At 36.7% G+C, this 57,671-nt stretch carries 59 protein-coding genes, 3 pseudogenes, 1 riboswitch and 1 other annotated feature (1 of these 64 running past the window's edge); of the genes and pseudogenes, 13 read left to right on the top strand and 49 right to left on the bottom strand.

Features of this window, described 5'->3' with window-relative positions; translation table 11 throughout:
* The 15 genes and pseudogenes from KE503_RS05595 to KE503_RS05525 form a co-directional block, all read right to left on the bottom strand.
* On the bottom strand, positions 1-129 hold the 5' portion of the coding sequence (locus tag KE503_RS05595; RefSeq protein WP_212384667.1) for an alanine/glycine:cation symporter family protein. It extends 1,311 nt beyond the left edge of the window; 129 of the gene's 1,440 nt are visible here — the first part of the coding sequence; the start codon lies at positions 127-129; its stop codon lies off the left edge, out of view.
* A 122-nt stretch (positions 130-251) separates the two neighbouring features.
* Positions 252-1,052, bottom strand: a complete 801-nt coding sequence (locus KE503_RS05590; RefSeq protein WP_055196601.1) for a metal ABC transporter permease — start codon at positions 1,050-1,052, stop codon at positions 252-254.
* Positions 1,049-1,723, bottom strand: a complete 675-nt coding sequence (locus tag KE503_RS05585; RefSeq protein ID WP_022375421.1) for a metal ABC transporter ATP-binding protein — start codon at positions 1,721-1,723, stop codon at positions 1,049-1,051. The genes KE503_RS05590 and KE503_RS05585 overlap by 4 nt, the downstream gene beginning before the upstream one ends.
* A complete protein-coding gene (locus tag KE503_RS05580; RefSeq protein WP_334300456.1) occupies positions 1,720-2,595 on the bottom strand; it encodes a metal ABC transporter substrate-binding protein in 876 nt (291 codons plus the stop codon). Before KE503_RS05580 ends, KE503_RS05585 begins: the two co-directional genes overlap by 4 nt.
* Before the next feature lie 178 nt (positions 2,596-2,773).
* Positions 2,774-3,448: a phosphatase PAP2 family protein gene (locus KE503_RS05575; RefSeq protein WP_212384666.1), complete on the bottom strand. Its 675-nt coding sequence runs from the start codon at positions 3,446-3,448 to the stop codon at positions 2,774-2,776.
* 162 nt (positions 3,449-3,610) lie between these two features.
* Positions 3,611-4,105 carry a Gx transporter family protein gene (locus tag KE503_RS05570; RefSeq protein ID WP_022375424.1) on the bottom strand — a complete coding sequence of 165 codons (495 nt, stop codon included), beginning with the start codon at positions 4,103-4,105 and terminating at the stop codon, positions 3,611-3,613.
* 40 nt (positions 4,106-4,145) lie between these two features.
* A complete protein-coding gene (locus KE503_RS05565) occupies positions 4,146-4,514 on the bottom strand; it encodes a NusG domain II-containing protein (protein WP_212384665.1) in 369 nt (122 codons plus the stop codon).
* A 2-nt stretch (positions 4,515-4,516) separates the two neighbouring features.
* Positions 4,517-5,245 (bottom strand): NAD-dependent protein deacylase, encoded by a 729-nt coding sequence (locus KE503_RS05560; protein WP_212384664.1) that lies wholly within the window; start codon positions 5,243-5,245, stop codon positions 4,517-4,519.
* A gap of 133 nt (positions 5,246-5,378) precedes the next feature.
* Positions 5,379-6,944: an FGGY-family carbohydrate kinase gene (locus KE503_RS05555; RefSeq protein WP_212384663.1), complete on the bottom strand. Its 1,566-nt coding sequence runs from the start codon at positions 6,942-6,944 to the stop codon at positions 5,379-5,381.
* Positions 6,945-6,975: 31 nt separating this feature from the next.
* Positions 6,976-7,443 (bottom strand): 6,7-dimethyl-8-ribityllumazine synthase, encoded by a 468-nt coding sequence (gene ribH / locus KE503_RS05550; protein WP_055196598.1) that lies wholly within the window; start codon positions 7,441-7,443, stop codon positions 6,976-6,978.
* An 81-nt stretch (positions 7,444-7,524) separates the two neighbouring features.
* Positions 7,525-8,106, bottom strand: a pseudogene (gene ribA, locus KE503_RS05545) (GTP cyclohydrolase II); the annotation flags it as partial.
* A 44-nt stretch (positions 8,107-8,150) separates the two neighbouring features.
* Entirely contained in the window at positions 8,151-8,810 is a 660-nt protein-coding gene (gene ribE, locus KE503_RS05540) for a riboflavin synthase (protein ID WP_008394332.1), read from the bottom strand.
* Positions 8,792-9,877 (bottom strand): bifunctional diaminohydroxyphosphoribosylaminopyrimidine deaminase/5-amino-6-(5-phosphoribosylamino)uracil reductase RibD, encoded by a 1,086-nt coding sequence (gene ribD, locus KE503_RS05535; RefSeq protein WP_055196737.1) that lies wholly within the window; start codon positions 9,875-9,877, stop codon positions 8,792-8,794. The genes ribE and ribD overlap by 19 nt, the downstream gene beginning before the upstream one ends.
* Positions 9,878-10,093: 216 nt before the next feature.
* A riboswitch (FMN riboswitch) is annotated at positions 10,094-10,212 on the bottom strand.
* Between the two features lie 75 nt (positions 10,213-10,287).
* Positions 10,288-10,851 carry a hypothetical protein gene (locus KE503_RS05530; RefSeq protein ID WP_249182977.1) on the bottom strand — a complete coding sequence of 188 codons (564 nt, stop codon included), beginning with the start codon at positions 10,849-10,851 and terminating at the stop codon, positions 10,288-10,290.
* Between the two features lie 789 nt (positions 10,852-11,640).
* Complete coding sequence (locus tag KE503_RS05525; protein WP_212384662.1) at positions 11,641-12,642, bottom strand: NUDIX domain-containing protein; 1,002 nt, start codon at positions 12,640-12,642, stop codon at positions 11,641-11,643.
* 124 nt (positions 12,643-12,766) lie between these two features.
* Here KE503_RS05525 and KE503_RS05520 point away from each other — a divergent pair, with 124 nt between their 5' ends.
* Entirely contained in the window at positions 12,767-13,594 is an 828-nt protein-coding gene (locus KE503_RS05520) for an HAD family hydrolase (RefSeq protein ID WP_242852103.1), read from the top strand.
* A 205-nt stretch (positions 13,595-13,799) separates the two neighbouring features.
* Here the strand turns inward: KE503_RS05520 and KE503_RS05515 are convergent, their stop codons facing one another.
* Positions 13,800-15,161 carry a citrate/2-methylcitrate synthase gene (locus KE503_RS05515; protein WP_117945246.1) on the bottom strand — a complete coding sequence of 454 codons (1,362 nt, stop codon included), beginning with the start codon at positions 15,159-15,161 and terminating at the stop codon, positions 13,800-13,802.
* Between the two features lie 156 nt (positions 15,162-15,317).
* Between KE503_RS05515 and KE503_RS05510 the strand changes: the two genes are divergently transcribed.
* Entirely contained in the window at positions 15,318-15,740 is a 423-nt protein-coding gene (locus KE503_RS05510) for a MarR family winged helix-turn-helix transcriptional regulator (RefSeq protein WP_022091496.1), read from the top strand.
* Between the two features lie 21 nt (positions 15,741-15,761).
* Positions 15,762-16,631, top strand: a complete 870-nt coding sequence (locus tag KE503_RS05505; protein ID WP_117945247.1) for a PHP domain-containing protein — start codon at positions 15,762-15,764, stop codon at positions 16,629-16,631.
* Between the two features lie 107 nt (positions 16,632-16,738).
* On the opposite strand, the gene KE503_RS05500 is transcribed toward KE503_RS05505, so the two are convergent.
* On the bottom strand, positions 16,739-18,139 hold the full coding sequence (locus tag KE503_RS05500) for an NAD(P)/FAD-dependent oxidoreductase (protein WP_212384661.1): 1,401 nt from the start codon (positions 18,137-18,139) through the stop codon (positions 16,739-16,741).
* Positions 18,136-18,648, bottom strand: a complete 513-nt coding sequence (locus KE503_RS05495; protein ID WP_212384660.1) for a GNAT family N-acetyltransferase — start codon at positions 18,646-18,648, stop codon at positions 18,136-18,138. The genes KE503_RS05500 and KE503_RS05495 overlap by 4 nt, the downstream gene beginning before the upstream one ends.
* Positions 18,649-18,796: 148 nt before the next feature.
* Between KE503_RS05495 and KE503_RS05490 the strand changes: the two genes are divergently transcribed.
* Positions 18,797-20,272, top strand: coding sequence for a TRM11 family SAM-dependent methyltransferase (locus KE503_RS05490; protein ID WP_212384659.1), 1,476 nt, complete (start codon positions 18,797-18,799; stop codon positions 20,270-20,272).
* Positions 20,273-20,342: 70 nt separating this feature from the next.
* Here KE503_RS05490 and KE503_RS05485 read toward each other — a convergent pair whose 3' ends face one another.
* The 4 genes from KE503_RS05485 to aspS form a co-directional block, all read right to left on the bottom strand.
* Positions 20,343-21,284: an alpha/beta hydrolase gene (locus KE503_RS05485; RefSeq protein ID WP_212384658.1), complete on the bottom strand. Its 942-nt coding sequence runs from the start codon at positions 21,282-21,284 to the stop codon at positions 20,343-20,345.
* A 50-nt stretch (positions 21,285-21,334) separates the two neighbouring features.
* Positions 21,335-21,763 (bottom strand): DUF523 domain-containing protein, encoded by a 429-nt coding sequence (locus tag KE503_RS05480; protein WP_212384657.1) that lies wholly within the window; start codon positions 21,761-21,763, stop codon positions 21,335-21,337.
* A 15-nt stretch (positions 21,764-21,778) separates the two neighbouring features.
* On the bottom strand, positions 21,779-22,210 hold the full coding sequence (locus KE503_RS05475; RefSeq protein ID WP_009264699.1) for a GNAT family N-acetyltransferase: 432 nt from the start codon (positions 22,208-22,210) through the stop codon (positions 21,779-21,781).
* Positions 22,211-22,338: 128 nt separating this feature from the next.
* Entirely contained in the window at positions 22,339-24,084 is a 1,746-nt protein-coding gene (gene aspS / locus KE503_RS05470) for an aspartate--tRNA ligase (RefSeq protein ID WP_212384656.1), read from the bottom strand.
* Between the two features lie 104 nt (positions 24,085-24,188).
* Positions 24,189-24,438: a binding site (T-box leader), on the bottom strand.
* Positions 24,439-24,574: 136 nt separating this feature from the next.
* On the opposite strand from aspS, the gene KE503_RS05465 reads away from it, so the two are divergent.
* A complete protein-coding gene (locus KE503_RS05465) occupies positions 24,575-24,862 on the top strand; it encodes a hypothetical protein (protein WP_117945038.1) in 288 nt (95 codons plus the stop codon).
* Between the two features lie 118 nt (positions 24,863-24,980).
* Here KE503_RS05465 and KE503_RS05460 read toward each other — a convergent pair whose 3' ends face one another.
* From KE503_RS05460 to KE503_RS14685, 4 genes are all read right to left on the bottom strand, one after another.
* Complete coding sequence (locus KE503_RS05460) at positions 24,981-25,916, bottom strand: tRNA dihydrouridine synthase (RefSeq protein ID WP_212384655.1); 936 nt, start codon at positions 25,914-25,916, stop codon at positions 24,981-24,983.
* Between the two features lie 63 nt (positions 25,917-25,979).
* Positions 25,980-26,402, bottom strand: coding sequence for a GntR family transcriptional regulator (locus KE503_RS05455; protein ID WP_330621909.1), 423 nt, complete (start codon positions 26,400-26,402; stop codon positions 25,980-25,982).
* Between the two features lie 153 nt (positions 26,403-26,555).
* Complete coding sequence (locus KE503_RS14850; RefSeq protein ID WP_330621897.1) at positions 26,556-26,741, bottom strand: family 1 glycosylhydrolase; 186 nt, start codon at positions 26,739-26,741, stop codon at positions 26,556-26,558.
* Entirely contained in the window at positions 26,695-26,820 is a 126-nt protein-coding gene (locus KE503_RS14685) for a hypothetical protein (RefSeq protein WP_276571705.1), read from the bottom strand. Before KE503_RS14685 ends, KE503_RS14850 begins: the two co-directional genes overlap by 47 nt.
* Positions 26,821-27,211: 391 nt before the next feature.
* Here KE503_RS14685 and KE503_RS05440 point away from each other — a divergent pair, with 391 nt between their 5' ends.
* The gene (locus KE503_RS05440) at positions 27,212-28,078 is read left to right on the top strand and encodes a phosphoribosylaminoimidazolesuccinocarboxamide synthase (protein ID WP_055196581.1); all 867 of its coding nucleotides are present in this window, start codon (positions 27,212-27,214) and stop codon (positions 28,076-28,078) included.
* Positions 28,079-28,535: 457 nt separating this feature from the next.
* Here KE503_RS05440 and KE503_RS05435 read toward each other — a convergent pair whose 3' ends face one another.
* Together KE503_RS05435 and KE503_RS05430 are read right to left on the bottom strand one after the other, a co-directional pair.
* Positions 28,536-30,632 carry a glycogen debranching protein gene (locus KE503_RS05435; protein WP_212384683.1) on the bottom strand — a complete coding sequence of 699 codons (2,097 nt, stop codon included), beginning with the start codon at positions 30,630-30,632 and terminating at the stop codon, positions 28,536-28,538.
* Between the two features lie 105 nt (positions 30,633-30,737).
* A complete protein-coding gene (locus tag KE503_RS05430; RefSeq protein ID WP_055196579.1) occupies positions 30,738-31,400 on the bottom strand; it encodes a DUF6198 family protein in 663 nt (220 codons plus the stop codon).
* Between the two features lie 468 nt (positions 31,401-31,868).
* Between KE503_RS05430 and KE503_RS05425 the strand changes: the two genes are divergently transcribed.
* Positions 31,869-33,254, top strand: a complete 1,386-nt coding sequence (locus KE503_RS05425; RefSeq protein WP_117945041.1) for an alanine/glycine:cation symporter family protein — start codon at positions 31,869-31,871, stop codon at positions 33,252-33,254.
* Positions 33,255-33,303: 49 nt separating this feature from the next.
* Here KE503_RS05425 and fic read toward each other — a convergent pair whose 3' ends face one another.
* The 9 genes from fic to KE503_RS05380 form a co-directional block, all read right to left on the bottom strand.
* Positions 33,304-33,909, bottom strand: a complete 606-nt coding sequence (gene fic / locus KE503_RS05420) for a protein adenylyltransferase Fic (protein WP_212384654.1) — start codon at positions 33,907-33,909, stop codon at positions 33,304-33,306.
* Positions 33,910-33,931: 22 nt separating this feature from the next.
* The gene (locus KE503_RS05415; RefSeq protein ID WP_212384653.1) at positions 33,932-35,389 is read right to left on the bottom strand and encodes a sensor domain-containing diguanylate cyclase; all 1,458 of its coding nucleotides are present in this window, start codon (positions 35,387-35,389) and stop codon (positions 33,932-33,934) included.
* A gap of 116 nt (positions 35,390-35,505) precedes the next feature.
* Complete coding sequence (locus tag KE503_RS14465) at positions 35,506-35,826, bottom strand: hypothetical protein (protein ID WP_249182976.1); 321 nt, start codon at positions 35,824-35,826, stop codon at positions 35,506-35,508.
* Positions 35,814-36,596, bottom strand: a complete 783-nt coding sequence (locus tag KE503_RS05405; protein ID WP_055196576.1) for a protein-ADP-ribose hydrolase — start codon at positions 36,594-36,596, stop codon at positions 35,814-35,816. The genes KE503_RS14465 and KE503_RS05405 overlap by 13 nt, the downstream gene beginning before the upstream one ends.
* Positions 36,597-37,076: 480 nt before the next feature.
* Positions 37,077-38,915 carry an ABC transporter ATP-binding protein gene (locus KE503_RS05400; RefSeq protein WP_212384652.1) on the bottom strand — a complete coding sequence of 613 codons (1,839 nt, stop codon included), beginning with the start codon at positions 38,913-38,915 and terminating at the stop codon, positions 37,077-37,079.
* The gene (locus KE503_RS05395) at positions 38,908-41,097 is read right to left on the bottom strand and encodes an ABC transporter ATP-binding protein (protein ID WP_212384651.1); all 2,190 of its coding nucleotides are present in this window, start codon (positions 41,095-41,097) and stop codon (positions 38,908-38,910) included. Before KE503_RS05395 ends, KE503_RS05400 begins: the two co-directional genes overlap by 8 nt.
* A complete protein-coding gene (locus KE503_RS05390; protein ID WP_249182975.1) occupies positions 41,090-41,566 on the bottom strand; it encodes a MarR family winged helix-turn-helix transcriptional regulator in 477 nt (158 codons plus the stop codon). The genes KE503_RS05395 and KE503_RS05390 overlap by 8 nt, the downstream gene beginning before the upstream one ends.
* A 205-nt stretch (positions 41,567-41,771) precedes the next feature.
* Positions 41,772-42,278: an SEC-C metal-binding domain-containing protein gene (locus tag KE503_RS05385; protein WP_022374647.1), complete on the bottom strand. Its 507-nt coding sequence runs from the start codon at positions 42,276-42,278 to the stop codon at positions 41,772-41,774.
* A gap of 69 nt (positions 42,279-42,347) precedes the next feature.
* Positions 42,348-42,515, bottom strand: a complete 168-nt coding sequence (locus KE503_RS05380) for a response regulator (RefSeq protein WP_330621908.1) — start codon at positions 42,513-42,515, stop codon at positions 42,348-42,350.
* Between the two features lie 307 nt (positions 42,516-42,822).
* Between KE503_RS05380 and KE503_RS05375 the strand changes: the two genes are divergently transcribed.
* On the top strand, positions 42,823-43,023 hold the full coding sequence (locus KE503_RS05375) for a hypothetical protein (RefSeq protein ID WP_055196573.1): 201 nt from the start codon (positions 42,823-42,825) through the stop codon (positions 43,021-43,023).
* 43 nt (positions 43,024-43,066) lie between these two features.
* Here KE503_RS05375 and KE503_RS05370 read toward each other — a convergent pair whose 3' ends face one another.
* Positions 43,067-44,383, bottom strand: coding sequence for a replication-associated recombination protein A (locus KE503_RS05370; protein WP_055196572.1), 1,317 nt, complete (start codon positions 44,381-44,383; stop codon positions 43,067-43,069).
* A 146-nt stretch (positions 44,384-44,529) separates the two neighbouring features.
* Between KE503_RS05370 and KE503_RS05365 the strand changes: the two genes are divergently transcribed.
* Positions 44,530-45,147: a hypothetical protein gene (locus KE503_RS05365; protein ID WP_022374649.1), complete on the top strand. Its 618-nt coding sequence runs from the start codon at positions 44,530-44,532 to the stop codon at positions 45,145-45,147.
* Positions 45,148-45,207: 60 nt separating this feature from the next.
* Here the strand turns inward: KE503_RS05365 and KE503_RS05360 are convergent, their stop codons facing one another.
* The 5 genes from KE503_RS05360 to KE503_RS05340 all read right to left on the bottom strand — a co-directional run bounded on the left by KE503_RS05360 (position 45,208) and on the right by KE503_RS05340 (position 50,112).
* On the bottom strand, positions 45,208-46,413 hold the full coding sequence (locus tag KE503_RS05360; RefSeq protein WP_212384649.1) for an RtcB family protein: 1,206 nt from the start codon (positions 46,411-46,413) through the stop codon (positions 45,208-45,210).
* A 30-nt stretch (positions 46,414-46,443) separates the two neighbouring features.
* Complete coding sequence (locus KE503_RS05355; protein WP_212384648.1) at positions 46,444-47,391, bottom strand: WYL domain-containing protein; 948 nt, start codon at positions 47,389-47,391, stop codon at positions 46,444-46,446.
* A complete protein-coding gene (locus KE503_RS05350; RefSeq protein ID WP_212384647.1) occupies positions 47,388-48,632 on the bottom strand; it encodes a helix-turn-helix transcriptional regulator in 1,245 nt (414 codons plus the stop codon). Before KE503_RS05350 ends, KE503_RS05355 begins: the two co-directional genes overlap by 4 nt.
* 389 nt (positions 48,633-49,021) lie before the next feature.
* On the bottom strand, positions 49,022-49,423 hold the full coding sequence (locus tag KE503_RS05345; RefSeq protein ID WP_283093040.1) for an Rpn family recombination-promoting nuclease/putative transposase: 402 nt from the start codon (positions 49,421-49,423) through the stop codon (positions 49,022-49,024).
* A 281-nt stretch (positions 49,424-49,704) separates the two neighbouring features.
* Positions 49,705-50,112 (bottom strand): hypothetical protein, encoded by a 408-nt coding sequence (locus tag KE503_RS05340; RefSeq protein ID WP_055196569.1) that lies wholly within the window; start codon positions 50,110-50,112, stop codon positions 49,705-49,707.
* A gap of 259 nt (positions 50,113-50,371) precedes the next feature.
* Here KE503_RS05340 and KE503_RS05335 point away from each other — a divergent pair, with 259 nt between their 5' ends.
* The 3 genes from KE503_RS05335 (at position 50,372) to KE503_RS05325 (ending at position 52,206) form a co-directional block, all read left to right on the top strand.
* Positions 50,372-50,527, top strand: a complete 156-nt coding sequence (locus KE503_RS05335; protein WP_155492454.1) for a hypothetical protein — start codon at positions 50,372-50,374, stop codon at positions 50,525-50,527.
* 100 nt (positions 50,528-50,627) lie between these two features.
* Positions 50,628-51,044, top strand: a complete 417-nt coding sequence (locus KE503_RS05330) for a hypothetical protein (RefSeq protein ID WP_055196568.1) — start codon at positions 50,628-50,630, stop codon at positions 51,042-51,044.
* Between the two features lie 55 nt (positions 51,045-51,099).
* On the top strand, positions 51,100-52,206 hold the full coding sequence (locus KE503_RS05325) for a radical SAM/SPASM domain-containing protein (RefSeq protein ID WP_022374206.1): 1,107 nt from the start codon (positions 51,100-51,102) through the stop codon (positions 52,204-52,206).
* A gap of 988 nt (positions 52,207-53,194) precedes the next feature.
* Here the strand turns inward: KE503_RS05325 and KE503_RS14680 are convergent.
* Positions 53,195-53,329 carry a hypothetical protein gene (locus KE503_RS14680; RefSeq protein WP_022374205.1) on the bottom strand — a complete coding sequence of 45 codons (135 nt, stop codon included), beginning with the start codon at positions 53,327-53,329 and terminating at the stop codon, positions 53,195-53,197.
* A 213-nt stretch (positions 53,330-53,542) separates the two neighbouring features.
* Here KE503_RS14680 and KE503_RS14460 point away from each other — a divergent pair.
* Positions 53,543-53,728: pseudogene (locus KE503_RS14460) on the top strand (helix-turn-helix domain-containing protein); the annotation flags it as partial.
* A 60-nt stretch (positions 53,729-53,788) separates the two neighbouring features.
* Here KE503_RS14460 and spoIIID read toward each other — a convergent pair.
* The 5 genes and pseudogenes from spoIIID to KE503_RS05285 form a co-directional block, all read right to left on the bottom strand.
* Complete coding sequence (gene spoIIID / locus KE503_RS05315; protein ID WP_022374204.1) at positions 53,789-54,037, bottom strand: sporulation transcriptional regulator SpoIIID; 249 nt, start codon at positions 54,035-54,037, stop codon at positions 53,789-53,791.
* Positions 54,038-54,232: 195 nt separating this feature from the next.
* Positions 54,233-54,415 (bottom strand): annotated as a pseudogene (locus KE503_RS15055) (MATE family efflux transporter); the annotation flags it as partial.
* A gap of 102 nt (positions 54,416-54,517) precedes the next feature.
* Positions 54,518-55,471: a TIGR03943 family putative permease subunit gene (locus KE503_RS05300; RefSeq protein ID WP_022374202.1), complete on the bottom strand. Its 954-nt coding sequence runs from the start codon at positions 55,469-55,471 to the stop codon at positions 54,518-54,520.
* Positions 55,472-55,489: 18 nt separating this feature from the next.
* Entirely contained in the window at positions 55,490-56,584 is a 1,095-nt protein-coding gene (locus tag KE503_RS05295; RefSeq protein ID WP_212384646.1) for a GTP-binding protein, read from the bottom strand.
* 428 nt (positions 56,585-57,012) lie between these two features.
* Positions 57,013-57,468, bottom strand: a complete 456-nt coding sequence (locus KE503_RS05285) for a PaaI family thioesterase (protein ID WP_147604773.1) — start codon at positions 57,466-57,468, stop codon at positions 57,013-57,015.
* Positions 57,469-57,671 lie beyond the last annotated feature (203 nt).

Genomic DNA, 57,671 nt, shown 5'->3' with positions numbered 1-57,671 from the left:
TACGATTCCTGCTGGAAATAATAACAGGATCAGAAGTGAGATTCCTAAACTTCCCCCACCTGGAAGTGGTATATGAATCAAGTCTCCCCACAGGAATTGATATACAGTTTCAATTAATTTGATGATCATTGATCTATCTTCCTTTCGTGATTGCTTCCAAAAAAGAAAGCATGCAATCTTGTTTTATATGCATGCTTTCTTTTCATTATATAAAATTTTGTTATGAAATTCAAGTAATATCGGGTCTTATCCTATTTTAAATATCTGCTTACCAATGTAAGGATCAAAAAGCATCCTACTTCTAATAACACGATCGTTCCTCCTGGTTTGAGTCCGATATAATAAGATAGTGTTAATCCGATCACCGTTGTGATCAGTGCTGTGATCACGCCGATGATCATAACAGCCTTATAGCTTCTTCCTACCTGCATTCCACATGCGATCGGGATAACGAGCATGGATGATACGATCAGAGTTCCTACGGTTCTTGATGCGATGGATACGGTAAGGGCGGTTAACAGTGTGAAGATAAAGTTGATCGTCTTTACTGGTACACCACTGATCCTTGCTGCATTTTCATCAAATCCAATGTAAAATAGTTCTTTGTATAAAAGTAATACACAGAGTAATACTAAGGCACTGATCACGCATACGATCAGTAGTTCGTCTTTGCTGATCGAGATGATACTTCCAAAGAGGAAGCTGTTAAAGTTTGTTCCATTTTTTACAAAACCAGATAACACTCCGGCTAATCCGATCCCTGTTGACATGATGATGGAGATTGCCATCTCTGAATATCTTGGAATCTTTCTTCGGATCGCTTCAACTCCTAGTGCTGCGAACAAACAGATCCCCATCGCTCCAAGGATTGGATTGATCCCAAGTAATAATCCGAGGGCTACTCCGGCTAAGGAAGCGTGAGAAAGTGCATCACCGATCATGGACATTCTTTTTAATACGATCGTGATTCCGATCAGTGGAGTGATCACTGCCAGAAGAATTCCTGTGATAAATGCTCGTTGCATAAATCCATATTGAAGCATTTCTATCATTGTTCCTCAATTCTCCCTTCATCCATTCTCAAAATACGATCACATCCTTTACAATCCTGTAATCTTCCATGTGTGATCATAAAAATAGTTGTTTTGTATTTTGTATTAATCTCATATAGCGTGTCATATAACGCTTTCGTTGATGTGGCATCAACTCCTGTTGTTGGTTCATCTAAGATCAGCAGTCTTGGATTTGAGATCATTGCTCTGGCGATCATCACTCGCTGCTGCTGCCCGCCGGATAATTCTCCAATTCTTCGCTTGAGGAATTCATCCATCCCGAATTCTTTTAATGTATCTTTGATCTTCTTTTTATGTTTCCTGTTTGGAAGATGGAATAAACCAAGTTCCTGATATAGTCCAGTTACCATGATTTCTTCAACCGTTGCCGGGAAACTCTGATTTTTGCTGATCCCATTCTGGGCAACGTAACCAATCTGTTTCTTTAATTTGGAATCATTGTCCATAATAATGATCTCTCCCTCATCTGGTTTCAGTTCTCCCAAAATAAGACGCATAAGCGTACTTTTCCCGCTTCCATTTTCTCCGGTTAATACGACATATTCCCCTTCATTGATCGTAAGATTGATCTCATCTAATACTTCTGTATCGCTGTAACCAAACTTTACATGATTTAGTTGTATCATTTTATCTATGCTTGTTTTGCTCATTCACTTAATGCCTCTTTAATCGCAGAGAGATTTTGTTTCATTACAGAAAAATAATCTTGCCCTGCTTTGATTTTCTTATTGCTTAATCCCTCGAGTGGGTTTAGCATCTTTACGGATGCTCCTGTTTCTTTGGCAATGGTTTTTGCTACTTTCGGGCTTACCAATTCTTCAAAAAAGATCGTTTTGACCTTATGTTTCTTTGCAAATTCAATCACTTCGCTCATTTGTTTTGGATCTGGTTCATCATCTGCTGATAACCCTTCGATCCCCATCTGTTCTAAATCATATGCTTTGCACAGATATCCAAATGCTTCGTGTGCTACGACAAGTTCACGCTTTGAAACTTGTGCTAATTCTTTCTTATATTGTTGATCCAGCTCATCACATCGTGCTGCTTCTTTCTTATAATTGGCTTCGTAATAGTCTTTATTGTCTGGATCTGCTTTGATCAATGCTTTCTTGATCTGATTCATCTCGTATTTTGCATTCTGTGGATCTAACCATACATGTGGATCATTCTCACTTTCGTGCTCGTGATCATGTTCATGTGCATCGGTATCTTTCAACAATTTGATTCCTTTGGATGCTTCTACACTTGTTAATTCTTCAGTGTCAAGACTTTCTAATACATCATCCACCCACTGTTCCATTCCGGCTCCATTATATATGAAGACATCGGATTTCTCCAACTCGATCAGATCTTTCGTAGATGGCTCCCAATCGTGGGGTTCTGTACCAGCCGGTACCATATTCGTCACTTCAATTTTATCTTTGCCGATCTTCTTGGCAAAGTCATACATTGTATAGAAACTTGCAATAACTTTTAGTTTTCCATTCTTATTCTTCTTCGTTGTATTGCCTGTGCATCCCATCAGACATAAAGAGAGTGTTGTTATACATACTAATATAGATAGAAGTTTTCTTTTCATTGTTATACTCTTTCTTGGTTTTTATGTTCCCAGGGACCTTAAGTTCTTAAAACTTAAGGTCCCTGGGAGCTACATACACTTATTTATAACAAACACAAGAAATACTGTCAAGCTTTCTCATTTACCGATTGATAAATAAAAAGGAACAAAATGCATCCTGTTTCCATACTTCTTTGCCGTATACAATCCTGTAACATGCAGTATACATGAGGATTGCGAGTGCTACGTCCACAACGCTGTGTTGTTTTAGAAGCATCGTTGACATGATAATTAATATCGTTAAGAGCACTACTGCGATATCTGTTGTTTTCTTAAAATGTTTCCGCTTATTCTGAAGAATTGCCATGCAGCATGTAAGGGAATTGAATACATGAATACTTGGCAGTACATTTGTCGGTGTATCGGTATGATAAATAAACTGCACCGCCTGAATAAAAATGCTGTTTCCGCTAAGTACTGGTCTTAAATCCTGTCCATTTGGAAATACTAAGGAAATAACTAAAAATAAGGTCATTCCTATTCCCAATGTGATCATCAACTGATAGTATTCTTTCCATTTATTTTGATTGAAAAACATAAAATACAGTACAGTTACAGCTACAAATATAAACCATAGCAAATATGGAATAATGAAATATTCACAAAATGGGATTTTCTCATCAAGTACTGTATGTACAATATAATGATGTACATCTCGATTTTCTATATAAGAAAATGTGACCATATAAATTGCAAAAAATGCCGCTATGATGCCTAAATGTCCGTGTTTTATGATCTCATTTAGTTTTGCTTTCATTTTCAAACTCCTTTCTTTTCATATCTAAGAGTTTCTTTTTCTTTTGTATGATCTTATTCTTATCTTGCTTATGAAAGCGCATATACATATAGTACTACCATGATTTTGATGAAATTTCAAACTTTTAGAAAAAATTTTACAAAATTTTCATAATTTTATCACTTAAAATAGTTGTGGTGGGATTTTCTTAACCAGTACCCCGCTTAACACTCCGATCATAACTCCTGCAATTGTTCCTGTCAGAAGTAATACTGGTGCATAGTAATAAATCTTTGTGTTCTCCATCAATATGACTGCGATGCTTAACTGTCCAATATTATGTGCAACGCCTCCTCCGACGCTGATTCCGACTGATGAAAATCCTTTGATCTTCTTTAAGATTCCCATTACGATCAGACTTAGGATTCCTCCTGCCAGACTGTATGCGATCGTCATTGGATTTCCAAATAGGAAGCCTGCCAGTACAACTCGGATCACAGAAATCTCAAGGGTTCTGATCCATGTTGTGAAAAATAGCAGTACCATGATGACTCCATTTGCGAGTCCTAATTTGATTCCGGGTATTCCAACTGGTATTGGGATCAATACTTCTATATAGGATACAACGAGGGCTAATGTTAAGAACATTGCATCCGTTGCTAATCTTTTGGTTGACATATATTTTATTTCTCCTGTTGTTTACTATCTCATCTGATGTTTATTGTGTTACCCCGTCTAATTCCTGTTCTTTGCCATCTTCTGATTGAATCTCGATCACTACTTTATGTGGCAGACATACGATCGTTTCTCCTGATTTCTCGATTGCTTTATGATCTGCACAGATCTGGTCTTTACAGTCTGCTTTTTTCATTGTAACTTTTCCATCTTTGATCTGCATGACGTTCGTGCCATTTTCCTCTGGAATTTGATAGATCTGATCTTTCTTGATGGATGTTTTGTACACTTCTTTTCCTTCAACTGTCACGATCACTTCTTTTCCGTCTTTTTGTGTCATCTTGATCGCTGCCAAACTGATCAGCGAAATTGCCAGTACTGCTGCGATCAAGATTATATCTTTTTTCTTCATCTTTATACCCTGATTCTTCCCAGTACTTCTCCGATTGGGTCTGTAATGCACAGATCTGCCTGTTTATCTCTGCTTGTCGCATCACGATTCAGTACTGCAAGATATTTTCCTTTAAAATAATCGATCATTCCAGCGGCTGGATAGACAACCAGTGATGTTCCTCCAATGATCAGCATATCTGCCTTTGAAATGGCTCTGACTGCTCCGTTGATCGTCTGAGAATCTAAACCTTCTTCATATAATACAACATCTGGTTTGATGATTCCCCCACATTCATCACAATATGGGACTCCTTTGGCATTCACGACATAATTCACATCGAAAAACTTGCCGCATTTCTGGCAATAGTTTCTGTGAACACTGCCGTGCAGTTCAAAGACATTTTTACTTCCTGCTGCCTGATGAAGCCCATCGATATTTTGCGTAACGATCGCAGACAGTTTTCCCGCCCGTTCCATCTCTGCAAGTTTTAAATGTGCCTTATTCGGTTTTGCATCCAAGAAAATCATCTTATTCTTATAAAAATCATAAAATTCTTCCATATGCTGTGTATAAAATGTATGGCTTACCATAACCTCGGGTGGATATTTATAAGTCTGGTGATACAAACCATCCGTGCTTCGAAAGTCTGGAATATGACTCTCTGTTGAAACACCTGCGCCACCAAAGAATACGATATGATTACTTTCATCGATCATCTGTTGTAATTTTTCAATCTTTTCGTTATCCATGACTTTTTCCTCCTTGAAATCTAATTAATCAAAAATCATCTACAAAGTTAGTTGCTTATAACTTATTTTTATATACTTTATCTTTTATTGTACAAGAAAAAAAGGCCTCTTGTAAAGAAGCCTTTTCATTTTTTTAATCATTGCTTTGTTCTTGAATCTTACTGATTTGGTGTAAAGTCTCAAAAACTGCTGCCATATCGTCTTTAATTAGTTTTCTTTGTTGTTCATAAATACTGCGATAGTATTTTGTTCTTATTGGATCAGGTTCATAAATTTTCTTGATCTTTCTTGTTTTTTCAAATACCTGACTTGGATCTTCCAGATCTCCTACCGCATATGCTGCGATCACTGCATCTGTAAGAACTGCTCCTTGTGCATTTTCTAATGTGGCACTCTTACATCCTAACATGTCTGCTTTGATCTGATTCCAGACTTCTGAATTGCTTCCACCTTCTGTGATCGTCATAAATTCGAGTGGCACGCCTGCTTTTTTATAAATATCTGTCACACTCATATAATCGTAACCGATTGCTTCTAAAACTGCACGCCACTGTACTCCCTGATCTGTGTCCATCGTCATATTCAGGAAACAGGAACTTGCATTGGATGTTTCTCCAAATCCTCCTGTTAAATATGGAAGGAACAGGACTCCTTTGGATCCACATGGCACATTTTGTGCTTTCTCATTTAATTCATCAAAATATGCTCCATTTCCTGCTTCGTTGCATACATTATCTCGATACCAACGAAGTGCTAATCCACCGGTTCTTATGAATCCCCAATAAAAGTATGTATTTTCTAAAGTTCCGCTGTTAAAGATCAGTTCATTTTCTGGTTTGCTTAATTCTTCATTGATCCCATCGGTTGCGATACAAAACATCGCACATGTTCCTGCTACGTCGGCTGCCTGATCTGGTTTGATCACTCCGCATCCGATCATAGACTGCATCGTATCTCCGGCTCCCGCACAGATTGGGATTCCTGGTTTCAATCCGGTTTCTTTTGCAAATGTCTCTGATAATGTTCCAATGATATCCCATGGTTTTTGAATCTTTGGCATCATTTCCATTGGAATTCCAAGGATCTCTAATTGTTCCTTGGACCATTTTTTCTCTGTTACACGGTATCCTAGTCCCCATCCAGACATTGTTCCCCAGTCGATAAATGCATCTTCTGCAGACAGTCCTGCAAGATTGGCTAGGATATATGGGGCATTGTGCATGAATTTTCTGCCTTTTTCTTTAAAACCCTCACAATTGTTCATCATCCAACGTGCAAACATCGCTGGAAACATACAGTTTGGCTGAGGATTTCCAGTCTCTTTTGCCCAGATCTCATAATGATGAGATGCTAGTTCCTCAACATCTTCTTTTGTTCTGGAATCCAGATAATTGATGTAAGGTGTGATCGCATGACAATCCGTATCAACACCGACAATCCCACAGATGATCCCATCTCCAAAAATAGAGCGGATGTTGTCTGGATCCAGATTCTTTTCTTTCATCTTTGTAACGCAGTTTCTGATCCCTGTAACCGTTGCATGAAGATACTGGTCTGCGTCCATTTCCACCCATCCCGGATGTGGATAATTTAAGATTGTTGCATTGGTATCCTGCACGATCAGGTTCATATCAATATCATAAACTGCTGTTTTTACACTTTGTGTTCCTGCGTCAAATCCTAAATAATATTGTTCCATACTAACTTCCTGCTTTAATTTCTGATTCTTTTTATGCTTCTACTTCTTTGATCAGCTGTACCATTTCGATTGCAGATAATGCACAGTCATATCCTTTGTTTCCTGCTTTTGTTCCAGCACGTTCAATCGCCTGCTCGATATTTTCTGTTGTAACAACTCCGAATAAAACTGGAATTCCTGTATTTAATGATACCTGTGCGATTCCTTTGGATACTTCGTTACATACATAATCATAATGGCTTGTTGCTCCACGGATCACTGTTCCAAGACAGATCACTGCATCGTATTTTTTGCTTTTTGCCATCTTGTCTGCGATCAGTGGAATCTCAAAAGCTCCTGGTACCCATGCAATATCGATATCTTCATCTTTCACATCATGTCTTTTCAGTCCGTCTAAAGCTCCAGATACTAATTTGGATACGATAAATTCATTAAATCTGGCTGCTACGATTCCTACTTTTAATCCGCTTGCTACTAATTTACCTTCTAATACTCTCATTTTAATTACTCCTTTTTTCTTCATTAATTTCGTTAATCTTAAGGTCCCTGGGACCTTAATTTTTTTAATTTTTCTGTTAATTTAAACTTCGTATGTTGTCATGTGTCCCATTTTCTTTTGCTTTGTCTGCATATAATATTTATCAAATGGATTGATTGGCATCTGGATCGGTACTCGTTCTACGATCTCGAGTCCATATTCATTTAATCCGTCAATTTTGGTTGGATTGTTTGTCATCAGTCGTAGTTTTTTGATTCCTAAATCCTGTAAGATCATGGCTCCTGCACTGTAATCTCGTTCATCATCTTTAAATCCAAGAGCTAAGTTGGCCTCGACTGTATCCATTCCCTGTTCCTGTAATACATAAGCTTTCAGTTTATTGATCAATCCGATTCCTCGTCCTTCTTGACGCATATATAAGAAAACCCCTCGTCCTTCTTTCTCGATCTGACGCATTGCACGACTTCGCTGTTCTCCACAATCACAGCGTAAAGATCCAAAAGTATCCCCGGTCAGGCACTCAGAATGCACACGACATAAAACTGGTTCTCCGTCTGCGATATCTCCTTTGACCAGTGCTACATGATGTTCCCCACTTCTCTGGTCTACATACCCATGTGCCTCAAATGTTCCGTATTTTGTTGGAAGCTGTGCGATTACTTCGCATACTACATCGCTCATCTTGTCTTTTCCCTCCTCGTTTTTTATTAAAATCCAGCATTTCTTAACATTTCCATTGTTAAGGTGCTGTTTGTATGTTTGTCGTTTGTTTCCTGCTGATCAAAATGCAGCAGTTTATCTATATATTTCCCAACCATGTCATTCTCCAGATTGATCTTATCTCCTGGTTTTTTATATCCAAAATTGGTATTTTTTATGGTATGTGGGATCATGGATACGGAAATGGTATCATCGCTTAACTTAGCGATCGTCAGGCTGATTCCATCGAGTGCGATCGATCCTTTTTCAATACAGTATTTCATGATATTTTCTGGGGCTTTGATCGTAAACCATACAGCATTATCATCTTGTTTTACACTAACAAGTTCCCCTGTATCGTCCACATGGCCTGCTACCATATGACCTCCGAACCTTCCATTGGCTGCCATCGCTCGCTCTAAGTTGACGACAGATCCCTTTTTTAAACTTCCAAGACTGCTTCGGTTGAATGTCTCATTCATCACGTCTGCCTGAAATGTATTGCCACTAATGTGAGTCGCTGTCAGGCAGACCCCATTAACTGCTACACTGTCTCCCAATTTAAGATCTTCAAAAATAACATTTGCTTTGATCGTAAGGACTGCTGCTTTGCTTCCTCGCTTCAGGGATATGACTGTTCCTAATTCTTCTACGATTCCAGTAAACATGATCTCACCTTTCCTTCCAGTAATATGTCATTTCCAAGTGGTGTTGCCTTTAATTCATCAAATACCAAAGCTTCTTGGATCCTTTCGATCCCTTTGCCTTCTACAGGTGTTTTGGCCTTTTCTCCTCCAAATAATTTTGGAGCAATATAGGCGTAAACTTTGTGAACACAGTCGTTTTTGATCAAGGATTCATTCAAGATTCCACCACCCTCAACTAAAACACTGTCAATTTCCATATTTCTTAACTGTTTTAAAACTTCTTTGACATTGACCTTTCCATCTTGCTCTGACGTTTTTAAGATCTTGCATCCTTTTTGTTCTAATTTTGCTATTTTTTCTTGATCCTTACTTATGGTAGCGATGATCGTTGGAATTTCTCTGGCTGTTTTTACGATATTTGATCCTTCCGAAATCCTTAAGTTTGAATCACATATCACACGAATTGGATCATTCCCATGTTCGATTCGTGCATTTAACATCGGATCATCTGCTAAAACCGTACCGATCCCTGCCATAATCGCTGCATACTGATGTCGTAATGTATGTACATGTCTTCTGGCTTCTTCTCCTGTGATCCACTTGGATTCACCAGTTGCCGTTGCAATCTTTCCATCCAATGTCATTGCGTATTTTAGTGCTGTATATGGAATATCATTCTGAATATAATGAAAAAATATATCGTTTAACTGTCTGCACTCTTCTTCAAGAATTCCTGTCTCAGTTTCTATTCCATGATCATTCAGGATTTTGATTCCGCCCCCTGCCACTTTCGGATTGGGATCTAAATTCCCGACATATACTTTCTTGATCCCTGCTTCGATCAACGCTTCCGTACATGGTGGTGTTTTTCCATAATGGCAGCATGGCTCCAATGTTACATAAATCTCAGCTCCCTCAGGATCTTCTATGCAGTTTTTTAAGGCATTTCGCTCTGCATGTAATCCGCCGATCTTCTCATGATATCCTTCCCCAATAACCCTTTGATCTTTTACGATCACTGCTCCGACTAAAGGATTTGGATTGGTATATCCACAGCCTTTCTTGGCAAGTTCGATCGCACGCCGCATATATTCTTCTTTCAAATATTTTTCTCCCTTCCCTTCAGGTTCTTTGATTTTGGGAGGTTGGATTTTGATTGGTATTGAAATCGGAAATATAAAAAGGAGTTCCTGATCTTTGTTCTAATTCTTCAGGAACTCCTTTTTGATATCTTGATATTTCTTTTTGAAATAAAAAATCCTGGAATTATAAAAATCCCAGGACATGATGATCAATATCACTTCTTAAATCTTCTTCCATCCAGACTGTACTGTCGGCCTTGGAATCTCACCAAGTCATGCTTATCAAAAGCTCGCGGGCTGTAACCGCCGGTAGGGAATTGCACCCTGCCCTGAAGACGTTATGTAATTTATTTATAGAATAGCACTCGCTAACTGTTGTGTCAAGTGAATTTTCTATCACTTCAGCATAGCGTTTTTTACATTCTCTTTCGCATAAATACTACAAGTAAAGCAAAAATCACAACTGCAACTACTCCGATTGCAATCCCTGTTGTGTGTTTTTTCTTTGTTTCTTTCTGCTCTTTTTTCTTTTTTTCTTCTTTTTGTTGTTTCTGTTCTTTTGTTTCTGTTGTCACTTTGGTCGTTGTTGTTTCTGTTGTTCCTTGTGTTGTTGATTCTTTTGCAGATGTTGTACTGTTGTTTGTCTGTTCTGTAGATGAATTTTCTCGTTTCGTTGTACTATTTTTAGATTGTTTATCTTTTTTTGTTTCTGTCTTCACAGTTGAATTTTTCTTTTCTTCTATGTCATTTTTCTGGTTCTTTCCCATATATGCATCTGCTTCTGGAACATCAATCTTTCCATCCATATAATCCTGATATGCCTGTTCTGCCCCTGCTCTTGTTGGTGGATAACCATGCGAAGACAGCCATGATTTCGCCTGCTGCTTTTCTTCATCTGTATATGCATAAGTCGCCACCGGACGGCTTGTGATCATTACTGCTCCCAGAATCAACATTAAAACTAATAATAACCTTTTCATTTGATACTTCCTCTTTCATTTTGAAACTGTTTGATTAATCTTGTATATTATAGCATAATTTAGTAAGAATTCTATAGATTATTCGTTTTTATACAATCCTGATTTGAAGGTAGTCTCTCATGTATGTGACAGAAATAAAAGAAACACAAATATTTAAAAGAATCAAGGTGGCAACTCCGCATTGTTGAGAGCGTTTTTTACAAATCGCTGATCCTGCCTGTTCCTTTGGAAACTCCCTCGCTGCGAGCCAAAATGCCCGCAGCGACGGTCAGACATCCAACCACAGGCACTGCGAATTTGTAAAAAACGCACTCAAAAAGTGCTCATGTTTGCCACCTTGATTCTTTTAAATATTTGTGTTTCTTTTATTTCTGTCACATACACCTGAAGTCTATTCAAACCACTACACAGTGTGTATGTTTTACTGTATTGGCGATAATAGTATCTGTCTGCTACTACACAAATTGGAAACTGATAACGTTTTACATACATCCATCAGCTTGAATTTTCTTATTTTTATGATTGAAAGTCTTCAGGTATTTAGAGAAAAAATGAAAGATAGCCTGTGAGCAACGATCGAATTCCATAGGAGTTTTGACGGAATCGCAGCTGGATCGGGCAATTGTTTGAGCATCAAAGACTACTGGTTTCAGTACCTTTGAACGCGAGTTATTGCAGGAGATCCAGCGGATAAGCGTTCTGTCAAAACTCCGTCAATGGAATTCGTGTTGCTCACATGCTATCTTTCATTTTTTCTCTAAATACTCAATGACCTTCAACTCATACAAATTAAATTTTCTCTACTTCATCCAAGTATATACAATTTGGAATCCCACCATCTCTCACTTTCTGAATCAGTTCTTCTTGATCCATCCACATAACCTCTTCGACTTCTTCTTTCTGTAGTTTAAGTTTTGTAATATCCACTGTTTCTTCATACATATAAACCGTGCTGATCTCATGATTCTTAAATTCTCTTCCATAGAAGTTTCCATTCATGCTTCCTTCATGCATACATACTTTTTTAAGTTGTTCTGGTTCTGCTTTGATCCCTAGTTCTTCTTCTAGTTCTCTTAATGCGGTTTCTAATGGTTCATCGCCTACGCTGATATGACCTGCGGATGAGATGTCGTAGCAGCCTGGAAAGGAGTCTTTTTGTTTGCTTCGTTTTTGGAGTAACAGGTCATACCCTTTTTCTGTTTTTCTTCTGATCCAGATATGAACGGTTCCATGTATGTCTCCATCTTCATGGACTAAGGATCGTTCTTTGATCCTGCCTGTTTTGTTTCCTTTTTCATCTAGAATGTCGAAGAATTCTAAAGGTTTTCCATCGAGTACAGCTGCTGTTAAATCTCCTTCTTCATATACCAATTTTAACGAAAAAAATGGTCTTCTTTCCTGCATATAACGTAGAAATAACCTGTCACCTTCCCACAGATCAAGGTCTAATATTTTTTCTTTGTCTACCCATTCTAGTACTCCTTCATCACATTCTTTGATCTCGCCTTTGAATTCTTCAATATGGTATAAACACATATATTCCCATGCTTCTTTTTCAGTTCCCATATCGGACAAAAATGTGACGATCCCACAAAATCTATATGACAATGGGGTTAGTCCTGTTTCCTCCATAACTTCACGAAACATGCAGTCTTCCGGGCTTTCTCCATGTTCAAAATGACCGCCGACTCCGATCCATTTATCTTTATTGATATCATGTTCTTTCTTGATGCGATGCAGCATCAGATATTTGTTATCTTTTTCTATATAGCATAATGTTGTCATTCCCATTTTTATTTTTCCTCCTTTCGTATATTGTAATTGTTTCAAAGAAAAGATACAATATTTTCATATGTGTAAAATATATTACACAATATCGACTATGTATAACAAATGCGAAATCTGGAGGTTTCTTATGAATATAAAATGTATTGCACTTGATCTTGACCGTACAACATTAAATGCAAGTGGACGTCTTTCTGACGGAAATTATAATGCTTTATGTCATGCAATTGAAAATGGTGTTCACATTGTGATCGCAAGTGGACGTTCTTTTGATACGCTGCCTAAAGATGTTCTTGCTGTGCCTGGAATTGAATATGCAATTACTTCTAATGGTGCTGCCATTTACCATATTCCTACAAGCACCTGTCTTCATGAATATAAGATGACACCTGCTTCCGTTGAATGTATAATTCAGATTGCTAAACAGCATGAGACTGCCCTTGAAGTTTTTATTGATGGCAAAGCTTATGCCCTGAAAGCTTATGTGGAAGATCCTGTTTCCTATGGTACAACTCCACAAGCAATTCCTTACATCCAATCTACAAGAATTCCTATTGATGATATTATTTCTTTTATTCGAGAACATATTGATCATATTGACAGTATGGATATTGTTGTCTCTGGCGAGCAGCAAAAGCAGCTCATTTGGAATGAACTTAAATATAATTGTGATGAGATCTATATTACTTCTTCTGTTTCGCAGCTGATCGAGATTTCTCATAAAGATGCCGGAAAACATTCCGGACTTCGTTTTATTCGGGAATATTTGAATCTAAAACCTGAAGAAACCGCTGCCTTTGGTGATGGTGATAATGACATTGATCTGTTAAAAGAAGCTGGTATCGGAATTGCCATGGAAAATGCTTCTCCAAAATGTAAGGATGCTGCGACCTTTATCACAAAACATCATGACAAGGACGGAGTTGCATATGGAATCACTGAATTTCTCAAAATATGACCAAAAAACATAAATTCATCATTTTTTAGACACAATTCTTTCACATTTACTGAGTATACTAAAACCATAGCAAGTAACAAACAAACTTACTTAGCTAAAACTTTTTTTCATACTTTTTCATAATACCGGAGACCCTCCTCGTCTCCGGTTTTCCTCATTTTATAAGCTTATATTTTTGCATAAAAAAAGAGGGAATCCCTCTTTTTTATCGATCTTCCATCTCAATATATTCTTTCTCATCTTGTACACTCTGATACGCAGGACGAATGATCTTATCCACATTTGTTAATTCTTCCAAACGATGGGCACTCCATCCAACGATTCTTGCCATCGCAAAGATCGGTGTGAACAATTCCAATGGGATATCTAACATACTATACACAAATCCACTGTAGAAATCGACATTTGCACTGACCCCTTTGTAGATTTTTCGTTCATCTGCGATTACTTTTGGTGCCAATGTTTCAATCATAGAATAGAGTTCGAAATCTTTTTCTCTTCCTTTTGCAAGGGCCAGTTTCTTTACAAAAGCTTTGAAAATCTGCGCTCTTGGATCTGAAATACTATATACTGCATGCCCCATTCCATAGATCAGTCCTTTTTGGTCAAATGCTTCTTTGTGCAGCAGTTTTCTTAAGTATTCTTCTACCTGACTTTCATCACTGATATCATCCACATTTTTTCTTAAATCCTGCATCATCTCAACAACTTTGATATTCGCTCCTCCATGTTTGGGACCTTTCAATGATGAAAGTGCAGCTGCGATCACTGAATATGTATCTGATCCTGAAGATGTCACGACATGGGTTGTAAATGTTGAGTTATTTCCTCCTCCATGTTCCATATGAAGAACGAGTGCAATATCTAACACTCTGGCTTCCAATTCTGTATAAGATTTGTCTGGACGCAGCATTCTTAAAATATTTTCTGCCATGGAACAGTTTGGATCTGGGCGATGGATGTACAGGCTGTCATCATTGACGTAATGATTGTAACCATGATATCCATAAACTGCCATCATCGGCAAAACACTGATCAACATCAGACATTGTCTTAATACATTTTCCATAGAAATATCAGATGCTTTATCATCATACGATGCCAGTGTTAAAATGCTCTTTGTCAACGTGTTCATAATGTCTTTCGATGGTGCCTTTAAAATAACATCTCTTGTGAAATTCTTTGGAAGTGTCATACTCTGCGCCAAAATTTCTCTGAATTCTTTCAATTGTTTTTCATCCGGCAGTTTTCCAAATAGTAAAAGATAGGTGATTTCTTCAAATCCAAATTCGCCTCTCTTCATAAATCCATCGACTAATTCATATATATTATATCCTCTATAAAATAACTTTCCTTCACAAGGTACTTTCTCTCCATTGATCATCTCACTGGATTGAATACAGGATATATTCGTAAGACCTGCAAGAACGCCGACTCCATCGACATCTCTGAGTCCTCGTTTCACTCCCAGCTCTTTGTACAGATCTTTCTCTATCTCACAATTATCATGGCATACTTTCGCCTGGCGTGTCAGAAAATCCTGCATCTGTGTTGTTGTTTCACTCATAGGTTACCTCCTTTGATCAAGGTCATTTTATAGTGTTTCTCCTATTTTATCTTTTTATTTGACTTTTGTCAAATATTGATTTTTGTTGATTGTTGATTTTTATTCATAAAGTGGTATACTTTTAGTTAGAAAAACATCGAAAGAGAGGGATTTACATTGAATGATGTTTCTGCACTTTTTGAAATTTTTCCAATCTGTCAGAAATTTCTTTTAAACACGATCGACATACCTTCCATGGATCTTACCAAAACACAGATTCTTATCTTATTTGCACTGTCTGGAGGTCGTTCATTGAATATGTCACAGTTATCTTCTTATCTGGCATCATCTAAGGAACAGGCTACAAGAGCCGTTTCTCCACTTGTGAAGGATGAGTATGTCACACGTTTTAGAAGTGATGAAAACAGAAAAATGGTTTATGTAAAACTCACAGAGAAAGGAAACCAGCTGATCCTTCAGGAAAAAGCGCTTGTCAAAGAATACCTTTCCAAACGTTTTGAATCACTGTCAAAAGAAGATCAGGAATTATTTCATCAGTCATTATCTAATATTTTAACGATCTTAAAGAAAATGGAATAAATATTTTGGAGGTATTTTTATATGAAAGCAGACTTACATTGTCACACCGTTTTATCTGATGGTGCTATGCGTGTTGACCAGATCATGCCTTATGCGAAACGTATCGGCCTTGATTATATTGCAATCTCTGACCACGAATCAACACATTCCATTCCGGAAGCTGTAAGACTTGGGAAAGAGCTTGGTGTTCATGCAATTCCTGCCGTCGAGGCAAACGCATGGCATGAGGAGACACAGACGAATGTTCATATTTTATGTTATTATCCGATTGACACTGACCGGCTTCAGCATTCTTTAAGCAAAGACTTAAAGAAATTATCCGATGCTGTCACAAAATCTTATCAGTCATTGATGGATGAATATCCGATCACGATGGATCAGCTTTATGAAGTATCCAAAGAAAGTACTGGTGTATACTACACACATATCATGCAGGTTCTTTCCATGATGGGATATACTGGAACTCCGATCGGTCAATTACATAACGAATTATTCCGTGCTGGCGGCCCTCATAAATTTCCATACCGCTATATGGATGCAAAAACGGTCACGGATCTTCTTCATTCCTGCGGAGGCGTTGTCGTGCTTGCACATCCTGGGCAGTATAAAGCTGACAATGTGATGGAGATGATGATCGAAGAACATATGCTTGATGGAATTGAATTAAATCATCCAAGAAATGATGAAAAAACAAGAGAGCATATTACATCTCTTTGTAAGGAACATGATCTTTTCATGACTGGTGGAACAGATTTTCATGGATTATACACCAAAACACCTTATCCTTTGGGAAGTTTCTTATGTCCTAAAGAAGGACTTCATCGATTGATCCTTGCAGGAGAGCAGGCGAACAAAGCTTTCTATGAAAAACATCCTAAATTCAAAAAATAATTTTTTTATAAGGAAGAATCATTCTTTGCAGGATTCTCAAACAGAAAAATCCCTAATGGTTTAGAAACCTGTTAGGGATTTTTGTTTTAATATTTTTATTTGATATTTTATTTATTTAAGATACTCTTAGCAACGCTTAATCCATTGGCAGATGCCTGCTGTAATCCTCTTGTTACAGAAGCTCCGTCACCGATCGCACGAAGTCCTTTGATATTTGTTTCAAAGTCTTTGTTTGTTAAGATCTTATTAGAATAGAATTTCACTTCTACACCGTAAAGAAGTGTCTCATCACTTGCCATACCTGGTGTTACTTCATCTAATGCATAGATCATTTCTTCGATATCTTTCATGATTCGATATGGGAATACCAATGAAAGATCTCCTGGAACTGCATCTTTTAAAGTAGGTGTAATATTGTTTCGAACCAGACGTTCTTCTGTTGTTCTTCTTCCTCTTACGAAATCTCCAAAACGCTGTACTAAGATCTTACCATCGCAAAGCATGTTACTTAACTGTGCAATATGTTTACCATACTGAATTGGCTCTTTAAATGGTTTGGTAAAGTTCTTAGATACTAACAATGCGAAGTTTGTATTGTTTGTTTTATATTCTTCTGCTTTGTATGCATGACCATTAACGACTGCAAGGCCATTTTCATAATATTCTGTTGCCACTTCTCCTGATGGATTGCTGCAGAATACACGGACTTTATCATCAAATGTTGGTGTGTAATAAACAAGTTTTGCTTCATAAAGACTCTTATTTAATTCTTCCATGATCTCGTCTCGAACTTCTACACGGACTCCGACATCAACGGTTCCTACCTTTGTTTCAATGTCGTATTTTCTGCAGATTCCGCTTAGCCATTCAGATCCTTCTCGTCCTACGGCTGCTACGATCTCATCGGCTGTATATGTCTCACCTTTGTCTGTGACAACACCCTTTGCAACCCCATCTTCAATGATGATATCTTTGACCATGGTATCAAAGATCATATCAACACCTTCATTTAATAAATGTTCCTGAAGTCTTGAATAGATTTTATATCCTTCTTCTGTTCCTAAATGTCTGATCGGACATTCGATCAGTTTTAAGTTTGCCTGGATTGCTTTCTTACGGATGCTTGCGATCTCTTCTTCTTCGTCGATTCCGTATACTTTCTCATCTGCTCCGAATTTTAAATAAATGTCATCGGATTCTTTTAATAATTCGATCGTTCTATCATATCCTAGAATCTCTGGAAGATTTCCACCTACATCTGGGGATAAGGATAATTTACCATCTGAGAATGCTCCTGCTCCGGCAAATCCTGTTGTAATAGAACATGGTTTACATCCAACACATACTTTAGTGTTACGTTTTGGACATGCTCTTTTTTCAATTCTTCGACCTTTCTCGATCATAAGAACTTTCATGTCCGACTTATTTCTCTTTAATTCATAAGCACAAAAAATAGCAGAAGGTCCTGCTCCGATCATAATAACATCATACTGATTACTCATAGTCATTTCTCCTTTTCCATGATGACACGTTGCATACCACCGTATTTTGACATTCGTCTTGCTTCCCGGTAACCTGCTTTTAGAAAGTTTGTCCGGCTGTAGATATTATCCGGATGAACGGTTCCAAGGAAATATTCATATGGTGTATCTTCTAGCTGCTTCTCAGCTTCTTCAAAAAATCTTCTCTGAAGCCCAAGTCCTCTTGCTTTGCTTGTCACGACTGCATAATCCATATGTGCGACTTTCCGTATCTTATCGTCATCATAATCTAGATCATATCCCAGATTATGTTTTGATCTTTCTGGAAAATCGACAATAAAAAAGCCCAAGATCTCATTGCTGCTGTTTACTGCCTTCAATGTAAATCCTCGGTCGATTATGTGTTCTGATACATATTGTCTGTCATCTGGCAGAAACCAGTCGGAAACTTTCACGGTATCTACTGCTTCTTGCATCAGTTCCATGATCGCATCAACGTCACTCTGTTCTGCTCTCTTAATCGTTATATGTTTCATATACTTCCTTATCTATTATTCTCTTGGTTACATATTATTATAGCATGATTTTCACTTTTTTTGCAAAAATTATTTCAATAAGGTATACTGTTTTTATAGTTTTTAAGGACTTTTCCTTATACACATTATTTAGAAAAGGAATGTATATATGATCAATCGTTTATGTAAAAGATTAAATCAAAATATCGAAGTACGTCAGTCTTTAAGTTCCCTGCGTCAGGAGATCAAGGATTCTTCTAAAAGAGAACTTTTGTTGTCTTGGATCCATGATGGTGATCTGGACTTATCCGTATTTTTAGAAAATGAAGATGCAAAAACAAGAAAAAATGCTGCTCTTTTGATCGGTGATCTGGCACTTTCTTCTGAAAGCGATGCTGTATTTCATGCTTATCAGACAGAAGATACACGTTTTGTAAAAGAGGCTTATTTAACTGCTTTAAAATCTTTAAATGCGGCTCCTTATGTGGATGTTTTCCGAAAACGTTATGAGGAATTATCTCTTTATGAAGCTTCTGACGATGAGAAAAAGCATGTAGAACATGAACTTCATGCACTTTCTGAACTGATCAATACGATCGAACCATTTAAGAAGCATAGATTTTTAGGCGGACGCCAGACATTTCATTGTATTTTTCGCACAAACCCTCTACACCCTGAAGTAACTGCTACTTTGATGGAGGATTCTTCCGCTGTTTCTTCCAAAATGGGAGTACGTGTGAAAACGAATCATCTGAATCGTTTATTACCGATTCGTACTTATAACGAACTGTTATTCCAGATTCCAGGCATGGTTTCATGTAAACCTGATGCTGATGTTGCTGCATCTGTGATCGCTAGTTCGAATCTGATGGCGTTATTAGAAAATACGCATGAAGGAGATTTCCCTTTTTACTTCCGAATCGGAGTAAAAAGCCGTATGCCTCTTTCTGAGCGTTCTAAATTTGCTAAAAAGGTTGCTTCGAACTTAGAAGAGCTTACTGGACGCAAATTGAGAAATTCTACTTCTCACTATGAATTTGAGATTCGTATGATTGAGGGGAAATCTGGTGATTATTATTTATTAGTAAAATTAAATACAATTGTGGATCGTCGTTTTGATTACCGCGAAAAATTTATTCCAACAAGTATCAAACCAGTTAACGCTGCGCTTCTTGTAGAACTTGCGAAAGATTATATGATCCCGGATGCACAGGTTCTTGATCCTTTCTGCGGTGTTGGTACCATGCTGATCGAGCGTCAGAAAGTTGTAAAAGGAAATACTTCTTATGGAATCGATCATTCTCCAGAGGCGATCGAGAAAGCGATTTATAATACGAATCTGGCTGATCAGATCGTTCATTATATCAATAAGGATTGTTTTACATTTACCCACGATTATCCATTTGATGAGATCTTTACGGAGATGCCTTATGCAACTGGGCAGAAAACGGAATCTGAGATTCGTAATGTTTATGAGAAGTTCTTTCCATTTGCTAAAAGAGTTCTTGTACCTGAAGGAACAATCATTATATATACAAGAAACCGTGAATATGTAAAACAGTTCGCTGTAAAATCCAATTTTAGAATTCTGAAAGAAATCAAGATCACACAGCGGCCGGAAAGTTATCTTATGATCTTAAAATAGGTTTTTTTAGGAAATTTATAATACCAGAACCATTCTGTAACATCATTTATACGGAATGGTTCTTCTTATTTTAGACCGTCTTATATTTATCTATGAAATTTTTGATTCTTCGTTTTCCCTCTTCCATATCTTTTGAAAATGCTAGTGCGTGTCCTGCTCCTGAAACAATATAGAGTTCTTTCTTTGCTGCACAGGCTTCATAATTTTTGATCGTCATCCACATCGGAACGTAATCGTCTGCATCTCCATGGATAAACAACACTGGAATCTTGTTTCGTTTCATGATTTCTGGGATGCTGACTTCTTTCAATCCAAATCCTGCTACTACTTCACTGATCAAATCTACCATGTACATTAATGGAAATGGTGGAAGATGAAATCTTTCTTTGGCTACGTGTTTGATGATATCCCATGGAGAAGTGAATCCGCAGTCAGCAATAATTCCTTTTACATTGTCTGGAAGGTCCAGACCTGCTGCCATTAAGGTTGTAGCACACCCCATAGAAATTCCACATAGAAAAATATCTTTGTTCTTGGCTGCCAGATGCCGATTGGTATACAAAATCCATCGTTTGAGATCATGGCGTTCTTTCACTCCATAAGTAATATAGCGTCCTTCACTTTTTCCGTGGCTTCTCTGCCATGGAAGAAGAATGTTGTATCCTAAATTCCATAGAAATCTGACTTCTGGCACAAATTCAATGTTGTTTGTGGAATGGTAACCATGCATACAGATGATCGTTCCTTTGGCGTCTTCTCTTGGGATGTAGGCTGCTCGCAATGTTAAGCCGTCTTTAGATTTGATTTCTTTTAATTCTTGTTCCTGATGTTCTTTTAGCCATTCTTGTTCTTTTAAGACATAATCAAGGTATGGCTTCCATTTTTCTTTTTTACGGACATCGGGCTGTTTTTTTCTTCGACAAATAGCGTAGTCAAAGAGTGTAAAGGCGGATGCACTGACAACAGTGCCTGTGATCGCTGTGGCGGTTAGTAGTTTTTGTTTGTTGTTCATGTTATGGCCCTCGTTTTACTATTCTATTGCTGCATTCTGTGATTATCATCTTATTCTATGATATCTAAGCTTGTTTCTCCTGTGATCTTGATTCCATGTTCTTTTAACAATCTGGCTGTGATTCCATCTCCATCGATCAATGTTCCTGTAAATGTTCCATCATAAATTTTGCCACAGCCACAAGATGGACTTTTTTCTTTTAGGATCGCTGTATGACAGTTATATAACTTTGCAATTTTTAGTGTCTCTTCGGCACCTTTTTGGTATTGTTTTGTAACATCTTTGCCATCTTTTGCGATAACTTTGTTTTGATATATTTCTGCCGGAATTCTTGGTGTTGGCAGTCCTCCCATGATCTCTGGACAGACTGGGACCAAATCGTGGTCTTTTAGTAACTTTAGGACCTGTTCATTTTTATTGTTTTTTGCGTTGTATTTGCAGTCGATCCCTAATAAACAGGCACTAACTAATATTTTCATTATTTTTCCTTTCTTCTACAGTGCTAATTCAAATCCATAGCAGCTTTTCTCGAATCCGTAATGTTCATAAAATCCGTGAGCTTGTACTCTTGGCAGTCCGGAGTCTAAAGTGATTGCTTTACATCCTCGTTCTTTTGCCAATTTCTTTGCATGATCTAATAATTTTACACCATATCCTTTACCTCGGTCTTCTTCGTTTGTGATCAAACTTGATACATAGCAGGTAAGCCCTGACATCCAGAAGGTCTGAAAATAATCTCCATGGCAGAATCCATGAAAAGTTCCATCATCTTCTATTGCAAAAAATGCAAAACTGTTTTCGTCTTGTAGTACTTTTTCGTAGACTTCTTTGGTTGTTTCATAGTCGTAGGTGTTGTAGTCCCAAAGTTTTTTGATGTATTCATAGGCTGTGTCGAAATCTTTGATTGTTGCATTTTTGATCTTCATGTTGGTGTCCTCCTTTGATGTCTGTTTTTTATTATTGTAGCATGTAAAATTTTTCTGGTAAACAAAAAGACAGGAAGCTGACCTTCTTTGGTCTGTTTCCTGTCTTTTATAATTTTTTATATCTCTAATTAATCTCTAACCTTAATATGCACTTCACGAAGCTGCTGTTCTGTAATCTCGTTTGGTGCTCCGCACATGAGATCCTGTGCTGTTCCGCTCATTGGGAAGGCGATGATCTCTCGGATGTTTTCTTCGTTGCGAAGTAACATGATCATACGGTCTACTCCTGGTGCCATTCCTGCATGTGGTGGTGCACCGAACTGGAATGCGTTGTATAATGCTCCGAATTTGTCTTTTAATGTTTCTTTATCATATCCTGCGATATCGAATGCTTTTTCCATGATCTCCATGTCGTGGTTACGAACGGCTCCTGAAGATAATTCAACTCCGTTACATACGATATCATACTGGTATGCTAAGATATCTAATGGATCTTTTTCATTTAATGCTTCTAATCCACCCTGTGGCATAGAGAATGGGTTATGTGTAAATCCTAATTTACCTGTTTCTTCATCGATCTCATACATTGGGAAGTCGTTGATATAGCAGAAACGGTATGCATTCTTCTCTAACAGATCTAATCTGCTTCCTAATTCGTTACGGATCTGTCCTGCGTAGATACATGCAGCTTTTTCTGGTGCTGCGATGAAGAAGATTGTGTCTCCTTCCTGTAATCCAGCCATCTCGGCTAATTCCATCTTCATATCATCTGGAATGAACTTGTCGATTGGTCCTTTGTATTTCATTTCTTCTTTGACTTCTAAGTATCCAAGTCCACCCATACCGATTGACTGTGCGAATTTTAACAGTTTTTCATGCTGTCCTTTGGAAAGTTTTGCATGAACGTTGATCGCACGTACTGTCTGTCCATGGAATGGTTTGAATGTACATCTCTGGAAGAAATCTGTCACATCGATGATTCTTAATGGGTTACGAAGGTCTGGTTTATCACTACCAAACTGCAGCATTGCTTCTTTGTAGCTGAAGATTGGGTATGGTGCTTCTGTGATAACGCTTCCTTCTGGTGCGAATTTCTTAAATGTCTCTGTTAATACTTCTTCTCCGATCTTGAAGACATCTTCCTGTGTTGCGAAAGCCATCTCAAAGTCTAACTGGTAGAATTCTCCTGGAGAACGGTCTGCACGGGCATCTTCATCTCTGAAGCATGGTGCGATCTGGTAGTATTTATCGATTCCAGATACCATCAGTAACTGTTTGTACTGCTGTGGTGCCTGTGGTAATGCATAAAATTTACCTTTGTATTTTCTTGAAGGTACGACGTAGTCACGAGCTCCTTCTGGGGATGATGCACAAAGGATTGGTGTCTGAACTTCTACGAATCCCATGTCCTCCATCTTTTCTCTTAAGAAACGGATCACTTTGGAACGGAATAAGATGTTATCTTTTACCTTTCTGTTTCTCAGATCAAGATAGCGGTATTTTAAACGTACATCTTCACGGATCTCTTTACTTGTTGCGATCTCAAATGGAAGATCTCTGTATACTTTTCCTAAGATATCGATCTTATGCGCTTCTAATTCAATCGTTCCTGTAGGAATTTTAGGGTTGTATGTTTCTTCGTCTCTGTGCTGAATCACACCTTCTACGGATAAACATTCTTCTTTTCTTACGTGGTCTAATAAACTTGTATCTCTTAATACGACCTGCATCACTCCATACATATCGCGTAAGTCGATAAATGATACTCCACCGTGGTCACGGATATTCTCTACCCATCCGGCGATCTTTAATTCTTTTCCAATGTCACCTTCAGAAATCTGGTCCATGGTTCTGGTACGGTACATGTCTGACATTTTCTTTTTCTCCTTTTTCTCGTATTCTCTATCTATCGTTCAGGCAGTTTTTTAATTCCCTGTTGTAAAAATGAGTATTTAAAAAGTCCGTCCTGAAATTGTTACTTCAGGACGAACTGTATATCTCTAGTCCGCGGTACCACCTGATTTACTGTCTTGCAGTCTCTCTTGTGTGCCAGTTAACGCCCAGCTTACGTCGCACCTACTGACAGTGTCTAAATCTTATATCCATGTTCTGCGTTCAGATTGATGCTCGGGAGTGTTCTTCGCATAAATTCACTTTACAGGATTCTCACTATCGCCTGCTCACTGGGAACGATAATTTATGGTACTTTTCTCCGTCGTTGCCTATTGAGTCATTATAATATATGGGAGATTGGATTGTCAATAGAAATTGTGATTTGTAGTTTGAAGACAGAAATTAAAATTTTATGTATACATTCCCCCTTTCTGGTAATAATCCTGTTAAATATTTTTAGGAGGTCGTATTATGAGTAACAAAATCGTCATTGTAACTGATCATAATGTTTCGAAAGAACTTGATCTTATTTGTTCCATTTATCCAAATTCTGAAGTTTTGCTGTTTAGTTCTGGAAATGAGATCGTGCATTCTCATGTTTCTTGTTTTGATTTTACGGATCTTGCCGGAGTTGATCATGTCAGACAAATAGTTTCTTTAAGGGGTTCTAGATCGCATGATTTTTATATGATTTCTTATGATATGTTGCTTGTTTTTACAAAAATCAGGACCACCCGTCCAACGGGTGGTTCGCTCTAGGGCTATAAGCCCTTATGACTACTAGGCCAGCGTCTCAAGGTGCTGGCCTTCTCTTTCAGCTATTGGAATTCTGTTAATCTTCAGGATTCCGTTTCTTTTATGTGGCTTCTCCAATTTATTAAATTAATTGTTGATCACTAAATAATGCATTCACTGCCTGTTCATAATTTTTTAATGTCTGGACTTTTCGTATTTTTTTTGCGTATTTTTCGTGGTTTGTGAACATCACGGCTGCGTTGTTCCAGAATTCTTTCATTTTATATAGAACATTTTTGTCTCCGCTTAGGTATTCCTGATAGCCTTCGTATAGAGCATCGTGCATGGCAAGTAATTCTCTTTTTGTTAATTTCTGTCCGTATTTGATCTCACGGACAAGCGCTGGATTTCTTAGCAGGCCTCTTCCGATCATCACTGCATCTATACTTGGAAATCTTGTTGTGATATTGTCGTAGTCTTCTTTGGTTACAATATCTCCATTATAGCAGAGTGGATTCTCGCTATGTTCTACTGCGTATTCAAAGACATCTAAGTGTGGTTTTCCTTTATAGAATTCCTGCTGCAATCTTGGGTGAATGGTTAGTTCATAAACTGGATGGCGGTTATAAATGCTTAGGATTTCTTCGAATTCTTCTGTGTCTCGCAATCCGATTCTTGTCTTAATCGAAATCTTCATATCTAATGCATCGAAGATCTCTGTAAGAAAATCGTCTAATACTTCTGGCTCTCGTAAAAATCCGGAACCTTTTTGTTTAGCTACAACAGTTCTTGATGGGCAGCCCAGATTTAAATTGACTTCATCGTATCCTAATTCTTTTAATTCTTTGGCTGTCCGAATAAAATCTTTGGAACTTTTTGTCAGAATCTGCGGTACAATGTGCAGACCTTCATTGTGTTCTGGTAAGACGTCTTGAAATTCTCTTGTTTTGAAGGTTCTTTTGCCATTTGGCATGATAAATGGTGTGTAATATTTATCGATTTCTCCAAATAGTTTCTCATAAATATTTCGGTATAAGTAAATCGTGATACTTTCCATGGGTGCGTAATAAAATTTCATAAATACAATCAGCCTAAAACTGATATAAACAGTTTCAGGCTTCTCCTTTTCTGGTTTAATTTCTTATTGTACACTGACAGTATGTAGTTCAAATCTGTCTCCTCGGTGTCTTGATTTGGAATATTCAAAGATTCTTCCATCGTCTAAAAATACGATCTGTTCTACTTCTTCGATCTTAAGGCGCGATGCTATTTCTTTGGTTGCAGGAATTACTTGAAAATCATGTACCATGGATGTGACATTGGTATGTCCTTCCGTGTGTGCAAATCCTGAAAACTGATTGGATGTAGAATAAGGATGATCTGTATCTGTCATCAATGGTATATTCTTCACAAAAGTCCCGGCACCGCGGCATTTCACAACCAGTCCTTCATTGACAAGAAGATCCATTGCCTTCTTGACTGTGATACGGCTAACCCCATAGGCTTCACACATTTCTGCTTCAAATGGCAGCTGGTCGTTCGGTTTGTAGATTCCGTTTTCTATTTTTCTTTCATGTCATTTGCAATACGTTCGTATTTTGTCAATTTATTTTCTCCATTCGAGTATGCCTAGGCACACTTCTGTTTTTATTATACACAATTTGTTATCAGAGGGCAAAACATATTGCAAATGCCAAAAGCACCCATCTATCTGCTCTTACTGATAAGAATCTTTTGCACTGTCATAGATTGCTTTTGGATAGATTTCCCATCCTCCATATTTCTGGAATAGTTCAATTGGAAGATCGAAATGATGAAGATTTAATACTAAGATAATATCATTCTTCTTGCATTCATCAATCACGTCCTGCATCATTCGCACGTTTTGTGATCGCTGTACCACTCGCGATAGATCCTGCTTTTAATTTTCCCTGCTTTGGTCCATTTTTCCAAACGATTGAATTTGCCGGCTGTTGCCGCATAAGCAATGGCGATTCCAATGGCTGGTAATGCTACAAGGTTTGTATCGAAACATACGAATAATACAGTGGAAATAATTCCCCAGAATGCTAATACTAAGATACCTGAACGGCTTTGTCTGCACCAACTGGTGTGACTTCTAAGACGTTTGGCATCATAACGATCAAATATCTTTTATGTACCATCAATCAAACATTGCTTTTCCATGATTAGGAATAAGACCTTTTGATTTTTTTTAGTCATATTGCACAAAACAATTTCTTTTTCTTTCCATATATCCTACCTTCACAATTCCAATCCAGACTTTATTTTTTCGACAATTGATGTTATATTATTAGACAAAGAGTGAAAAATTGAGAAACATTGAGACAATTTATCAGCGAGGTATGAATAATGAAAGAAATGAAACCGATCAAAGAAGGTAAAGTTCGTGAGATTTATGACAATGGTGACAGCCTGATCATGGTTGCAACTGACCGTATCAGCTGCTTTGACGTCATCTTAAAGAATGATGTCACAAAGAAAGGAACTGTTTTAACACAGATGTCCAAATTCTGGTTCGACCTTACAAAAGACATCGTTCCTAACCACATGATCTCTGTTGATGTCAAAGACATGCCTGAATTCTTCCAGCAGGAAAAATACGACGGAAACAGCATGATGTGCAAGAAACTTACAATGCTTCCTATTGAATGTATCGTTCGTGGATATATTACAGGTAGCGGTTGGGCAAGTTATCAGGAAAATGGTACAGTCTGTGGAATCAAACTTCCTGAAGGATTAAAAGAATCCGACAAACTTCCTGAACCAATCTACACACCATCTACAAAAGCAGAAATCGGTGATCATGATGAGAATATTTCTTTTGAAAGAAGCGTTGAAGTTCTTGAGAAAGAATTCCCTGGAAAAGGTCAGGAATATGCAGAACAGTTACGTGACAAAACAATCGCATTATATAAGAAATGCGCAGATTATGCATTAGAACACGGAATCATTATCGCAGATACTAAATTTGAATTTGGTCTTGATGAAGACGGTAACATGGTAATCGGTGACGAAATGCTAACACCAGACAGCTCCCGTTTCTGGCCAGCAGACGAATACGAACCAGGTCATGGACAGCCATCCTTCGACAAACAGTTCGCCCGTGACTGGTTAAAGAACAATGATCACGACTGGAAACTTCCTCAGGATATTGTTGATAAGACAATCGATAAATATTTCCAGGCATATAAGATGCTTACTGGAAAGGATTTATAGGCTTTCATTGTATATGATAGAAATAAGATAAGAATCAATATTTAGAATAAAACGGTGGCAACACGCATATTTTAAGAGCTTTTTTTACAAATCGCTGATCCGCACCTGTTCCTTTGATAACTCACTGGATGCGAGTCAAAATGCCCGCAGCTACGTTCAGACAATCAACCACAGGACGCTGCGAATTTGTAAAAAAAGCACTTAAAATATGCTAATCGTTGCCACCGTTTTATTCTAAATATTGATTCTTATCTTATTTCTATCATATACACCAGAAGGTCAATTTTTTATATGTTTTCTTTTCCTAAATACTCTGTCATCAAGTTCAGTTTTAACCGATATCAAAATATTTGAAAATTCTCTTATCTTAATTTCTACGAGACCTTAAATTAAGAGAATTCTCAGTTATCTATTGCCTAAAAGTATAAACTAATACATTAAAACATACACACAAAATTTACCTTAAAACCTGTCGCCCAGTAAATACCACAATAGATCGTGGTTTCATCACATACTCATGATCAATGCGAATTTCTTCTCCTTCTTCATAACAATACTTTCCATTCTCATCGCCATAAGTATCCACACTCAGATACCAGGCTCCATGATTTGCAAGGTTTGGAAGTGTGATGCGCACTTCTTCCCAATAAGCATTCACTGCAACGTAAACAAGATCATCTTTACATTTCTTGCGGTCGTATCCTGCAAAGCTGACTGCCAATGTTTTTGCATTTTGTGATACTTCCATGCGGTCTGCGTTGACGTCGTGTGCGTGCATTCCTTCCATTCCGCAGACTGCATTGTCAAGCTTCTTTCGGATGACTGGATGTTTCTTTCGGTATGCGATCATAAACTTGAAGAATTCAAATAATTCTTTGTTCTTCTTTAATAAGCTCCAGTCGATCCATGAGATTTCATTGTCCTGACAGTAGCTGTTATTGTTTCCAAACTTCGTATTTCCAAATTCGTCTCCTGAGAAGAACATTGGTGTTCCACGGCTGCACATTAAGATGGCACAGGCATTTCGGATCATTCGATATCTTAGTTTTAGTACTTCTGGATCATTCGTATCTCCTTCCATACCGCAGTTCCAGCTTCGGTTATCGTTCGCTCCGTCTGTGTTGTCCCAGCCATTTGCTTCATTATGTTTATTGTTATAAGAATATAGATCATATAACGTAAATCCATCATGACAAGTAAGGAAGTTGATGCAAGAATTATATCCGGCATAGTTGTTATTTCCTTCAGAATAATATCCACCATATAAATCTCCGGAACCACAGATTCTCCATGCGGCGCTGTTTGCTTCCCAAAAGTCTCCTTTTAAGTATCCACGCATTGTATCACGGTACTGTCCATTCCATTCTGCCCAACGTTTACTTGCAGGGAAATTTCCTACTTGGTATAATCCGCCGGCATCCCATGCTTCTGCGATCAACTTGACATTTCTAAGTAGTGGATCGTAAGCTAGACTTCGTAATAGCGGTGGATTGTTCATTGGCATTCCGTCTTCGTCTCTTCCCAGAATACTTGCAAGATCAAAGCGGAAACCATCCACACGATAATGAACTGTCCAGTGTCTTAAACATTCAAGGATCATCTGCTGAACCACTGGATGGTTACAGTTTAGAGAGTTTCCACATCCACTAAAGTTATAGTAATGTCCTTCTGGTGTTAATAAATAATAAATATTATTGTCAAATCCTTTAAAACTAAAGAATGGCCCCTGTTCATTTCCTTCCGCTGTATGGTTAAAAACAACGTCCAAAATAACTTCGATTCCATTTTCATGGAATTCTCTGATCAGTTCTTTTAATTCTGTTCCTTCATTATTGACCTCTTCGGCTGCCGCATAACTGGCATTTGGTGAGAAAAATCCAACCGTATTATATCCCCAGTATTCTACAAGCTGTTTTCCGTCAACCTCTCTTGCATTGATCATCTCATCAAACTCAAAGATCGGCATTAATTCTACTGCATTGATCCCAAGTTCTTTTAAATATGGAATCTTTTCTTTTAATCCTGCAAATGTTCCTGGACGTTTGACTCCTGAAGATGGATGTTGTGTAAATCCTCTGACATGCAGCTCATAGATGATCAGATCACTCATCTCCCTGCTTGATTGTGGCTGTACACCCCAGTCAAAAGTATCTCTTACAACTTTGGCATGATATGTTCTTGTTCTTTTCTTTCCCCATACCTGCTGACCTGCAACTGCCTGTGCATATGGATCTAACAAAATCTTTGTTTTGTCAAATAATAATCCTTTTTTCTCATCATATGGGCCATCCACACAATATGCATATTCAAACTCTTCAGCTTTCAGATCGTAAACGATCATAGAATACACGTCCCCGATCTTATAAGATTCTGGGAATGGAATGACTGCATATGGTTCTTCTTCATCTGGATGGAATAATAAAAGATCACATGATGTTCCATGGCTTGTATGCACTGTGAAGTTTACACCACATGAAAATTCCGATGCTCCATTTAAATCAAAAAATCCAGGTCTAACTTTGAAACCATTGATCTCCATCATTGGTTTTACCATTCTGACCTCATCTGTAATATAATCATTTAATATATATTGTTTCACAACTAAACTCCCATTCTGCTTTTTCTTCTCTCTTCTTTGTGGAAATCTTCCCCTGTCTGTTTATATCTGCTGTTTACTAAGCACCGATACAAACGTTACTCTCTGATCGATCCAGTTTCCTGTGATCGCAACCATTTTCCCCATTGTAAATGCTGCAACGATCGTTCCGATTCCTAGTCCATCTAAATATCCAAGCATCAATCCTGTCAAAAGTCCTGTTGTTGCAAGGCATAAAACATCGAATGTAATCTTTACTCTTGCATATGGTTTTTTTATGATTTCTGATAATTCTCTTGGAAACAGGTCGGTTGGAATGATCGGAAGCTGACATCTATTTTCTAATGCGATTCCGATACTTAATAAGAAATAACTGATCAAAAAGTATGCAATTCTGCATGGAATCGTCTGTGGCAGAATCCCGATCCATAATTCATTGACATCTAATAATTCACTAAATGCAAATCCTGCAACGAAACTGAATAAATAAGATGGTACGAACTTCTTTCTTAAGATCATCAGGCTTAATACCAAAGCTCCCTGAAATAGGTAAGTCCATGTACCGAGTGATAATTTTGTAAATACTTCCGAAAATGCGTACGGCACACTTGAAATCGCGGAAATTCCTGATCCTGAATAAAGCATCAGTACAACACTGAAACTATTGATCACAATCGCTGCGATCAGTGCAAGTTCTCCCCTTAGTATTGGTTTTTCGTTTTCCATTTTCATCCTCCAAGTCCATTTCGTTCTCTGTCCGTTTAAGTTTTCAATTCTCTTATCCGTAAGAAAAACTAACACTTTTAAAGGACAGAGAACATATATGAATATAAGTTTATTCCTTATTTACATTTTTTACAAGTTACATTTTTTCATGAATCTATAGATAATATCTATCAATTCTGACTGAAATGTTACATTATACGCCATAACTGCCATTCCCCATACTGCACAAAGTATGATCACACTTTCTAATTCATGATGTTTTCTTTGTCCTTCCTATTTTATGTCAAATTCTTGAAATCTGAATGATTATAGTATAGGAAATAGCCTCTGTCAAGATTAGATTCTGTACTTTTTCTTGTAAATATGATATGATTGCATTTGTGTCTGTTTGTATTTAACAAGCAACTGTCTATTCTATAGAAACAAACACAAAATATTAATAAAAGAAATTCGAAAGAGGTTTGATTCATGTTAGAACTTATACAATCAATTAACAGTGCCGTGAACAACTTTATCTGGGGTGTTCCAGCTATGATCTGTATCATTGGTGTTGGATTACTGTTAACGATCAAAACACGATTTTTACAGATTCGAAAGTTTCCTTATGCAATGAAGGAAACCATTGGACGTGTCTTTAAAAAACAAGATGCATCCGACGGATCTATGACACCATTTCAGGCAGTCTGTACTGCTCTCGCTTCCACAGTTGGAACTGGAAACATCGCTGGTGTTGCCGGTGCGATCGCAATCGGTGGTCCTGGAGCTGTATTCTGGATGTGGGTTTCTGCGATTCTTGGAATGTGTACAAAATTTTCTGAGGTAACATTAGCTGTACATTTCAGAGAACGTAACCCTGAAGGAGATTATGTTGGTGGTCCTATGTACTATATTAAGAATGGGCTTAGCAAAAACTGGCATTTTCTTGCCGTCTTATTCTCTGCTTTTGGAGTTTTAACTGTATTTGGAACTGGAAATGCAACACAGGTAAATACGATCACAACTGCGATTAATTCTGCTTTGTTAAATTTCAATGTGATCAGTAAATCATCTGTTGATACAGTAAATCTGATCATTGGTATCTTCGTTGCGATTCTTGTTGCTCTGATCTTACTTGGTGGAATCAAAAGAATTGGACAAGTTGCTGAGAGATTAGTACCTTTTATGGCATTTATTTATATTTTCTTTGCTTTAGGTGTTGTTGTTTTAAATATCAACCATCTTCCTTCTGTTTTTGGTTCTATCATTAATGGTGCCTTCCATCCAGCTTCTGTCACTGGTGGTGTTGTTGGAAGTTTCTTTATGAGTATGAAAAAAGGTGTGGCACGAGGAATCTTCTCAAATGAAGCTGGACTTGGTACTGGATCTATCGCCCACGCTTGTGCCGATACAAAAGAGCCAGTCAAACAGGGGCTTCTTGGTATTTTTGAAGTGTTTACTGATACAATCTTAATTTGTACATTAACAGCCCTTGTTATCCTTTGCAGTGGAATTCCTATTGGATTCGGAGCTGATGCTGGTGCAGAACTTACGATCAGTGGATTTACTGCTACTTATGGAAACTGGATTTCTATCTTTACTGCAGTTGCTCTTTGCTGTTTTGCATTCTCTACAATCATTGGCTGGGGATTATATGGGGCTCGTTGTATTGAGTTTTTATTTTCCTCTAAGGTTATCAAACCTTTTATGTTAGTATATTCTCTGGTAGCCATTCTTGGTGCTACTGTGGATCTTGGAATGCTTTGGAGTATTGCTGAGACATTTAATGGATTGATGGCAATTCCAAACTTGATTACACTGTTCTTATTATCTGGAACTGTGGTAAAGCTTGTGAAAGAATTCTTCCACGAAAAATAATATTGTTCTTAAAAAGAGAATCCAGCACATTGCCGGATTCTCTTTTCTTTTATAATTCTTCACTTTTATAAATCATATATCCTTCATAGTAATAACTATGATCGATGCCTTTCATGTAAATTTCTCTATCATGAATCTTATCTGTCAAGGCTTGTTTTAAGACATATTTAATTTCAATGTCTCGAATCGGGCTTCTTTCCATTGCTAATAAATAATCTTCTTTATCTACTTTGCTCCAGTCTATGACTTGTTTCAGTTCTTTCTTTAAGATCTGGTCTAACCATATTCTTGTGCTTCTTCCATTTCCCTCTCGAAATGGATGTGCAATATTCATTTCAACATATTTTTCTATGATCTGTTCAAAATCTGATTGTGGCATTTGTTCAATATGATTCAATGATGGCTGTAAATACATCACAGGGGCAAATCTAAAATTTCCTTTTGCTAAATTGACCGTTCTTATTTCCCCAGCGAATTCGTAGATGTCTTCGAAAAGAAATTGATGTATTTTCTTTAAACTATCTACCATACCAGCTTGCATAGAATCTAATCTTCCACTTTCAAATAACTCAACTGCCTTTTTTTTGCTGATTTTTTCCTCTTGCCGCGCCAATTCCAATGAATCTGTGATACCCAGTTTATTTTCTAATATCAATTTGCTCACCTCGTTATTTTAATTAATAACCACAAACTCTTGCTTTTCCACTTCGTTTTGCCTGATACAAGGCTTGATCCGCCCGTTTGTAAAGATCCATATAGCAGTCTCCATCTTCTGGCGCCATTGCAATTCCTATACTGATAGAGATTGCTGAGCCATTTAATTCTTTGATCTCATATTGCTGCGTCTTTGTAAGTAGTTCCTCTGCTTTGGCAATCGCCATTTCTTTCATCTTAATATTCTTCATTACAACGACAAATTCGTCTCCACCGATTCGCCCTACAATATCATCTTCTCTAAAGATATCACGCAATAATTGTCCAAACTTCTGTAAAACAATGTCTCCCACCGCATGTCCATATCCATCATTGATCTGCTTGAAGCAATCCATATCCAAGATTAAAAATGCATGGATCATATCTTTATCTGTTGACAATATCTCATCAGTTCGAAGTTTCGTTGTTTCTTTATTATATAAACCTGTCAGCGCATCTGTCTGTGCATATTTCATTAATTCCTGATCCCTTCTATAGTTTTCATGCACGATATATAGCACCAGCAAAATAACTAAAATAACAAATACTGCCATAAAAATGATCTCATAATGTTCAATAAAGTCATAGGATTGCTGTGCAGTTTTTTCTGGTACCGCATAACAAAGCATCCAGTTATTAATCTTCATTGGCATATAAGCAAAATAATGTCTTACGTTTCCCTTCTTCTTACTATCTGCGGTTACCAGATTTGATTTTCCTTTGTAAAAATCCTGCTTGATCATCTTGGCTGTCACATTATCTTTGATCATCAATTTCTTGCAATATGTATAAAAGTTATCCCGATAATCAATGTTCCAATAGGACGTATCTCCTTCAAATGCAATGACTTCCCCACTTTGGGCAATGATCATGCTACAACCTTCCCCGTCAAATAAATCTTCAAAAAGCATACGGCTTAATGCTGTGACATCATAAGAGCCTCCAAGAATTCCGATTACTTTCTTATCCTTATAGATTGGTACTCCTAATACAACTCTTGTCGATCCTGAGATACTACTGTCTAATGGCTCACTTAAGGTCCTTTTTCCACTCATCGCTTCTCTATAATATCTTCGATGCGATACATTCTTTGTCTGCCCGTTACTATAATGTGAAGTACCATCTGGCTCGATCAGAGCAGTCGCTCCAAAATCTGTATTCTTTGTCACAAACTGGAGCAAATTGATATTTTTTTGATCTAATAGCTGATCTGATTTTCCTATTTCTTCTGCGAATCCATTAAGATAAGCATATTGAATGTTCAATATCGTGCGTAAATGCACGCTTTGTCTTGATACATTGTTCATCATCGTTTTTTGTGATCTGTGTTCGACGGAACGTTGTATACAATAGAAGAAAATCAGAAGTCCTATAACAACTGCTACCAGAAATACACTCATGATCTTAGCATATTGCCTAATCTGCGTCTGTTTCTTTTTCATTCTCTGGCTTCTCCTTATATTTTCATGTTAATTAAGTTTTTCTTTAGTTTAACTATACCAAAGAATGAGAATGAAGTCTACGTGCAAGATTCGACAGAAATCAGCTTTTAGGAATTCTATAGTTTTCCACCGTAAACAGGGAATTCGCTGTTTGCTCCATAGTTTTCGATCTTCTTGAAGTTTTTCAGAATTTCCATATCTTCTGCACTAATCTCAAAGTCTACGTCAGCGTTTGTTTTCATGTGATCTTTGTTTGCTGTTTCCATTAAGCTTTCTATGTCTTCAATCTGGAAATTAGAGACACCGATCGCTTTTAATTTTCCTTCGTTATAAGCTTCTTCGTATGTTTTGTGTTCTGCTGCTACTTTGCTTCCAACAAAAATATAATCTCTTGCAGTTGTTCCACTTAAAAATGTCTGAAATGTTATTTTGTGCATAGTAACCTCCAATAAATTTCTAAATCTTCGTCTTTAAATACGTTGAAAATGACTTTGATCTTACTGTTTGTTTCTTCTTTGAATTTCTGTACTGTTTTTACTGCGATCTCGGCTGCTCTTTCGTTTGGGAACATAAAAACTCCTGTGGAAATGCAGCAAAATGCAATGCTTTCTAGTTTATGTTCTTCTGCGATTTCAAGACAGGATCGATAGCATGATTCCAATAATTTTTCATGTCTTTTTTGTAAGAAACCGCCATGTACGATCGGACCTACGGTGTGAATCACGTAATCTGCAGGAAGATTATAAGCTGGAGTGATCTTCGCCTGTCCGGTTGGTTCTTCGTGACCTTGTTTCTTCATCATTGTATTGCAGTAATTTCTAAGCTGGATTCCTGCATAAGTGTGAATACAGTTATCAATACAGTTATGACATGGCTGATAACATCCTGTCATGCCGCTATTGGCTGCATTTACGATTGCTGAGACTTTGAGTCTTGTGATGTCTCCTTGCCAGAGGTAGATATCTTTCTTGATCTCGCTTAAATCTTTTAGTTGTATGATACCTCTATTTTTATTTTCTTCTGTTAAATATTCGTCTTGGATCTGTTTGAATTCATCAGAAATTGGGCATGCAAAACGGATATTCATCAAGGATCTCAACAGTTGTTTTTGTTCTTCTTTATTTTGTGGAATTTCCAGATTATTGTATTGTGTATTTTCTTTAATCAATTCTTGAATCAGATATCTTCTTCGTTCAGACTGGTTCATGGTATTCCTCCTGTTTTTTGTATTTTCAAATCATTATTGTAACTTATTTTATTACATCTAATCATAGTTTAACATTTTATTGTTGTAATGTAAATAGTTACATTATAAATATCTTCTGTCTGAGAAAGCCTCAATTCCTATCCAATACCATTCTTCATACACACCACCTTAAATTTTCCAATCTTGTAGTTTACCACACTATAACCTTCATGTATATGAGAAAAAATAAATAAGCAACCGAAAGCGCAGCATTGGAATTTTGCCATATTTTGAATAAATTCGCAGCCCAATTGGACGAGTGTCTGAGCTCCAAAGTCTCTTGTCTGAAACAAAACTTCAGAGCGAGTTCTCGTAGGAAATTGGGCGGATAAGCGATTTGTTCAAAATATGAGCAAAATTCCACCGCTGCGCTTTCGGTTGCTTATTTATTTTTTCTCATATACTGAAAGACTTCAGTTGGCCAATTATAAAATTAAAATTCTAAGCATTTTCAAACTGGCTATTATAAAGATCTGCATAGAATCCACCCTTAGCCAGCAGTTCTTCATGATTTCCCTGTTCCACGATGTCTCCATGGTTCATAACTAAAATCACATCGGCATCTTTGATCGTAGATAATCGATGTGCAATTACGAAACTTGTTCTTCCTTGCATCAGATTATCCATTGCCATCTGGATTCGTTCTTCAGTTCTTGTATCGACGGAACTTGTTGCTTCATCAAGGATCAGGATCTTGGGATCTGCTAAGATTGCTCTTGCGATCGTTAATAACTGTTTCTGTCCCTGAGAAATGTTGTTGCTTTCTTCGTTGATCTCCATATCATAGCCTCCTGGCTGTGTTTCAATGAAGTGGTGGGCGAATGCGGCTCTTGCTGCTCCCTGGATTTCTTCTTCGCTTGCATCTAATTTTCCATAACGGATATTATCACGGATGCTTGCGTTGTAAAGCCATGTATCCTGTAATACCATACCAAACATCTCTCTTAAGTCACTTCTCTTAAACTCTCTGATATCATGACCATCGACTTTAATGCATCCACCATTGACATCGTAGAAACGCATCAGAAGTTTGATCAATGTTGTCTTTCCGGCTCCGGTTGGCCCTACGATGGCTACTTTCTGACCTTCTTTAACATTGACAGAGAAGTCGTTGATAATTGTCTGGTCTTCATTGTATCCGAAGTTTACATGTTCAAATGTAACATTTCCAGCAAGTGTATCGACTGGTACAACATCTTTTTCTACTTCAACTTCTTCCTCTTCTTCTAAGAATTCAAAGACACGTTCTGCGGAAGCTGCGGTTGTCTGCATCATGTTACCAACCTGTGCTAACTGTGTGATCGGCTGGCTGAAGTTTCTTACGTACTGTAAGAAGGACTGAATCTGTCCAACTTCGATTGTTTTCTTGATGGCTAAGTATCCACCTAAGATAGATACTGCTACATATCCTAAGTTACCGACAAACTGCATCAATGGCATCATAGCTCCTGAGAAGAACTGTGATTTCCATGCAGAATTATAAAGTTTTCCATTGATATCTTTAAATTCTTCAATGACACTTTCTTCTTTGTTAAATGCTTTGACAATGTTATGTCCACTGTAGATTTCTTCTACCTGTCCATTTAATTCTCCAAGGTATTTCTGCTGAGCCTTAAAGTATGGCTGGGATTTGGACATGATAAGTCCGATCAGTCCCATGGATAATGGTAGTGTCAGTAAGACGGCGATCGTCATTGGAATACTGATTCGGATCATCATAATAAATACACCGACGATCTGTGTCGCAGATGTGATGATCTGTGTCATACTCTGGTTTAAACTCTGTCCTAGGGTATCAACGTCATTTGTAACTCGTGATAAGACTTCACCATAAGTTCTGCTCTCAAAATATTTCATTGGCATGCGGTGGATCTTTTCTGAGATATCTTTTCTCATCTGATAGCTGACATTGTTTGACACATGTGTCATGATCAGTCCCTGAATAAATGAAAATACTGCACTGGCTACATATAGGCATAATAAAAATGCTAAGATATGTGCTACCTTTGTAAAATCAATTCCGCTTCCACCAGATACTTTACGGATCAATCCATCAAAAATCTCAGTTGTTGCATCTCCTAAGATCGTTGGTCCGACAATGTTAAATACGGTACTTGCGATCGCAAAAATGATAACCATAACGATTGGAAGATAAAAACGTCTCATATATTTGATCAGTTTGATCATCGTTCCTTTTAAGTCTTTTGCCTTCTCACCTGGTGCCATTCCTCTGCGACCACCCATTGGACCTCTTCCTCTCATGCTGTTGTTATTACTCATGGTCAGACACCTCCCTTGCTTTCTTAAGATCATCTTCAGACAGCTGTGATTTTGCGATCTGCTGATAAACTGGACAAGTCTTTAATAATTCTTCATGCGTTCCTTTTCCAACGATATTTCCTTCATCTAAAACGATGATCTGGTCTGCATGAAGGATCGTACTGATACGCTGTGCAACGATCAATGTTGTACTTCCATGTGTTTCTGCCTGCAGAGCTGCACGAAGTTTTACATCCGTTTTATAGTCAAGTGCTGAGAAACTATCATCGAAAATATAGATTTCAGGATCTTTTGCAACGGCTCTGGCGATGGATAATCGCTGTTTCTGTCCACCAGATACATTAGAACCACCCTGTGCGATCGGTGAATCATACTGTTCTTCTTTTTCTTCAATGAAATCGGTTGCCTGTGCGATTCTTGCTGCTCGCTTGACTTCTTCCATTGTCGCATCTTCTTTTCCATATTTTAAGTTGGATTCGATCGTTCCTGAGAACAGAACCCCTTTCTGTGGTACATATCCGATCTTTTCGCACAGATCATGCTGTTTTACATCACGGATATCCACACCATCAACTAAAATACTTCCGCGGCTGACATCAAAGAATCTTGGAATTAAGTTGATCAGTGTTGATTTACCACTACCTGTACTTCCGATAAATGCAGTCGTCTTACCAGCTGGTGCCGTGAAACTGATATTGTGAAGGACTGCTTCATCTGCATCTGGATAGCAGAAATATACATTTTTAAATTCAACTTCACCTTTTTTCTCTGGTAAAAATTCTTTTGGCTCTTCTGGATCTTTGATCATAACTTCCATGTCTAGGATCTCATTGACACGCTCAGCTGCAACCTGTGCACGAGGCATCATAATAGATACCATGGAAATAAATAAGAATGCCATAATGATCTGCATTGCATACTGGATAAATGCCATCAAGTCACCAACCTGCATTTTACCAGCATCAATATTGGAAGCTCCGACATATACGATCAGAACAGTTAATCCATTCATGATCAACATCATTATTGGCATCATAAATGTCATGGCTCTGTTAACAAATAAGTTTGTCTTCATCAGATCCATATTTGCTTTGTCAAAACGTTCTTCTTCGTGTTTTTCTGTACTAAATGCACGGATAACAGAAAGTCCCGTTAAAATTTCTCTTGTTACTAAGTTTAAGCGGTCGATCAGTTTCTGTAAGATCTTAAATTTCGGCATCGCTACCTTAAATAATATAAAGATCACTAACATGATCGCAATGACACCAACGGCGATCGTCCATGTCATCTTGGCATTTGTTGTCAATACTTTAAAGATACCACCGATTCCCATTAATGGTGCATAGACAACGATACGGAATACCATCGTCATAAACAACTGAATCTGCTGAATATCATTTGTACTTCTTGTGATCAGAGATGCTGTTGAGAATCTGTCAAACTCAGAGTTTGTAAATGACATGACTTTCTCAAATACTTTTTCTCTTAATACACGACTTAGTTTCGCTGCCAAACGTGCAGATAGCAATGTAACACTGACTGCTGCTACCATGATCAGCAATGCAAGTCCTACCATCTTTGCACCTGTGACTAACAGATAATGTGTCTGCATCTGATCAATATCAAGCCCGATTGCTTTATATTCATTGGTTACAAAGGAAATCGCAGCCTGACTGATGATCGTATCTGGCATATCTTTGATATTCATCTTCTTCATCTGCGCCATCATTTTCTTCTGGCTCTTGCTCATAGATGCTGCTGCCTGAGGGTTCGCCTCTATCTGTTTTGCCATCTGTGCTGACAGATTCAGCATTGCTTTTGACATACTCTTATCAAGATGTTCTCTGTCTTTTTTAGAGATATATCTTCTGACATATAAACGTCCATCTTTGTAATCTTTATATTTTGAATCTTTGACCTGATCCTTTGTATAAAGTTTATAGGCATCCTCCATATCATCGGCATCATCTTGTTTCATAAGAGATTTCAGTGCCAGAAATGTTTCTTCTCTCATCACATCAGGAACCGCATCTTCAATCCCTTTTTGCTGAATACCGACATTGACGATATTGGATGTAAATGTTGGCAGTGTCAGATCACAACTTGCCTGCACAACCAGAAATAATACGATCGCAATGACCGGTACATATGCTTTCTTTAAATATCGGAATAATTTAAACATCTGATCTTTCCTTTCTTTCCTTTCTTTCTTTTTTTAATATCTCTGTCTGTTCATCCAGACAATCACAGAATTTATTTAGCAGACGGTCAAGTTCTTCCTGCTCCTCTTTTGTAAAATACTCTTGAAGTTTCTGCTGTATCATAGCAAATCTCTTGTGACAGTCTTCACTGATACTTTTTCCTTTCTCAGTGAAATAAATCCTGCTTTTTCTTGAATCTTTTTCGTCTTGTTTCTTCTCTATATATCCATTCTTTTCCATTCGTCCAATCATTACATTTAACGTAGATGGTTTGATCTGCATCTTCTCTGCCAGTTCCTTCTGTGTACATCCTTCACATTTACTTAAGTGGATGATCAGTGGCATCTGTCTTGGATGAAGATTTTTTTCTTTGAGAAGTTCAAAGCCGTAAATCGCACTCTTGTGATTTACTTTACCGATCAAACTATAAATCCCCTCACACTTTCTCATATATGCTCCTTTCTTTGCTTTTTTATTTTTAATTAGATAACTAATCATTAGACAACTAATTGAAATAATAGCACCTTGTATACAAAAGGTCAACTCTTTTTTATCAGATTCTTCTATAAGAAAAAAAGAACCCTTCAGCTATTGTATTAGCTAAAAGGCTCTTTTATCTCATTTAAATACTGAAATACTTCACGATTTCAACGAATTAAGCGTTTCTTCCACAGCATTTTTTATATTTTTTACCGCTTCCGCATGGGCATGGATCATTTCTTCCGATCTTCTTTCCTTTTACAACGGTTGTTGAATTTCTAGATTCTTTGTACAGTTCTTTTCTTCTTTCTTCTGTAAGAATGTCATCCCATTCTTTTAAGTTGTAAAGCCATTCTGCACGGCATCCAACCATGTTGTAGTATAATTTCTCGAAGTCGATATCTAAGCTTACCTGTGTATTTTCATCCATCTCTTCGATTGGGTTTGCTTCTTTTAAGCTGTCGTTGATTCCATCTAAGAATCCTACGAACATCTGTAATTCTGTCTCGTATTTATCTGCTAATTCTTTGACTGTTCCAGATACCACTGTATCTTTGTCAGCTAATAATTTCTCGTAGATTCCTTTTTCAATGTTGAAGTAATTTAACCAGAACTGCTGTCCTTCTGCTGTTCTATCGTCAAATTTATATGCGTAATCACGCCATTCCTGTAATAAAGCCATGTTCATTCCATCCTTTTCTTTTTAAAATGTTATTTTCCTTTGATACTATAACAAATCTTTTGCTTTTTTTCAACAATACTGGGCAATTTTATCCATCAAGATCAGATCATAGCTATGCTCCTTGCTCTTTTTAAAAATTTCGACTGCTTCTTTTCCATCTTTGGCTTCTGTGACGATCATATTTTCATCTTGCAAAATGAACTTGGCAATTTCTCTGTTTAGCTCATTATCTTCTATAATAACTTGATATCATTCATCAGCTTTTGCACGTCTATAACTTCTTCATGCAGTACAACTTCTTCAATAAAGTGGTCCATTCTTTATGATTTTAAAAAAAAGCCCCCATTCTACGCCATTGTAGAACGGGGGAATACTTAAGGGGAGGATAAGTATTTCTTTATCCAGTTTCTTTATCAACTGGATATTCCTATTATGTCCTCTCTTTTGCTTCTTATACATTTCTTTTATAATTTTTTTCTTTCAAAACACTCAAATATATGCTAGGATACCTCATAGGTATACATAATTACGAAAGGATATCATCATGCAGAAGCAAAAACGTATGAAGCAGATCACAGCAATCCTGCTGATCATTATATTACTTGCCATTGTCGGATCTACCATCTTCTTTGCAGTGACTGGAAGCCAGTTGTTCTGGATATCGCTGTTTTTGATGTTTTTCTTTCCGATCTTTTTATGGGCAATGTCATTTTTATATAAATGGAGCAAGAATAAGAACGAGTAAAAGAATCCCTGTCATCTTAAGTTTTAGGTGACAGGGATTCTTTTTATTTTCTAATTCTTTCTAAATATTCTTTGATATTCTTTTCATATCCATTTTCGGTTGGTTCATAAAATGTGGTTCCTAGAAGTTCATCTGGAAGATACTGTTGTTTTACATAATGATCTGGGTAATCGTGTGCATATTTATATCCGATTCCATGTCCTAGCTTTGCTGCTCCTTTATAGTGGGCATCTCGTAAATGATTTGGAACTGCTCCAATCTTGTGATTTCTGACAGATTCTAAGGCATGATCAACTGCCATATAGGCTGCATTACTCTTTGGTGCACTGGCTACATAGGTCACTGCCTGTGCAAGAATGATCCTTGCTTCTGGCATTCCGATCCGTTCGACTGCCTGTGAGGCTGCAACTGCTACCTGCAGTGCCTGTGGATCCGCATTTCCAACATCCTCGGATGCACAGATCATCACTCGTCTTGCAATAAATGTCACACTTTCTCCAGCATCGATCATTCTTGCCAGATAGTAAACTGCTGCGTCTGGATCTGATCCTCGCATACTTTTGATAAATGCAGAAATCACATCGTAGTGATTGTCTCCGTCTTTATCATATTTTGTCACTCTCCGCTGGATACATTCCTGTGCGACATCGATATCAATGTGAATCTTTCCATCTTCAGCTGGCTCTGTTGTTAAGATTCCAAGTTCGATCGCATTCAAGGCACTTCTTGCATCACCTTCTGCCATATCAGAAAGAAAATCCAGTGCATCATCCGTGATTGTTGCACCGTAAATTCCCATTCCTTTTTCATCATCGGTGATGGCTCTTAAAATTAATTTCTTAATATCTTCTTTATCTAGTGAATGCAGTTCAAATACATTCGATCTTGAGATCAACGCCTGATTGACTTCAAAATACGGATTCTCTGTCGTTGCTCCGATCAAAATGATCGTTCCATCTTCAACAAATGGCAGCAGATAATCTTGCTGTGCTTTATTAAATCTGTGGATCTCATCGATAAACAGAATTGTCTTCTTCTGATACATTCCAAGTGATTCTTTCGCATTTTTCACTGCTTCCTGCATATCTTTCTTTCCAGATGTTGTTGCATTCATCTGCACAAAATTAGCCTTTGTTGTATTGGCAATGACTTTAGCTAAAGTTGTCTTTCCTGTGCCCGGTGGTCCATAGAAAATAATGGAACTGATCTTGTCTGCTTTGATGGCTCTATATAATAATTTATCTTTTCCAATGATATGTTCCTGTCCAACCACTTCATCAAGAGTTGTCGGTCTCATTCTCCCTGCTAATGGGGATTCTTTATCTTTATTTAATTCTCTTGCATATTCAAATAAATCCATAGTTTTCCTCCAGATTTTATCTTAGCACAGGGTATTTAGAAAATCTATCAATTGTTAATAGTTTTTTTATAAATAGGTCATGATTTTATCATATTCCTCTGATATAATAAGAGAAGTTAATAACAAAGCACGGGTTAGGAGTTATCATGAAAAATACAGCAATTGAAAAACTTTCTTATACCGAAGTTACGAAGAATATCAGCCAGGCTGAATATGACCAGACACAGGAAGAATACATCCTGTCCAAATCTCCTGATAAATATATGATCAGTCTTCCGGTCAAGGTATTAATGTTTGAAGGAGCAGAGGACAGTTCCCCATTTACATATTATTTTTATATGGAAAATGACGAGGATCTTTATCTGATGCAGAGAAAACGAAACGGATCAGTCGTTGATAAGACAAAAATTCCTCTGACAAAGGAACAGGGACAGAAGATTTTGGATGGCGATTATCAGTTTTTATTAGACAGTGATGAACCGTTACTTAATTCTCTTTATTTCCAGTTTACGGTAAATCAGCTGCATCCTTTATATAAGAAGGAGTGCACAAGAAAGATTTTTCATCAGAATCGGTTCTTAGATGAGATTGTGGATATTCATATTGTTCGAACACCTTTTGAAGAAGATAAAGACTTCTTTGCTACACATGATAAGATGCTTAAAGGTGGAACTAAGAATAATCTTAGGAGAAATACGAGACAGTATTTGAATATGTCAAAACCTATGGCAGATTTGTTGAATTATCAGAATTCATTAGTATAATATTTATAAAAATAATATCATTCTCAGAATTTATATTTCCTCGAATGATATTATTTTTTATTATGAAGCCTTAAAATTAAATACAGGCTTCATCACTTCCACCACATCCACTGACTCTCTGACCACATCAATAATATCTTCCAAAGATTTATAAGCCATCGGTGCTTCATCTAGTGTCTGTTCATTAACTGATGTTGTGTAAATTCCTTTCATGGATTCTTTATATGCTTGCATATCTAACTGATCTTTTGCCTTCGTTCTTGACATTAATCTGCCTGCACCATGTGGTGCTGAATCATTCCATTCTTTGTTTCCTTTTCCGATTGCCAGAATGGAACCATCTCTCATATTGACTGGAATCAGTACTTTTTCCCCTTTATGTGCTGCAATTGCTCCTTTTCTCAAAATCATCTCTTCTGTGTCGATGTAATTGTGAATTGTGTGGAAGGATTCTTCCGCTGTCATTCCTGTTCTTTCTAAAATGATCTCTGCCATTTTTTCTCTGTTCCTTTTTGCAAATGACTGACAGATTTCTACATCATGTAAATAATCTTCTAAAAATTCTCCATATAACCAGCAGAGATCTTCTGGAATGCTTAAAACTTTTGTTTTATAGCTTTTCTTTAATTCCTTTAATGCTTCTTGTATCTCTTTTCTTCGCCCTGATGCCTTATAAGTTTTTATGATTTCATCTCTTTTGGCAAAATATTCCTCTTTTCCCATGTGAAGATCTACTGCCAGCTGCTGATAATATTCTGCCACCTGTTTTCCCAAATTACGGCTGCCTGAATGGATAACTAAATAATATGTTCCATCTGATGCCTGATCGATCTCAATAAAATGATTTCCACCGCCAAGTGTTCCAAGGGATCGTTCCAATCTTTTTGTATTGTTTAGATTTCTTCTGCATCGTAATTGTTCAAGATTAAGTCGTTCTTCTCTGCCTTCCCATACATTCTTTCCAGAAGGAATATAATGACATGCTTCATCTATTTTTTCGAAATCTAATTCTTTCTCTTTTAATTTCACTGTATACATTCCACATCCAATATCAACTCCGACAACATTTGGACATGCTTTATCAATGACAGTCATTGTTGTTCCAATCGTACATCCAGCTCCTGCATGGACATCCGGCATAATACGGATTTTGCTGTTTCTTGTCAGTTCATAGTCGCACATCGTCCTAATCTGCTCGATAGCTTCTTCTTCAATTACTTTTGCGTAACAGATTGCTGTATTTACTTTTCCTTTGATTTCTAACATATTTCTCATTCCTTTCTTTTTTTCTTTATTCTATCTGGAAATATGTTTCTTATCATGGAAAAAAAGTTGCGAACTTTTTTGTTTTCTTAAACGTTCCTTGATTAAATTTACAAAATGATCTGGCTGTACAACTTTGAACATGGGGCCAAAAGATAAAATACGAATTACCATCTCTGTCTCATCATCTTTATCATAATCAATGGTAATCTGATATTGGTTTCTCTCAATTCTTTCTGCTTTCTTTGGAAAATGTGCAAAGTGTAACAGGGCTCTTTCTAAAGCATTTCTTTCATCTTTAAGTTCAAAGATGACTCTTCTTTTCCTTGGTGGAATTCTATGTATCAACTCTGCATTTTCACTTATTTCTGCACGTTCACAGCTTATAATCCTTCCAAGATTCACTGTTCCACCTAATCTGCTTCCAAATCCTGCGACACGGAATTTATCATCTTTTTCGGAATATTCAAGATATTTCGGCAAAATCTTCATTGATACTTTTTGGCCTTTATGATTATATGTAGTAATTTCTAACGGGTATTGATTCTTAATCGCGTCAAGGATCATTCTGAAATTTCTAATATAAACTTTATCTGTATAATCATCTCCATCTTGATATTGGTCAAAGATATAGAAATCATCTAGAGTAAATAATGGTTCTATCTCTGGAAAGTCTATTTCTTTCAGATCATCTTGAAATAAATGAATTCTTGGATCTTGGCAGATGGATTTTAACCATCGTTTTTGAATTGTTGTAAGTGGCATGGATGGATGATTCTTTAGAACCGTTGTTCCATTTGACCTAATCAACTGCCATTTTTGTTCTCTTAGTGCTGGTTCTATGCTTAGTACACTTTCTGAAAATGCATATTTCTCTATAATCTTACATATCTCATCTTTCTTTAATGGATGATCTAATGCTACCTCCAGAATTTTGGCAACTGTCTGATAATACACACTGTAAATTTCATGAAATATCATTGTACTTCACCACCTTCCAGATCATATAGTTCATACATTTTTTGAATATCTCTTTTAAACTGGGTTTCCAAAATCTTGTTTGAAAAATGAATTTCTGTGATCCTGCATAGAAAAGTCCTGATCCATGGCACTAGTTCACTTGCATCGTATACTTCTGCATAAAAACGGCTTGTATGATCATCAATCTTTTTGACTTTTCCGCATCTCTTTTCCCGTTCCAGTCTTTGATGGATATATGGTTCATTTTCTTCATAATGAACTGTAAACTCTACAGTCTCCATCCTCTCTCCTGACCTTGAAGTTGTGCTGACACCCCATATGTGTTTCTTCATGTGTTTCAATTTTTTTCTTAATTCTTGAAAATCTTTATCTTCTTTTTCTATTTTTACTGATATTATACGATCTAGTCTGAAAGATGAAATTCGTTTAAACTGTTGGCTGTACGCCATCAAGTACTGTCTGCCACTTTGTACGCTGATGAAAATTTGTAATGGAATTACTTTCATTTTTGTCTTATTGCCTGTCCTTTTTTGAAGCATTTGAATTGTCACACTGCTTTTCTTCTGCATTGCTTCGAATAACTGACACATCACATCACTATCCATCGTTCCTGTGATGTAGTGATGTTTAAATGCAAATTTTCCTTTATGTTTTAGCTGCTGGTCCAGCAAAAATGAACCTATCACCCCGCATGGTACTATTTCTGAGAAATAATCTAAAATATCTATATTCCCTTTATAAATTTGATCTGATTTCTTATAATATAATGTTTTTCCACATTTTTCAGTTTCTATGATTCCCTCGTTCACATATTCTCTTAATTTCTTGCGGATTGTTGACTCATCAAATACTTTTGGACTTTCAAATACAGAAAGATATTGATCTACTTGCTTTGTAATCTCATGAATGGAAAGACTTTCTTTTGCTGATTCTAAAATATCCATTATGATAAAATGGAACGTGATATCACCATCAGTAAAACTCTTTATCTTCCATGCCTGATACAATGGATTATGTTCTGTGATCCGACTGTCGATGGATAAAAAGACATTTTTCCCATTTTCTGTTTGGTGAAATTGTATATAATTTCCTAGGATACTTTCTATGCGGCGGCGTTCATTATCATAAGATCTTAGGCTTTTTCTTGTGTATTCTTCTCGTTTTTTGAAACCATAGACATAGAATTCCCGCATATAGCTACGGATACGGTTGAAGTTTTTGATCAATTCTTTGTATGCCATGGTTTCACCTCGTTTACACTTTTCTGTTCAACTCTTCATAGCTGTCAAGTACCGTTACTGAAAACTTATAAAAAATTATAAACCTTTATGTTTCATTCCTACTTCAACGAGTATGCTTTTGTAACGAATCAATTCATGTACTACTCACAAGTTCCTGTACTCTCCATAGGCGTTAATTCCTGACTAACGTATCAGTACATATCGCTAAATCTTTAATCCCTAAATCAATCCCTATCCCATCATTGGAGGGAACACTAACAGAGTCTTCGTATTCAATGCCTACTGTGATCCACCAGTTGATTCCATCATATCTAATACGGGGATTACTATAGTTACAATCCGTAGGTATCCGATTCTTTTTTGCAAGTCTGATCCAGTTTATCTTTTGCTTATTCTTCTTTTTGCTCAGATTTTATAGCATCGTTAATTAATTTTTGTGATTCAGTAATGCAACCAATTACCATGGCTAATTCGGATGATATATTTTTTTCTTTGTATATATCAGTGATTTTATCATATTTTTCGTCAAAAATAAATCTGCTAATATTGAATATTGTGTTGACATCGTCGTTGTGAAATTTTAAATATTCGCTTTTACGAAGTTCAATTAAGTTAAATTTATAATCCGAAATTAAAGGTTTAAAAGCATCTGGGATTTCTAGCATATCAATTAGGGAATGAGGACCGTCCCATGGATTTTCCCCATAGTAAATACATATTGTAAGAACGCTGTGTAATCGATCCGTTTTCTTCATTGTGATCATACTAGCAAAAGCAAGAATAAATGTCAATATATGTAAAATAAGATAAGCATAAATAATGAAACAAAAAAGAAGATATGAGCTGCCGAGAGCGATAGCAGATTATTTCTTAACAGATAATTATTGAGTGTTAACACAGAATTCGTCTGATAAGTTCTAAATCATTGGAAAAGTAGTAGAGGAAACATCCAAAACAAAATTTCAATATCTTAAGAACAAATTAAACGAATATTATATGAATGGTAAAGTGAGAAATAAAATTTTAAAGATAATGAAAAAGAGTTAGGTTTTTTGTTATTATCAGTATAAAATTAAGAATGATTTGGTCTGTTTTTGTATGTAGATTTTACACGTCCTTGATGATGCCAAGTTCGACCATCACTACTCGTAGTTGTCCAATAAATGTAGTCTCCTTGTTTAACAGAAGAGTAGGATTTTGAATATCGATAACTGGAATCAGTGTATAAATTACAAGGTAAATTTCCTAAACCATCAGTTCCTTCTTCGATCATAGAAACTGCAACACCTTTTGAATTTGTGTAAATATGCTGATTTGTATCAAGTCCACAATGTTTAGCAACATGATCTACTCCATAATGACCTTTATCCACTTTATTGGCAGAATCTATTGAGCAGGCAACACCCCAGCAAGCGGCTACATACTCATTGGTCATAAATGTTTCTTCAAAAGCCATAGGACGTTCGTATTTTCGTTTCATAAAATTCCCCCTAATGTATTAATTTAGTCGTAATAAGTATACTTCCCCTTAAAATATACAACATCATTATATAAGGAAATTATGATATGAGAAGAGATTACATGTGAACTTAAGATTATTTACTGGTAGATTGCGAAAAAATAAGTATTTTTTTACAAATGATTGAAAAATCCAGGATTTCAGACTATAATAAAGTTAAAATATTAAATCAAAAGATGACGGTTTGTTGAAATATAAGATTATGAAAGGGGAAGTTGTTATGAAGAGAATGTATGAAAAGCCAATGGCTTATGAAGAAGTATTCAAGGCAAACGAATACATAGCTGCTTGTATTACAGGTGTCATTCAGGATATGTATATTGAAATAGCAGATTACGAAAAAAAGATGCCTTTTACAGATGGTTTATTGCATTAAATGGAAGATTCTAGTATAATATAGTCATGAAAAAAGATATTGCAGAATGTGCAATATAAGATGAAGATAGAATTTGTATAGAAGGAAAGGGGAAAAGATTATGAAAAAAAGATATGAAAGACCAAGTGCTTATATAGAAGAATTTACACCGAATGAGTATGTGGCGGCTTGTGGAGAGAGTGGAAAGGTTTATAATTTTCAATGTAATGCAGGAAGGAATGATCGTTATGGTACAGTTTATTTGGAGACAAATGGAAAAGCAGGGTTACAAACAGAAGGGGGAAGAGACTGGGTTAATGGAAAGCCAAAGAAATATTCGGCAGACAAATATTTAACTAGTTTATATCATGCATGTGACACGACACATAAAGCTAATTCAAAGGATGAATTTAGGGATGGATATTATTTGAGAGGAGATACTCTTTTAAATGTTATTGTTTGGAGAGGGGAGGATGGAAATAACGTGCATTGTACAACTAATTTAAATATAAATGAATGGTCAACAGCGAAATCATAAAAAATACAAAAAAGAACCGACCTACCGGTTCTTTTTTATTACAGGGAGAGTGATCATGGACCTATTTGACACTAACACTACCTTCGAACGCCAACTTTTCGCAAAGGCAGCAAGGAACCGTATTCCGCTTTATGGAGTACTGGAGTTATTGCCTCTCTGCAACTTAAACTGTGACATGTGCTACGTCCATTTATCCAAACAAGAAATGCAGTCCCAAGGAAGATTGCGAAGTTTGGATGAATGGATTTCCCTTGCAAAGCAAATGAAAGATGCAGGGACATTGTTCTTGTTGTTAACGGGTGGAGAGCCTTTATTATTCCCTCAATTTAAAGAATTATACTGTGCATTAAAAGATATGGGTATGATCCTTACGCTCAATACCAATGGGACGTTGATCAATGAGGAATGGGCGGAATTTTTTGCGAAGAATAAGCCAAGAAGGATAAATATAACTTTATATGGATCAAAGAATGAGACATACGAGAAGCTATGCCATATGAAGGATGGATTTGACAAAACGATCAGAGGGATTGAATTATTAAAAAAATATAAGATTGATGTCAAGATCAATGGAAGCCTTGTGAAGAAGAATTTTCATGACAGGATGGAAATCATAGATATCGGAGAAAAGTATGATATCCCAGTTCGGATCGATACTTATATGTATCCATCCGTGCGTGAGCGGACAACTCCTTTTAATTTTCATGAGAGATTAAACCCAGAGGATGCTGCAAAGGCAAGGGTTGAAATCTTACACCGGGAAATGGGGGATGAACTTTTTGAGCAATATGCGAAGCAGACCATTTATCTGGCAGAACATACAGAAGAAGGAGATGCCTGTCCTGGGCATATGACATGCCGGGCTGGGCAGAGTTCGTTTGTTATTAATTGGCAAGGTATGATACGTTCATGTGTCGTGTTAGATCAGCCAAGTTATGATGCCTTTGACACAACGGATGATTTTATGACATTGTGGAATAAGATCGTGAAAGAAACAGAAGAGATCAAAACAAGCATGGAATGTAATCAATGTAAATTAAGACATGTATGTAATACATGTGCAGCGGCAGCGATTGCAGAATGTGGAGATTCTGAGGGCGTTTCAAAATATTTATGTGAATATACGAAGGAAACAGTTAGTAATTTAAAAGAGTTTTACTAAGAAGCAAAATATGGAGAAAGAAGTTGCATAAAGGACTTCCTTCTCCATATTTTATAGATAATAAGTTATTCAATATTCTCAAGATACTTCTGAACCATTTCATCCTCGTTCAAATCTATATGCTTCAATACAAAATCATACAAAGGCTGCACAACATCCGCACCTTCTTCTAACTCATCTACAATTTGGTCAAAAGATTTATTTTTATGGATTTTTTTCACGATTAACTTAAGCTTATTTTCGGTTTGTCCTTGTAATCTGCCTTCTAATCGTCCTTCCTGGCGACCTTTTTCCTCTAATGATTGATCTAAATAAACATGTAGTTTTCTTCCAAAGAAAAAAAGTAACCATATATATACTCTTTTCCATTATATTTTGTAATGTTTTTTTCTTTGCCTCTGGAATTAAAAATTTTTCATAAAATAAACTACTCATTGATTCCATCGTCAGTAAATTTCTTGTTTTTTCAATTACATCCTTCAATAATTCGCCATCATCAATCTCTAATATTTCTATATTTCTATATTTCCATTAATAACTTCAAAAATAATTTTCATATTATCACTTCTTGAAGTAGCTTTTTTTGTAGATAATCGCTTATATACAATACTGTATCTTCCTGTAACATCTTTTGATAAAATTAACTTATAACGACATACAACAAGAGAATCAAGAATTTTCACCATAAAATCGCTTTCAATGGATAATTGGATTGTTTAAATAACCTGAATCTGTAAGAATACTCTTTAAAATCTTAACTGAAGTCACTATTCCCGATTTTCCCGATCCATTCATTCCGTAAATTCCTTTGATATTATATCCATTCATATCTGGATTTTTAGAAATTGTTTTTTATAAAATGATAGTTTCACATCTTCATCTAATGATTTTATCCCTTTAACTGAATAATTAATCAAATATATAAGTTGCACTTTCTGATTACTTCCTTTTCAATTTAGCTTCCGCCACTTCACACCTTTTACTTCCTCTAATAGATAATCTCTCCGTCCATGATCGTAACCAATACTTTCGTATCTAATATTTCTTTTGGCTTAACCTCGAACAGATTTCTATCTAACACGATCACTTCGGCCAGCATTCCTTCTTTTAATATTTCTGCCATTGTAATCCTTTGATCATCTTTCTTGCTTTGATCTGTATCCGTATGCTAACTAAGATTATAGCTGAATTAATGGTGCATTCTTCCTATGATGTGAAAGAATCCTGCAGAATCTATTTACCAGAGGTTAATGCAGCTCTATCAACACAAGAAGATGAAGAAACAGATTATTCTAAATTTTATCTGTTCTGTAAAAAATATTAATTAACCACAAGAGAACAGGATATCTTAAAACTACTCCTTGATGATATGAACAATACAGAGATCATTGAAACTTTATGTATTTCCGTTGGTACTACAAAAGCTCATATTCATAATATATTTGCAAAAGTTGATATAAAACGTAGACGTGATCTGATGCAGATTTATGAAAAATATACAGCTTCTACTGAAGATGAATAACAATATGTTTTGCATAAAAATAATACCATTCACATTTTTTGTTGAATGGTATTATTTTTATTACTTATGAAGATATTTCTCCTTTGTTGCCATCCCACCCCGGATATGACGTTCCGATTTGTTGATATCAAGCACTTTCCTTGCTTGTCTTGCAAGTGTTTTGTTGATCATCTCTAATCGTTCTGTCACATCCTTATGTACTGTGCTTTTGCTGACTCCAAACTGCTTAGCTGTCTGGCGGACGGTTGCATTGTGCTCGATAATGTAAGTTGCACTTTCAATAACCCGTTCTTCCATGTATTTCTTCAATGGAAAAGCCCCCTGTAAATGTTGTTTTTACAGTTTATGCAGGTTTCTAGAGTTTGATAACGTTAATTATTGGTTGAATATTCGCTAGCGGAAAATAAAAGGAATTTCTTTTTCTATTATTTTGATTTAAAATAGTAGAAAATTCCAATAATGTCCGCCAAAAACCACCCTATCGGCACTGACATCCAGATTCCCTTTAATTCGTTTTTCTTCCTTTGCCCCGTAGTTTTGTGCCACGTAGGTTGAAAATGCATTTCCGAAGTCTTGTACTGGCATGTATGCGAAGGAGTCTATCTTCACTGCGGCGGCAAATGCATTGGCACCTAGGTATCTTCCGACAACCCAGGTGTCTGCTACATTGTACAGCTGTTGTAATAGATTTCCAAACATTAATGGCAGGGCGAAAAGTAATAAATTGACCGTAATCGGTCCTTTTGTTAAATTTCGCTGCATTTTTATTTCCTATCCTAACTTTAAAATCTAGAAATATACCAGTTGTTCTTTTGGTGGTTCTGATTTTTCAATACGGATCGCTGTCAGGATTGGCATTGTCTTATCATATGCTTCGTTGTATTCTGAATGAATCTGTGCTGTTAATGTAACCCATTCATTATTGAGAATTCTCTTTAATGTCTTAGATTTTGTATGATTCAATCTACACAGATATCCGATAAATGTCATATCATCTTCACAGCAAGTCATTGCTTTACGTCCAGGTATGATCATTCCTGGAGGCATCTTAGGACTTCTCTGAACCTGAACTCGCATTTCCACTGTCTTTCCTTCATAAACCTGTGGACGTTCCATAGCATCAATATACCAGATTCCATAATCTTCATCTTCGACTTTGATCACTTCTGCGTTCACATCATATGGAAGAAGTTCATCCTGTTCCATTTCTTTTCCATCTGCACGTTCGAACCCTACCTGTGCTCTTGGATTAACTGCTTTGATACTTCTTCGGAAACTTCCCATATTCGTGTTATCATCACAGCGGTTGAAAATGACAAGATCTGCCATCTTAAACATTTCCATAAATAAAGATTTCATGTTCTTTAGATACATATCAGCTGTGGATGCATCAACCGTTACGATCGCCTGATATAATTCAAGATCTGTCTCATCGATCACATCCATCAGATCATCAATGGAATACATTCCATTGTATTCGATCATAACACGATCTGGATAATAATTTCTCTGACATGCTCTGACAAATTCTTTTGTAAAATCTTCTATTTTTTCAATATTGATCACGAAAGAATTTGTCTTCTCCAGCATTTCTTTGTCATATTCGACTTCTCCTTCTTCAAATGTAAGGATCATTGTTTTCTCGCCGTCATTAAAATAATCCTGGCTTAATGTTTCTTTAATCAATGTGGATTTTCCACTCTCTAAAAATCCCCATACCAGGTATGCCGGTATTTCGTACATCTTTTTTCCTCCTGTTATTTAAAAGAATAAACCTTCTAATTCATCTTCTTTTAATTTAGATCCAATGACACAGATTCTTCCTGTGTAATCCGCACTTCCTTCACGGATTTCATATTCCCCTGGAACAAGGTCAAACTGAACCCATGATCCGTCTTCTGTCTGTAAGATACCTTTGGACCTTAAGATCATGCCATAACTGTCATCTTTAGATAATTTCTGTAAGATTTCTTCCAGTTCTTCTTTCTTATATTTCTTAGGTGTTTCTTTACCCCAGCTTGTAAATACTTCATCTGCATGATGATGGTGGTGATGATGATCATGATCATGGTCATGTCCGCATCCACATCCGCATTCTTCGTCATGATCGTGATGATGATGTTCGTGTTCATGATCGTGTCCGCATCCGCATTCTTCGTCATGATCATGATGATGATGCTCATGTTCGTGTTCATGGTCATGATGTCCACCGCATACAGGGCAGATTTCCTCTTCTTCTAATAATTCTTTGGCCATATCATTTCCGTCTTCCATAACTTTTAAGATCTGTTCTCCTGAAAGTTCATCCCATGGTGTTGTGATGATCGCTGCTTTTTCATTATGTTCACGAAGAAGTGCTACGCTTTCATTTAACTTATCTTCTGCTACATCTCCTGTACGGCTTAAAATGATAGATCCTGCATATTCTACCTGATTATTGTAGAACTCACCGAAGTTTTTGATATACATCTTGCATTTCTTTGCATCTGCAACTGTTACAAAACTGTTTAAGTCTAAATCAACATCTTCTGCAACACCCTGTACCGCTTTGATCACATCAGATAATTTACCAACTCCTGATGGTTCAATGATGATACGGTCTGGATCATACTGTGTTACAACTTCTTTTAATGCACTTCCAAAGTCTCCAACTAAGGAACAACAGATACATCCTGAATTCATCTCTGTTACTTCGATTCCTGCATCTTTTAAGAATCCACCATCAATACCGATCTCACCAAATTCATTCTCGATCAGTACGACTTTCTCCCCTTTTAATGCTTCTTTTAATAATTTCTGGATCAGTGTTGTTTTACCTGCTCCTAAAAATCCTGATATAATATCAATCTTTGCCATTTTATATTACCTTCCTTTTGTATTAGTTCGTTCCGTAAGTTCCCTATTATCTTAAGTTCTTATTAGTTAAAGTACTTACACTCAGTATGTTACTTGCCACCTTAAGTTTTCAGGTACCATGTAAAATACCCCATATAAAGCTATTTTACTACTTCCATCAAATTTGTCAAAACATTCTTTCCGGAGTATAATAAAAACAATTAAAAAAGTAAACGCCCATTCTTTACATTTCCAACGATTGATGATATGGATGCTGTGATCACAAAGGCTTTGTCTGGAATTGATGTTCGTAAATGGCCTTATGAAGTAACTCCTGATATGATCCTTGATGCTGTAAAAAAAATTGAAGAAGTTTCTTTCTAAAAAATTTAGTGCCTGCTCACTGTTTGTGAACAGGCACTATTAAAATTATTTTACAGTTACTTTTATCATTCTTCTATAAATTTTTTAAAGGGCCTTGGTGTCATAAATGTTCCACTAGCAGTTGCCATGAGCTCTTGTTCTACATATGCTTTTCCAACAAAATTCATGATCGTTTTACCAGCAGACACTGCTTCTGCCTCAATTCTTACAATTGCTCCTGTTGGAATTCCTTTTAAAAATGTTGTAGACAGTTGTACAGTCGGTGCTACACTATAATCTCCTAAACCTGCGGTTAATGTTCCAAATGTAATATCAAACATTCCTACAATTGATCCACCAAACATAATACCAAATGCATTTTCATGAAATTTTGTTGCCTCATAGGTCATTGTAAGACTTTTCGTATCATAATCAAATCCCGTGATCTTTCCTTTTAGTTCCTTAAACACTCCATGTGCATTTATCTTTTCTAATTCATTCATTCGTTTTCTGATCTGCTTTTCAAAATTTTCTTTACTCATCTTATTTTTCTCCTGTATCGTACTTTATATTTTGTATATAAACGATATATATGTTTCATTTTCTGTCTGACATTTTATCATATTTATATTCCGCCTTTCTGCGCAAGGCACCAATGTGTCATGAAACATATTGGTTAACCTTCACTTTTTATTTTTTATTCTCATTACCTCTGATATTATTTATCTATAAGACTGACATACTA

The sequence above is a fragment of the Anaerostipes sp. Marseille-Q3525 genome, from assembly GCF_018223505.1.
In the GTDB taxonomy this organism is placed as follows: domain Bacteria; phylum Bacillota; class Clostridia; order Lachnospirales; family Lachnospiraceae; genus Anaerostipes; species Anaerostipes amylophilus.
This window is presented reverse-complemented; position numbering and strand designations above follow the sequence as displayed.

What these genes read in the sequence shown, in the direction of transcription:
- KE503_RS05590 (WP_055196601.1), bottom strand. Translation starts at nt 1,052, where the DNA reads ATGATAGAAATGCTTCAATATGGATTTATGCAACGAGCATTTATCACA.
- KE503_RS05585 (WP_022375421.1), bottom strand. Translation starts at nt 1,723, where the DNA reads ATGAGCAAAACAAGCATAGATAAAATGATACAACTAAATCATGTAAAG.
- KE503_RS05580 (WP_334300456.1), bottom strand. Translation starts at nt 2,595, where the DNA reads ATGGGATGCACAGGCAATACAACGAAGAAGAATAAGAATGGAAAACTA.
- KE503_RS05575 (WP_212384666.1), bottom strand. Translation starts at nt 3,448, where the DNA reads ATGAAAGCAAAACTAAATGAGATCATAAAACACGGACATTTAGGCATC.
- KE503_RS05570 (WP_022375424.1), bottom strand. Translation starts at nt 4,105, where the DNA reads ATGTCAACCAAAAGATTAGCAACGGATGCAATGTTCTTAACATTAGCC.
- KE503_RS05565 (WP_212384665.1), bottom strand. Translation starts at nt 4,514, where the DNA reads ATGAAGAAAAAAGATATAATCTTGATCGCAGCAGTACTGGCAATTTCG.
- KE503_RS05560 (WP_212384664.1), bottom strand. Translation starts at nt 5,245, where the DNA reads ATGGATAACGAAAAGATTGAAAAATTACAACAGATGATCGATGAAAGT.
- KE503_RS05555 (WP_212384663.1), bottom strand. Translation starts at nt 6,944, where the DNA reads ATGGAACAATATTATTTAGGATTTGACGCAGGAACACAAAGTGTAAAA.
- ribH (WP_055196598.1), bottom strand. Translation starts at nt 7,443, where the DNA reads ATGAGAGTATTAGAAGGTAAATTAGTAGCAAGCGGATTAAAAGTAGGA.
- ribE (WP_008394332.1), bottom strand. Translation starts at nt 8,810, where the DNA reads ATGTTTACTGGAATCGTAGAAGAATTAGGAACAGTCATATCCCTGAAG.
- ribD (WP_055196737.1), bottom strand. Translation starts at nt 9,877, where the DNA reads ATGCGGCGTGCGATCGAACTTGCCAAGAAAGGCTGTGGATATACCAAT.
- KE503_RS05530 (WP_249182977.1), bottom strand. Translation starts at nt 10,851, where the DNA reads ATGAAAAGGTTATTATTAGTTTTAATGTTGATTCTGGGAGCAGTAATG.
- KE503_RS05525 (WP_212384662.1), bottom strand. Translation starts at nt 12,642, where the DNA reads ATGGGAATGACAACATTATGCTATATAGAAAAAGATAACAAATATCTG.
- KE503_RS05520 (WP_242852103.1), top strand. Translation starts at nt 12,767, where the DNA reads ATGAATATAAAATGTATTGCACTTGATCTTGACCGTACAACATTAAAT.
- KE503_RS05515 (WP_117945246.1), bottom strand. Translation starts at nt 15,161, where the DNA reads ATGAGTGAAACAACAACACAGATGCAGGATTTTCTGACACGCCAGGCG.
- KE503_RS05505 (WP_117945247.1), top strand. Translation starts at nt 15,762, where the DNA reads ATGAAAGCAGACTTACATTGTCACACCGTTTTATCTGATGGTGCTATG.
- KE503_RS05500 (WP_212384661.1), bottom strand. Translation starts at nt 18,139, where the DNA reads ATGACTATGAGTAATCAGTATGATGTTATTATGATCGGAGCAGGACCT.
- KE503_RS05495 (WP_212384660.1), bottom strand. Translation starts at nt 18,648, where the DNA reads ATGAAACATATAACGATTAAGAGAGCAGAACAGAGTGACGTTGATGCG.
- KE503_RS05490 (WP_212384659.1), top strand. Translation starts at nt 18,797, where the DNA reads ATGATCAATCGTTTATGTAAAAGATTAAATCAAAATATCGAAGTACGT.
- KE503_RS05485 (WP_212384658.1), bottom strand. Translation starts at nt 21,284, where the DNA reads ATGAACAACAAACAAAAACTACTAACCGCCACAGCGATCACAGGCACT.
- KE503_RS05480 (WP_212384657.1), bottom strand. Translation starts at nt 21,763, where the DNA reads ATGAAAATATTAGTTAGTGCCTGTTTATTAGGGATCGACTGCAAATAC.
- KE503_RS05475 (WP_009264699.1), bottom strand. Translation starts at nt 22,210, where the DNA reads ATGAAGATCAAAAATGCAACAATCAAAGATTTCGACACAGCCTATGAA.
- aspS (WP_212384656.1), bottom strand. Translation starts at nt 24,084, where the DNA reads ATGTCAGACATGTACCGTACCAGAACCATGGACCAGATTTCTGAAGGT.
- KE503_RS05465 (WP_117945038.1), top strand. Translation starts at nt 24,575, where the DNA reads ATGAGTAACAAAATCGTCATTGTAACTGATCATAATGTTTCGAAAGAA.
- KE503_RS05460 (WP_212384655.1), bottom strand. Translation starts at nt 25,916, where the DNA reads ATGAAATTTTATTACGCACCCATGGAAAGTATCACGATTTACTTATAC.
- KE503_RS14685 (WP_276571705.1), bottom strand. Translation starts at nt 26,820, where the DNA reads ATGCGGCAACAGCCGGCAAATTCAATCGTTTGGAAAAATGGACCAAAG.
- KE503_RS05440 (WP_055196581.1), top strand. Translation starts at nt 27,212, where the DNA reads ATGAAAGAAATGAAACCGATCAAAGAAGGTAAAGTTCGTGAGATTTAT.
- KE503_RS05435 (WP_212384683.1), bottom strand. Translation starts at nt 30,632, where the DNA reads ATGGTAAAACCAATGATGGAGATCAATGGTTTCAAAGTTAGACCTGGA.
- KE503_RS05430 (WP_055196579.1), bottom strand. Translation starts at nt 31,400, where the DNA reads ATGGAAAACGAAAAACCAATACTAAGGGGAGAACTTGCACTGATCGCA.
- KE503_RS05425 (WP_117945041.1), top strand. Translation starts at nt 31,869, where the DNA reads ATGTTAGAACTTATACAATCAATTAACAGTGCCGTGAACAACTTTATC.
- KE503_RS05415 (WP_212384653.1), bottom strand. Translation starts at nt 35,389, where the DNA reads ATGAAAAAGAAACAGACGCAGATTAGGCAATATGCTAAGATCATGAGT.
- KE503_RS14465 (WP_249182976.1), bottom strand. Translation starts at nt 35,826, where the DNA reads ATGCACAAAATAACATTTCAGACATTTTTAAGTGGAACAACTGCAAGA.
- KE503_RS05405 (WP_055196576.1), bottom strand. Translation starts at nt 36,596, where the DNA reads ATGAACCAGTCTGAACGAAGAAGATATCTGATTCAAGAATTGATTAAA.
- KE503_RS05400 (WP_212384652.1), bottom strand. Translation starts at nt 38,915, where the DNA reads ATGAGTAATAACAACAGCATGAGAGGAAGAGGTCCAATGGGTGGTCGC.
- KE503_RS05395 (WP_212384651.1), bottom strand. Translation starts at nt 41,097, where the DNA reads ATGTTTAAATTATTCCGATATTTAAAGAAAGCATATGTACCGGTCATT.
- KE503_RS05390 (WP_249182975.1), bottom strand. Translation starts at nt 41,566, where the DNA reads ATGAGAAAGTGTGAGGGGATTTATAGTTTGATCGGTAAAGTAAATCAC.
- KE503_RS05385 (WP_022374647.1), bottom strand. Translation starts at nt 42,278, where the DNA reads ATGGCTTTATTACAGGAATGGCGTGATTACGCATATAAATTTGACGAT.
- KE503_RS05375 (WP_055196573.1), top strand. Translation starts at nt 42,823, where the DNA reads ATGCAGAAGCAAAAACGTATGAAGCAGATCACAGCAATCCTGCTGATC.
- KE503_RS05370 (WP_055196572.1), bottom strand. Translation starts at nt 44,383, where the DNA reads ATGGATTTATTTGAATATGCAAGAGAATTAAATAAAGATAAAGAATCC.
- KE503_RS05365 (WP_022374649.1), top strand. Translation starts at nt 44,530, where the DNA reads ATGAAAAATACAGCAATTGAAAAACTTTCTTATACCGAAGTTACGAAG.
- KE503_RS05360 (WP_212384649.1), bottom strand. Translation starts at nt 46,413, where the DNA reads ATGTTAGAAATCAAAGGAAAAGTAAATACAGCAATCTGTTACGCAAAA.
- KE503_RS05355 (WP_212384648.1), bottom strand. Translation starts at nt 47,391, where the DNA reads ATGATATTTCATGAAATTTACAGTGTGTATTATCAGACAGTTGCCAAA.
- KE503_RS05350 (WP_212384647.1), bottom strand. Translation starts at nt 48,632, where the DNA reads ATGGCATACAAAGAATTGATCAAAAACTTCAACCGTATCCGTAGCTAT.
- KE503_RS05340 (WP_055196569.1), bottom strand. Translation starts at nt 50,112, where the DNA reads ATGAAACGAAAATACGAACGTCCTATGGCTTTTGAAGAAACATTTATG.
- KE503_RS05335 (WP_155492454.1), top strand. Translation starts at nt 50,372, where the DNA reads ATGAAGAGAATGTATGAAAAGCCAATGGCTTATGAAGAAGTATTCAAG.
- KE503_RS05330 (WP_055196568.1), top strand. Translation starts at nt 50,628, where the DNA reads ATGAAAAAAAGATATGAAAGACCAAGTGCTTATATAGAAGAATTTACA.
- KE503_RS05325 (WP_022374206.1), top strand. Translation starts at nt 51,100, where the DNA reads ATGGACCTATTTGACACTAACACTACCTTCGAACGCCAACTTTTCGCA.
- KE503_RS14680 (WP_022374205.1), bottom strand. Translation starts at nt 53,329, where the DNA reads ATGGCAGAAATATTAAAAGAAGGAATGCTGGCCGAAGTGATCGTGTTA.
- KE503_RS05300 (WP_022374202.1), bottom strand. Translation starts at nt 55,471, where the DNA reads ATGTACGAAATACCGGCATACCTGGTATGGGGATTTTTAGAGAGTGGA.
- KE503_RS05295 (WP_212384646.1), bottom strand. Translation starts at nt 56,584, where the DNA reads ATGGCAAAGATTGATATTATATCAGGATTTTTAGGAGCAGGTAAAACA.
- KE503_RS05285 (WP_147604773.1), bottom strand. Translation starts at nt 57,468, where the DNA reads ATGAGTAAAGAAAATTTTGAAAAGCAGATCAGAAAACGAATGAATGAA.